Below are 57,671 nucleotides of genomic sequence, written 5' to 3'. Positions count from 1 at the left end.
CTTCCACAAGCTGCTCTTGATTACATTAAGCGTATTGAAGAGTTAACTGGTGTACCAATAGATATTATCTCTACTGGTCCTGACCGTAATGAAACTATCATTAAGGTACACCCATTTAGCTCTTAATTTTTTAGAGCAGATGAAAAAAAACCGGCTTTTAAAGCCGGTTTTTTTATTTTATAGGATTTTGTGAGGACCGAAACACTCATAATGTATTTGGCTTGAAGTAAAGCCGAGTTCGGTTAATTGCTTCGCAACACTTTGCATAAATGCTACTGGACCACAGAAGTAGACTTCTGCATCTTTAGGGAGCTGTTGGTGATTGAGCTTACTAAGGTTTATAAGCCCTTGGTGTTGATAATCTTCAGCGGGTACGTCTTGAGCTAACGGTGCGTTGTACCAGGTAGCGTATTCAAAATCGCCTCGGCTTTGGCAGATATCTAAAACATGTTGTTTGAATGCGTGTTGCTCACCATTTTCTGTAGCGTGTAACCAAGTAACAGCTCGCTCTTTATCGGCAAGGGTTTCAAGCATAGATAGTGTCGGCGTAAGTCCAACACCAGCGGATATCAGCACTACAGGCTTGTCACTTTGTTGGTCTAGGAAAAAGTCACCTGCGGGTGGAGCAAGTTTTACTATATCGCCAACCTTGACTGAATTGTGAAGATGGTTGGAGACTAAACCCTCACCTTCGCGCTTAACAGAGATGCGATAAGAGTCAGTTTCAGGCTTTGAAGATAGGCTATATTGACGGATTTCTTGGTAGTCAAACTCACCATTGTCAAAATAGATACCTAGGTATTGTCCAGGATTAAAGCCTACAACAGGCTTATTATCACATGGTTTGAATACGAAGCTGGTGATCAAAGAGCTTTGTTGTTGTTTTTCGACAACCTTAAATTCTCTTAGTCCACGCCAGCCGCCAGTATCAGATTCAATGCTTTGGTAAATTTGTTCTTCTCTTTGAATGAAGATGTCAGCGAGTAAGCCATAGGCTTCACCCCAAGCATCAAGAACGTCTTGGCCAGGAGAAAGTAGCTCATCAATAGTCGCTAATAGGTGACCACCAACAATTTGGTATTGCTCGGCGGTAATCATAAAACTTGTATGTTTTTGCGCAATTTTTTCGACTACAGGCAGCAGGGCTTCAATGTTTTCAATGTTAGCAGCGTAACCGCATATAGCGTTGAATAACGCTTCACGTTGGTCACCGTTACGCTGGTTGCTCATGTTAAAAATGTCCTTGAGCTCGGGATTGTGAGAAAACATGCGATCATAGAAATGCGCAGTTAGAGCTGGGCCTGTTTGAGCAACAACTGGAGCTGTTGCCTTGACGATATCAATAGTTGATTGAGATAACATAAGCTTCATTCCGTAAAGGTGTATTTAATGTATACCTTATAATCTCTATAAAATGTATCCTAAAGTCAACAAAAGAATTAGAATAGCGTTGATAAGGGAGAGAATAGATGCAAATTACCAGTTTTACCGATTACGCAATACGAACATTGATTTATCTAGCTGCCCTAAAAAAAGGTGAATTGACCAATATTACTCAGGTAAGTGAGGTGTTTGATATCTCTCGAAACCATATGGTTAAGATTGTAAATAAGCTTGGTCAAAAGGGCTTCATTGAAACTATTCGTGGTAAGAATGGTGGTATTCGCCTTAAGCAAACAGCGAGTCAAATCAATATCGGATCGGTGGTACGTGAATTAGAACCATTGCAAGTGATCAACTGCTCTCCAGAGTTTTGCCACATAACACCGGCTTGTCGGCTAAAGTCTTATCTACATAATGCAAAAGAAGCATTTTTAGCCGAATTGGATAAGTGTCATCTTGATGAGTTGCTTGACGAAAATAGTGACCTGCTGATCTTACTATCTAAACCTTGAGCTTAATTTAATTACTAATTTTTAAGCATTTTTCCCTTGTTGGCGGTGACTAGAATATACTAGATGTAACCGCCTCAGTTAACGAGTTCACTCATGTCCGAATCATTCGAACGCGATCCTCACGCAAAGCGTGAAGCTGAAAATTACGCCAATCCAGTACCAAGTAGGGAGTTTATTCTCAATTTCTTGCAAAATGCTGGAGCCCCAATGAACCGTAATGATCTTTTTGCAGCCCTTGAGCTGAAAGGAGAAGATCAATATGAAGGTTTAAGACGTCGCCTAAATGCGATGTTGCGCGATGGGCAATTGGTCTTTACCCGCAGACAATGCTTTGCGGTGCCTGAAAAACTAGAAATGATCAAAGGCCATATCATAGGTCACAAAGATGGCTATGGTTGGGTTCGCCCTGAAGGGGTGATTGGTCGAGATAAAGACCTAGTGCTTCCGTTCCATCAAATGCGCAATGTTATCCATGGTGACTATGTATTAGTTCAAGAAGCTGGTACGGATAAACGTGGACGCAAAGAAGGTCGTATTGTTCGAGTTCTAGAAGAGCAGAGCACTCAGATTGTAGGTCGCTTCTTTTTGGAGTTCGGTCATGCTTATGTTGTTCCTGATGACTCTCGAATTCACCATGATATCTTGATCCCTGAAGCCGATCGCTCAGGGGCTCGTATGGGCAATGTTGTGGTTATCGAACTTACTGATCGTGGCAATCGCTCTCGTGGTATGTCGGGTAAGGTCGTTGAAGTTTTAGGTGAGAATCTTGCGCCTGGAATGGAAACTCAAATCGCCATAAAAACCCACCAGATCCCAAATGAGTGGCCACAAGAAGTAACTAAGCAGGTCTCTGGTTTAGCTGAAGAAGTGCCAGAAGAGGCTAAGGTCGGCCGTGTTGATTTACGTCAATTACCATTGGTGACCATCGATGGCGAAGATGCTCGAGATTTTGATGACGCAGTGTATTGTGAACGCAAGAAGACTGGTGGATGGCGTCTTTGGGTGGCAATCGCCGATGTAAGCTATTATGTACGTCCTAATTCAGCTTTAGATAAAGAAGCGATTAACCGAGGCAACTCTGTTTACTTCCCTTCACAAGTTGTCCCTATGCTACCTGAAGTGCTTTCCAATGGACTGTGCTCACTAAATCCTCAGGTTGACCGTTTATGTATGGTATGCGAAATGACCGTTTCTGATAGTGGCAAGCTCTCGGGCTATAAGCACTACGAAGCGGTAATGAACTCTCATGCTCGACTTACCTATACCAAGGTAAATGACATCTTAAATGGCGACAAAGAGCTAACAGAGCGCTATCAGAGCGTTGTACCGCATCTGCAAGAATTACATAACATGTATCAGGCTCTAAAGCAGTCGCGTGATAAGCGTGGAGCAATAGAGTTTGAAACAGTCGAAACCAAGTTTATCTTTAATGCCGAGCGCAAGATTGATCGTATTGAGCCTGTAATTCGAAACGATGCCCATAAATTAATTGAAGAATGCATGATACTGGCCAATATTGCTTCTGCATCTTTGGTAGAAAAATCCAAAGAGCCGGCCTTGTATCGTATCCATGAATCGCCAGGTGAAGAACGCTTAACGGGCTTTAAAGACTTCCTTGGTGAGCTTGGTTTATTCCTTAACGGTGGATTGGAGCCATCTCCAACTGACTATGCTGACTTGATGGCATTGGTACGTGAGCGTCCGGATAAAGAACTGATCCAGACTATGTTGCTGCGTTCAATGAAACAAGCGGTGTATAATCCAGACAATGCCGGTCACTTTGGCTTAGCCTTAAAACGTTACGCTCACTTTACATCACCGATTCGACGTTATCCTGACCTTCTGCTACACCGTGCTATTAAGTATTTAATCGCGAAGCAAGAGGGGCAGAATCAAGATATCTGGACCCCAACTGGCGGATACCATTATTCATTTGATGATATGGATGTGTATGGTGAGCAGTGTTCGATGACAGAGCGACGCGCTGATGATGCCACACGAGATGTTGCTGATTGGCTCAAGTGTGAGTACATGCAAGACCATGTTGGTGAAGAGTTACAAGGGGTTATTGCCAATGTAACTGCATTTGGCTTCTTTGTTCGCTTGAGCGATCTGCATATAGATGGTTTAGTTCATATCTCATCATTAGCGAATGACTATTACCGTTTTGATGGTGTTGGTCAGCGCTTGGTCGGTGAAAGTTCAGGACAGATCTATCGTTTAGGTGACCAAGTTAAGGTTAAGGTTTTAGCCGTTAATCTGAATGACAAGCAGATAGACTTTGAAATAGCCGGTAGCCAGCGAGTACCAAGAGGCAAAGGTAAGACCTCTAAGAAGCGCATAGCTGAAAGTACTAAAAAGCAGGCTAGTGCGAAGGGTGGCAAAGCCAAGGCTATGATTGAGCCGACTGTGCGCCCTGATGGCAGCGCTGATAAGCCGAGCAAGCCTAAGAAGCCTAAGAAGCCTAAGGGCGATAAAGCGCGTAATGCAAAATCACGAGCAAGCAACAACAAGTCTCGCAGCAACAAGAAGTAAGAGAATTAATTAATGAGTAACGAATTTATTTACGGTATTCACGCGGTAAAAGCCGTGTTGGAAAAAGACCCTGCACGTTTTATTGAGGTATTTGTACTTAAAGGTCGTCAAGATGACCGTCTATTGCCTTTACTTAAGCTGCTACAAACCTATGGTATATCTATCCAACAAATGGGCCGTAAGCCATTAGATGAGAAAGCAAAAGGTGCTAATCATCAAGGGATTATTGCGCGAGTAAAACCGACTAAAGCATTAAATGAAAATGACCTTGATGACGTATTGGTAGGCCATGAAACCCCACTACTGCTTATTTTAGATGGTGTTACCGATCCGCATAACCTAGGTGCTTGTTTACGTAACGCTGATGCCGCTGGTGTGGCTGCGGTTATTGTACCTAAAGATAGGTCTGCACCGCTCACAGCAACGGTAAGCAAGGTAGCCTGTGGGGCTGCTGAAACCGTACCTCTAGTTCGCGTAACTAACCTTGCGCGTACTATGCGTCACCTGCAAGAACGAGGTGTATGGATTGTAGGGACGGCTGGAGAAGCGACTCATGATATCTATCACAGTAAGCTTAATGGTCCGTTAGCTATCGTTATGGGAGCTGAAGGGGATGGTATGCGTCGCCTAACGCGTGAAACCTGTGATGATTTAATTAAAATCCCAATGGCAGGGTCAGTATCAAGCTTAAACGTATCGGTTGCTTCCGGTATTTGTTTATTTGAAGCAGTGAGACAGCGTCAAAACTAGGTTGTATATCGCAATTATCAAATAGGAACTTAGGCTCCTGTTTTTTTATCTGGAATAAGGCGTTAGTAGTCGGTAACTGATTGTTAAATGTACGAATAAAGTGCTTTTAAAGAATATGATGAACTAGGGGGCTTTTTCTCTTGATCTTGCTGCCTGATTTCTGTACTATTTGCCGTCCTTAAAACTCGGTCATTTATCTTTAGTTCCTTGCTTCCTCTGGACGACCGAGCCATTCGTGGAAGCTAATAATCCGTAAGGAGCAACATATGCGTCATTACGAAATCGTATTCATGGTGCACCCTGATCAAAGCGAGCAAGTTGCTGGCATGATCGAGCGTTACACTGGTTCTATCACTGAAGCTGGCGGTACTATCCACCGTCTAGAAGATTGGGGTCGTCGTCAACTGGCTTACCCAATCAACAAGCTTCACAAAGCTCACTACGTTCTTATGAACGTTGAAGCTGGTCAAGCTGTGATTGATGAGCTAGAAACTGCTTTCCGTTTTAACGATGCAGTTCTACGTAACATGATCATGCGCACTAAAGATGCTAAGACTGAACAGTCTATCATGCTTAAGCAAAAAGAAGAGCGTGCTCCACGTCGTGAAGAGCGTTCTGAAGCTAAGCCAGAAGCATCTGCTGAGTAATTAACTGTATGACCAATCGATTGGATTTGAGCGGTGTTATCGCGAAAGATCCAGTTAGACGCCATAGCCCTGCGGGTATACCACATTGTCAGTTTTGGCTTGAGCATCGCTCAACTGTGGTAGAAGCTAGCTTCGAAAGACAAGTATATTGTCGAATGCCGGTAGTGGTAAGTGGTAATAGGTCAAACAATTTAACTCAAGAACTAGTTAAAGGCAGCAATATCAAGGTAAGTGGTTTTGTCACTTATCAAACTAGCCGAAACGGCTCAGGGAAATTGGTACTGCATGCCGACAACATCACTCAAATTTAAGATCAGGAGATAGCCCATGGCTCGTTTCTTCCGTCGTCGTAAATTCTGCCGTTTTACTGCAGAAGGCGTACAAGAGATTGATTACAAAGACGTAGCAACTCTTAAAAACTACATCACTGAAGCTGGTAAAATCGTACCTAGCCGTATCACTGGTACAAGCGCTAAGTATCAACGTCAACTAGCTCGCGCTATTAAGCGTTCTCGCTACCTAGCACTACTTCCGTACACTGATAAGCATCAGTAATCGGTCGGTTTATTTAAAGAGGATTAAACAATGCAAGTTATTCTACTTGATAAAATCGGTAACCTAGGTGGTCTTGGCGATACTGTAAACGTTAAATCTGGCTACGCTCGTAACTTCCTTATCCCTCAAGGTAAAGCAGTTATGGCAACTAAATCTAACGTTGAAATGTTCGAAACACGTCGTGCTGAACTAGAAGCTAAAGTTGCTGAGCAACTAACTGCTGCTCAAGCTCGTGCTGAGAACGTTAACGCTCTAGAAGCTGTAGTTATCGCATCTAAAGCTGGTGACGAAGGTAAACTATTCGGTTCTATCGGTACTCGTGATATCGCTGACGCAATTACTGCTGCTGGCGTTGAAGTATCTAAGAGCGAAGTTCGTCTTCCTGAAGGCGCTCTACGTAACATCGGTGAGTTTGAAATTAGCATCCAACTTCATTCTGAAGTTTTTGCTACTATCACGCTACAAGTTGTTGCTGCTGAGTAATTTTCAGTAAAGACTAGCTTAAAAACATCAGCTTCGGCTGGTGTTTTTTTATGCCTGTTAGAAAAGGAAAAGTAGGTTAATCGACGTAACTGAGTCGGTATTGCTGAGTCCATTTGGTACCTTGTTATGGTACTGACGGTTATGGACAATCTTAAGTGCAATATCATCGGTTATCTCATTGACCACCGAGAATTCATTATCAGTACGAATATTGCTTTTACCGGCTACAATGGTGAATTCAGTGCCTATAGCTAGGCTCTTGATTGGTTTCCAGGTAATGGCTAGATTACCGCGGACAATCGCCTCATGGACGGTGTCAGGAAAGATAATATCGTCATCATCTATTTCATCTAGGTTCGGCTCTTGATATCGAAAACCTGGACCAATTTCCCCTTCAAGTACCAAGGTTTCAGTATTCGTGAACTGATAACCCAAACCTGCAGATAACGTATAGTCAGTGAAATAGGCGCTATATTTAGAGTCATATCCTTTGAAACTTGAGTAAGCATAGCTCTTTTTACCTAGCTTATAGTCCCCCTGCAGATCGTAAGTAGATTGCCTTTTATCTTCATCGCCATCTTTGTAGAGAAGGTAATATTTCCATTCTCCATTGACACGATATCGACCGGAGGTGTATTCGGCACTGAGACGAGAGTTAAGGGATTTTGAGCTAGAGTTTCCAGAGTGAGATTGATAGCCAAACTCTACTTCTGATTGCCACGGAGAGGGGCCTTCAATATCCGCATCAGAAAGTTCTTCTGCATGAAGTACTGAACTTGACAGCAGCCCCAAACAAAATAATAACCTTTTCGACACAAATTACCTCAGGATATTCAAAAGAGTGCATTGTAGCTTAAGTAGTAAGCAAATAGTCAACTACAGGTAAAAATTGTGCAACTACCTCTTACTTTCGCGATTTTTTCTATCATCTGAGTATAATGCAGTTAATAAACTAGATATTGAGCTAAGCCATGTCCGAACAACGTACCTACGCCAAGCAAGACAAGCAAGTCGATGCTATAAAAACTCCTCCCCATTCTATTGAGGCAGAGCAATCTGTTATAGGGGGCTTATTACTCGATAATGAGCGTTGGGATACAGTGGCCGAAAAGGTCATGGCATCCGATTTCTACAGTCGCCCACATCGATTAGTATTTGAAGCGGTTAAAGCCATTCTTGATGACAGTCAGCCTCTGGATTTGATCACGCTATCTGAGTTTTTAGAGCGCCGTGAACAACTAGAAGATGTCGGTGGTTTTGCCTATCTTGCGGATCTGGTTAAGAACACCCCGAGTGCTGCCAATATTAATGCCTACGCAGAGATAGTAGCAGAGCGTGCTGTGGTACGTAGTCTAATTGGTGTAGCTAATGAAATTGCAGATGCCGGTTATGATCCGCAAGGGCGTAGTTCCAGTGATCTGGTTGATTTAGCAGAGAGTAAAGTGTTTGCCATTGCTGAAGAGCGAGGCAATGACAATGAAGGACCGCAGAACGTAGAAAGTATTTTAGAAAGTACTCTTGAACGCATCGAGGTTCTTTATCAATCTCCGCAAGACGGCGTGACCGGTGTTAGTACCGGGTTTAATGATCTAAACAAGAAAACCGCAGGTCTTCAACCATCTGATTTGGTCATAGTGGCAGCGCGTCCATCAATGGGTAAAACAACCTTTGCGATGAACCTATGTGAAAATGCTGCGATGGATTCAGACAAGCCAGTGCTGATCTTCTCTCTAGAGATGCCCTCAGAGCAGATCATGATGAGGATGCTGGCGTCACTATCGCGTGTTGACCAAACTAAGATTCGAACTGGCCAACTCGATGATGAAGATTGGGCACGCATTTCATCAACCATGGGGCTTCTGATGCAGAAGAAGAACATGTTTATTGATGATAGTTCAGGCTTGACGCCAACAGAGCTGCGCTCTCGTGCTCGACGTGTAGCACGAGATGCGGGTGGGTTAAGCCTTATAATGGTGGATTACCTACAGCTGATGCGTGTACCTGGTATGCAAGACAATCGAACATTAGAGATATCAGAAATATCTCGCTCATTAAAAGCGTTAGCCAAAGAGTTGCAAGTGCCGGTTGTTGCGTTATCTCAGCTCAACCGTTCCTTGGAGCAGCGAGCTGATAAGCGACCAATTAACTCGGATTTGCGTGAGTCGGGTGCGATCGAGCAAGATGCTGATTTGATTATGTTTATCTATCGAGATGAGGTTTATAACCCAGATAGCAGCATGAAAGGCACAGCTGAAATCATTCTAGGTAAGCAACGTAACGGCCCTATTGGTTCAGTGCGTTTAACCTTCCAAGGACAATTTTCTCGCTTTGATAACTATGCGGGTCCAGCTTTTGATTATGATGATGAGTAACAATTAATATGAGTAATTCAAAAGCCGCAGTCGCGTGTATCAATACCGATGCTCTACAACACAATATCCAGCTAATTCATCATCAAGCGCCAAGTAGTAAGCTACTCGCGGTTGTAAAGGCGAATGGCTATGGCCACGGTTTGTTAGAAGTGGCGAAAAATGCAGTAGGCACCGATGCGTATGGGGTGGCTCGAATAGAAGAAGCCCTGCAATTGAGGTCAGGTGGCATTGTTAAACCTATCTTATTGCTAGAAGGCTTTTATTCACCAGATGACCTACCGATATTAGTAACCAATAATATTCAAACCGTTATCCACTGTGAAGAGCAGCTAGTTGCGTTAGAGCAAGCAGAGTTAGATGGCTCCGTTGTGGTATGGCTAAAAATGGATACTGGCATGCATCGCTTGGGTGTTAGACCAGAGCAGTACGATGAGTTTATTGAAAGACTGCATAACTGTAAAAATGTCGCTAAGCCATTGCGTTATATCAGCCACTTTGGTTGTGCTGATGAGCTAGATAACCCTATTACTTCCCGGCAGATAGAGCTGTTTGAAGCCACGACTGAAAACTGCCAAGGAGAGCGCTCTATTGCAGCATCTTCTGGTATTTTATCTCGACCTGATAGCCACTTTGAGTGGGTGAGACCTGGGATCATCATGTATGGTGTATCGCCATTTTCTCATAACGATGCATCACAGATGGGCTATCGACCTGTGATGACTCTGCGCTCACACTTGATTGCCATCAATGAATTAAAGGCGGGTGAGAGCGTTGGATATGGCGCGAACTGGAGTACAGAGAGAGATACCAAAATTGGTGTTATCGCGATTGGTTATGGCGATGGTTATCCAAGAACGGCACCTAATGGAACGCCAGTATTCGTTAATGGACGTAAGGTCCCGTTGGCTGGTCGAGTATCTATGGATATGCTGACAGTCGACTTAGGGCCAGATGCAAGTGACGAAGTTGGTGATGTAGCTGTCATGTGGGGTGACAACTTACCAGTGGAAGAGGTAGCTAGGTTTGTGGGTACGATTGCTTATGAACTGGTAACTAAATTGACTTCGCGTGTCATATCTATTTACACCAAAGATCACCTTGGGCAATAAGAATGTGACGAACATCAATAAGTGCGCTAATTAGCTGGTTGATAATCGATACTCTAAAAAATAAGCTGTCACAATAATAATTTTTGGGCAATGACAATTTCATGCCTACTTTGCGAGTTTCAGAGGGGGGTTCGATTCTATTATCCAGAATCGAACAAACTTAAAATTACAAACAGGAAATAAATATGTTGAAGAACATTAACCCAACGCAAACTGAAGCGTGGAAAGCGCTAACTGCTCATTTTGAGTCAGCACAAGATATGCAGATGAAAGATCTATTTGCAGCTGATTCACAACGCTTCACTAATTTTTCGAAGGCGTTTGGTGACGACATTCTGGTTGATTACTCTAAGAACTTAATCGATCAACAAACCATGACTCATCTATTTGATCTTGCTAAGCAAACCGAACTTCAATCGGCAATCGATGCAATGTTCTCTGGTGCTAAGATCAACCAAACAGAAGGTCGCGCTGTTCTTCATACCGCATTGCGTAATCGCAGCAACACTGCAGTTGTTGTAGATGGTGAAGATGTGATGCCTGCAGTAAACGCAGTTTTAGACAAAATTAAGTCATTCACTGATCGTGTAATCGGTGGAGACTGGAAAGGCTATACAGGTAAAGCTATCACTGATGTTGTAAATATCGGTATCGGCGGTTCAGACCTAGGTCCTTACATGGTGACTGAAGCGCTATCACCATTTAAAAATCATCTAAATTTGCACTTTGTTTCAAACGTAGATGGCACCCACATTGCTGAAACACTGAAGAAAGTTAACCCTGAGACAACACTATTCTTGGTAGCATCAAAGACCTTTACTACTCAAGAAACAATGACCAACGCACACTCTGCTCGTGATTGGTTCTTGGCTTCTGCAACTGACGAAGCACACGTTGCTAAGCACTTCGCAGCTCTATCTACCAATGGCCAAGCAGTGTCTGAGTTTGGTATTGATACTGACAACATGTTTGAATTCTGGGACTGGGTTGGTGGTCGTTACTCTCTATGGTCTGCAATCGGTCTTTCTATTGCACTAGGTGTAGGTTACGACAACTTTGTTGAGCTACTTGCTGGTGCTCACGAGATGGATAACCATTTCCGTTCAACGGAACTAGAAAACAATATACCAACCATCTTGGCACTGATTGGTATTTGGTATAACAACTTCCATGGTTCTGAGTCAGAAACTATCTTACCTTATGATCAGTATATGCATCGCTTTGCCGCTTACTTCCAGCAAGGTAACATGGAATCAAACGGTAAATACACTGACCGCAATGGTGACGCAGTAGATTACCAAACAGGTCCAATCATCTGGGGTGAACCAGGTACTAATGGTCAACATGCGTTTTATCAGTTGATCCACCAAGGTACTAAGCTAATTCCTTGTGATTTCATTGCGCCAGCAGTAAGCCACAACCCAACAGGTGACCATCATCAAAAACTGATGTCGAACTTCTTTGCTCAAACAGAAGCGCTGGCATTTGGTAAGTCACAACAAGTAGTTGAAGCTGAATTAAAGGCTGCGGGTAAATCTGACGCTGAAATCGCTGAACTAGCACCATTCAAGGTGTTTGAAGGTAACCGCCCAACTAACTCCATCTTAGTTAAACAGATTACTCCACGTACTTTAGGCAACCTAATTGCTATGTATGAGCACAAGATCTTTGTTCAAGGTGTTATCTGGAATATCTTTACCTTTGACCAATGGGGGGTTGAGCTTGGTAAGCAACTAGCAAACCAAATCTTACCTGAGTTGGCCGACAACACCGCAGTGGACTCTCATGATAGCTCAACTAATGGTTTGATTAATGCGTTTAAACAACTGCGCAGTTAAGCCTTAACGTTTAGTTAGACAGAAGACCAGCCTAGTGCTGGTCTTTTTTTATATTGCACCTTATTAAATATACTTAAAGGTTATATCTGTTGTGAATTGCAATCTCGTAATAATGGAGTAACATAGGCATTTAGATGGCTAGAAGTCTTAAATGAATTATGGAGTTAGAATGAAAGGGATTAAGAGCGTAATAGGTTTGACACTAATCTCAGCGTTGGCTTTAGGCCTAACAGCTTGTGGTAAGGAAGAAGCTAAGGTGATTAAGGTTGGTGCTACTGTCGGCCCTCACGCTCAGGTGGTGGAAGCGGTGGCTAAAGAAGCGGCTAAACAAGGCCTAAAAGTTGAAGTTGTTGAATTCTCAGATTACGTTACACCTAATGCGGCGTTAGACGATGGCAGTATTGATTTAAACAGTTATCAGCATCAACCGTTTTTAGATAACTATAACCAAGGGCATGACTCGCATCTAACCTCTATTGGCCGCTCTATTTTGATGCGAATGGGAATCTACTCAGATAAATTCGACTCTTTAGCTGCGTTACCAAATAAAGCAAGAATCGGTATTCCAAATGACCCAACCAATGGTGGTCGAGGCCTACTACTGCTTGCTCAAGCAAAGCTTATTACCTTAAAGTCTGATGTTGGATTTAAAGCGACACTACAAGACATCACTTCTAATCCCAAGCAGCTACAGTTTGTAGAGGTTGATGCAGCTCAATTACCTCGCGCATTAGATGACTTAGATGCAGCGGCAATTACTATGAACTATGTAATGTCTTCCGGGTTAGACCCTAAGAAACAAGGTATTTTCCTCGAAGCCAAAGATGCCCCTCTAGCAGTAATGGTTATCGCGGCGCGTGAGGACCATAAAGATGATGCTGATTATCAGAAGTTTGTGAAAATATTCCAATCGCAAGCGACGCGAGAATTCCTTGAAAAAACCTTTAAAGGAACGATTGAGCCTGCATTTTAGTTGTAGTTGAATCTTTCCAAAAAAACTAAAGCCTGCCAAGACAATGTCTAAGCAGGCTTTTTTAATTTAGTGAGATTCTGGGATTGATGGATATTCAACCACACCGTATAATCCGCACCTCAAAGTTGAAGGGCTAGATGATTCCAGTCGCTTTCACTTATAGCAATACTTATCGATTAGCATTGGATAGGTGTTGTTTAGCTCAATATAAGGTCTAAATTATGCATTCATCCTCACGCTTATCCGTCGCTCCTATGCTTGATTGGACGGATCGACATTGCCGATACTTTCACAGGCTGTTGTCACAGAATACTTTGCTGTATACCGAGATGGTTACTACAGGTGCAATTATTCATGGCAAGGGTGACTTCTTAAAGCATGACCAAAGTGAACACCCTGTTGCGTTACAACTAGGCGGGTCGAATGCAAAAGACTTAGCTCATTGTGCAAAGCTAGCTCAAGAGCGAGGATATGACGAAGTGAACCTTAATGTAGGTTGCCCGTCAGATCGAGTTCAGAACGGTCGATTTGGTGCGTGCTTAATGGCGGATCCTGAGCTGGTGGCAGAGTGTGTTGCAGCGATGAAGTCTGAGGTTTCTATTCCTGTTACCGTTAAAACACGTATCGGAATCGACGACCAAGATTCATATGAATTCTTAACTCGCTTTATTTCTATAGTGAGTGAGCAGGGAGGAAGTGAGCATTTTACTATCCATGCCCGTAAAGCTTGGCTTAGTGGCTTAAGCCCTAAAGAAAACCGAGAAATTCCACCATTAGATTACCCACGAGCGTATCAAATTAAACAGGATTTCCCTCATTTAGATATAGCGGTAAACGGTGGAGTAAAAAGCTTGGATGAGTCTTTACAGCACTTGCAGCACTTAGATGGTGTGATGATCGGCCGTGAGGCATATCAAAACCCTTATATTCTAGCAGAGGTTGATCAACGAATCTTTGGTCAAGATAAGCCTGTGATTAAACGTAGTGACGTAGTTAAGCTGATGTATCCGTATATAGAACAGCAACTAAGTGAGGGTGCATACCTCGGTCATATTACACGTCATATGTTGGGACTCTTCCAGCAAATGCCAGGTGCACGCCAATGGCGACGTTATATCAGCGAAAATGCACATAAAAAAGGCTCTGGCCTAGAAGTGCTACAAGCGGCTCTGGCAAAGATCCCGCAAGAGTTAGAGGTTTAAAAAACACTAACTCTTGGTTTATTTAGCCATTTAGATAACAGTAAACAGTTGGAAAGGGATGCTTTTCAGCTGTTTTTTGCTATTAAGTTATTGATAAATGGAGCCTGAATGGAACTTGGCAAGCTTATTGCTATCTACATTAATAGATAGATTTTAATGATACTAGGGAGTCACAATGGGTGAGTTACTGATGATATTCATGTTTATAGGGATATTGTTTGTTACAGGCATTACTTTTATGGGGTTCTTGATTGCATTCGCTAGCCTATTTTTTATAGCCTTAGTAATGAGTTTCCTAGGGGCCTTAGTTAAGTTTATTCCCTACGTACTGATGGCTGTAATTGTCTATTTTCTGTATCAAAAGTTTATCGCTACCAGTAATTAATAAATGTGTTGATTTGTTGTGCTAGTATCACTCTAATTGATTGAATTTAAAGAGTGGTAGGAGTTTTAAATGAACAAATGCACGCTTGTGACAGTGGTATCTGTTAGTGCATTGGCTATGCCTATAAGTGCACAGGCGCAACCAGAAGATTATGGACTACAAGGTAGCGTAACTGCTGATGTTTTTTGGGGGAGCACCAAGATAAAAGAGACGCGAAAGGAAGATGATACCATTCCGTCCTTTTCCGCATCGATTGAGCATGATGTACCTTATCTCCCCAACTTTAGACTGCGTTATACAAAGTTAGATACCCCCGATATTGCTCATGATAAGTACGACTATACCTTTTATTACCGCCCTTTACGTACTGACAACCTTGCGCTAGATCTTGGCTTTACTTTATCAGATTACCGCAATAGCTTTTATCGCTATGACGCAACTGAAAGTGGTGATTTTGATAGCACGATTTTTAGTTGGTATGCAAACGCCCTGATTGCGGTACCAAATAGTAATTTCGCTGTAATAGGTGAGTTCGATTTTGGTGAGACAAGTAAGATTAAGAGTGCTGATATGACAGCAGGGATACAATACCGCATAGAGTGCGATTCTATCGACGTTATTTTTAGGGGAGGCTATAGGGTCTTAGATTATACTTTTAAAGAGTATGATAAGAAGGCGTATGGTTTTGTCGATGGTTGGTTTCTTGGCAGCAAGATTACCTTTTAGCGAATAATTCTTTTCAGGGGCTTTAGCCCCTTTTTGATAGTAATTCTCAACTCGCAATTTAAGCAGTTTGGTCCATCCTTAGTATAAGAAAAAGGAATGTGCTGTTATGACTATAAATGAATTGCGGGTCTTATATAGATCTCAAAACTTAGTAGAGGCCATTGTTGAACCCGGGGCTCAAGAGGGTGCATGGATGGTGGAGTTCCGAGATTCCGATGGAGGCGTCTTAATCCTTACCGATGTACATGGAGAGCAATGCCAGTACTCAGATCTGGATACCGCTTCTCGCACTGCTATGGCGGTCGGTTTTACCCAAGTGCGTGTAGAAGAACTATAGCCTCATTACTTTTTATTATTAAATATCCCTCTTTATTCTTTATTGTTATTTTTTTTAAAGGGTAACCTAGTGGTCACGAATTAAACAGGGATATTGTGATCATGTTGCTCAAGGATTTATCGGGGTTTGCCTCACCCCTTAACGACTCTCAAGCGGGTCTTCTAAAGCAGGCTGTAGCAGAGCTTTCACCCCAGCAACTTGCTTGGGTGAGCGGCTATTTTTATGGGGTGAGTCAAAATGCTCATTCGACAGCCTCATCATTACCCCCCCAAGTAGAAAGCATCGCTGCACAGCAACTAACTATCGTTTATGCATCTCAAACTGGTAACGCCAAAGGTGTTGCTGAGGTATTGCAAGCTAAGTTCGAGCAGCAAGGGATTTCCAGTAAACTATTTGATGCTGCAGATTATAAACTGAAAAGCCTTAAACATGAGACTCACTTAGTTATCGTTGCCTCAACCAATGGTGAGGGTGAAGTACCAGACAACGCAATCGAGCTTTACGATTACCTCACCTCTAAAAAAGCCCCCAAACTATCAAACCTTCAATATGCCGTGCTGGGTTTAGGTGATTCTAGTTATGAGCATTTTTGCCAAACAGGGAAAGACTTTGATGCTGCTTTATCCAAATTAGGCGCAAAGCCATTTTTAGAGCGCGTTGACTGCGACGTTGATTATCAAAGTGTTGCTGAACTGTGGCAAACTCAAACCTTTGACTTTATACAACAAGACCTACAGCAAGCTAGTAATGATGTGGTTCAACTTGCCGTTGTTAATAAGCAACAATCTTTGTCTGAATACAGCAAACAGAATCCATTTACCGCATCGATTGTGACAAATCAGAAAGTAACAGGGCGTGACTCAACTAAAGATGTGCGACATATTGAGATCGATCTCGCTGAATCTGAGCTTAGTTATCAACCGGGAGATGCGTTAGGGGTTTGGTATCTTAATGATGAATCCTTAGTGCTAGAGATCCTTCAACTACTTGCGATAGAACCAACGGCTGAGGTTGAGGTAGATGGCGTATCTATTTCAATTAAGCAAGCTCTCGTTGAGCACTATGAAATTACCAGTAGTAACCCAGTCTTGATTACTAAGTATGCTGAGCTATCTCAGAGTAAAAAACTATTAAAACTGGTTGATGATAAAGCAAAGCTGCGTGACTACGCCTCTAAAACACAAGTTATAGATGTATTGTTAGAGAAAAAGAGCAAACTCTCCGCAGAGCAACTTATTTCTTTATTACGCAGGTTAACCCCTCGCCTTTATTCCATCTCATCCTCTCAAGCTGAAGTCGATGAAGAGGTTCATATCACAGTCGGTGTTGTTGAGTACCAAGCTAAGAACGGGATTCGAGCTGGTGGTGCTTCTGGTTTTCTATCCAGAGCATCTGATGATGATGCTCAAGTAAAAGTATTTATAGAGCATAACAATAACTTCAAGCTTCCCACTGATGATAATGCAAACCTAATTATGATAGGCCCAGGTACAGGTATTGCTCCTTTTAGAAGCTTTATTCAAGAGCGTGACGTTCGAGAAGCAAAAGGGAAAAACTGGTTACTGTTTGGTGATCGTAACTTCACTCAAGATTTCTTATACCAGGTTGAATGGCAACGTTATTTAAAGTCAGGGGTACTGGATAAACTTGATGTGGCCTTTAGCCGTGATTCACAAAGTAAGGTTTATGTACAAGATAAGCTAAAAGCAAATGCAGCGCAGGTGTGGCAATGGTTGCAAGATGGGGCATACCTCTATGTTTGTGGCGATGCTGAGCGTATGGCTAAAGATGTACATGCCACCCTTATTGAGATTGCTCGCTCTCAAGGTGGGCTAGGTAAGGTAGAAGCAGAAGAGTGGTTAAAGGAATTGCGTAAGCAGAAACGTTATCAGAGGGATGTATACTAATGGATAAGCAAGTAGTTTTAGATCAAGAGCTAGGTTCTTTTTCAGATAATGAGCGATTAAAAGGCGAAAGTAACTTTCTTCGAGGAAGCATTGCTAAAGACCTGACAAATGAAATCACCGGTGGCTTTGATTCAGATAACTTCCAGCTGATTCGATTTCATGGCATGTATCAGCAAGATGACCGTGATATTAGAAATGAGCGTGCTAAGCAAAAGCTTGAACCTCTGCATAACGTAATGCTACGAGCAAGAATGCCAGGTGGTGTAATAACACCTAAGCAATGGTTGGCAATCGATAAGTTTGCGACCGACCATACCTTGTATGGAAGTATTCGTCTCACCACTCGTCAAACGTTTCAGTTTCATGGCGTGCTAAAACCAAATATTAAGTTGATGCATCAAACACTCAACACTATCGGGATTGACTCAATTGCTACAGCAGGGGATGTGAACCGTAATGTTTTATGCACCAGTAATCCGGTTGAAACTGAGCTACACCAGCAAGCCTATGAGTGGGCAACAAAGATCAGTGAACATCTATTACCTAAGACAAGAGCTTATGCCGAGATATGGCTAGATGGTGAAAAGCTCGAAACTACCGATGAAGAACCGATTCTAGGGAGTAACTATCTACCACGTAAGTTTAAAACCACTGTGGTAGTACCGCCGGATAATGATGTTGATCTACATGCTAACGACCTTAACTTTGTCGCAATTGCACAAGACGGCAAGCTGGTTGGGTTTAATGTCCTTGTGGGTGGTGGATTAGCCATGACACATGGGGATACTTCTACCTATCCAAGAAAGGCGGATGAATTTGGCTATATCCCTCTTGATAAAACACTAGATGTAGCTGCGGCCGTAGTAACAACGCAACGTGACTGGGGAAACCGTTCTAATCGTAAGAATGCCAAGACCAAATATACATTGGACCGTGTCGGCATCGATGTTTTCAAGAAAGAAGTAGAGAAGCGAGCCAATTTCACGTTTGAGCAGATAAAACCGTATGAGTTTACTCATCGTGGAGACAAGGTAGGTTGGATAGAGGGTATTGATGGCAAGCATCACCTTACCCTGTTTATTGAGAATGGCCGACTATTAGACGCTCCCACTAAACCATTAAAGAGCGGTGTGGCTGAAATCGCAAAGATTCACCAGGGCGATTTTCGTATGACGGCCAATCAAAACCTAATCGTTGCCGGAGTACCTACTCAATATAAACAACAAATAGAAGACATAGCGTATAAACATGGCCTGATTGATAAAAAGACATCACAGCAAAGAATTAACTCGATGGCCTGTGTTTCTTTCCCAACATGTCCACTTGCGATGGCAGAGGCAGAACGTTTTCTTCCAGAGTTTGTTAGCGAGGTTGAAGGCCTGCTACTGAAAAACGGTTTTGACGAGCAAGAAAATATCATCTTGCGAGTGACGGGTTGTCCAAATGGCTGTGGGCGAGCTATGTTGGCAGAAGTTGGCTTAGTGGGTAAAGCTCCAGATAAGTATAACCTTTACCTTGGAGGCAATAAGGCAGGAACACGAATTCCAAAGATATATAAAGAGAATATATCTTCCAAGGACATCTTGGCGATTTTGGATGAACTGTTAGCACAATGGCACAGCAATCGAAATGACAGTGAAGCATTTGGTGACTACGTCATTCGTGCCGGTATCGTTGCAGAAGTGTTGGTATCGAAGAGGGATTTCCATGCTTGAATTAGTAAAACAAATAGATCTGCAGAATATCTTAAAACTGAATAAGGTTGAGCAGAGTATTGCGTTAGCAGAAATTAATGCGGAACTAGAAGATATGAGCGCACAGCAAAGGGTTGCGTGGGCATTTGATCATTTAGAGTCGGATTTTGCAGTTTCGTCAAGTTTTGGTGCTCAGGCGGCAGTGATGCTTCACTTGGTAACTCAACACAGAGCAAATACACCAGTAATACTTACTGATACAGGCTACTTGTTCAAAGAGACGTACCAGTTTATTGATGAGCTTACGCTGTTATTAGACCTTAACTTGAAAATATTTCGAAGTCCTATCAGCCCTGCATGGCAAGAGTCCAGATTTGGCAAGTTGTGGGAAAAAGGAGTTGAAGGCATAACACAATATAATCAGCTCAATAAGGTTGAACCGATGCGCAGAGCATTGACGGAACTGAATGTTGGTACTTGGTTCTCTGGATTAAGACGAGCGCAGTCGAGTTCAAGAAGTGGCTTACCTGTGTTATCGGTTCAACATGGTGTCTTTAAGTTCTTGCCAATACTGGATTGGAGCGATGAGCTGGTGGAAGAATATCTAGCGCAACACGCCTTGCCTGTGCATCCATTGAAAGAACAGGGGTATGTGTCGATTGGAGATATACACACTACCAGTAAACTCGAAAAAGGGATGGAGCAACAAGATACTCGTTTCTTTGGACTAAAAAGAGAGTGTGGTTTACATGAGGACAGCGATGAAGCCGACGGTTCCGGAATTTAGAACGGTATATTTAGTGGCCGTTTTGAATAACTCTGTGGATAACTTGTAGTTAATCTGAGTGTAAACATGGATAAATAGAGCTTTCAGGTAAAAATTGGCTCAAATGCATTTTTTTCTGATTTTTTTCAAAAAAGCACTTGCCAGTGTGATGAAAGTCTCTATAATGCCGCCTCACTGACACGGTAGAGCGCACAACGCTTCAACGTGATTCAGTAGGCTAACTGGCCGAGTCATTTGAGTTTAGGTTCTCTTCGAAATTAAATTCAAAAAGTGTTTGACACTGAGGCTCAAATCGCTAGAATGGCCGTCCACTTGAGAGGTAAGCCTCGAAAGTAACGCTCTTTAACAATTTAAACCTATCAATCTGTGTGGGCACTCGTTGATGATAATCGAAAAGATTTATCAATGAACTGAGTGACCAAAACGATGACTTTTAGTCATTGGCACAGTCAATTCATTATCGTTCTGTTGGAACGATAATAGCTTTAAAATTACTTCTTACTTTCGAGTAAGGAACAGTTTTGAAGTCAGTATTCATTGAGCCGCATCTTAGATGCAACAAAACTTTAATTGAAGAGTTTGATCATGGCTCAGATTGAACGCTGGCGGCAGGCCTAACACATGCAAGTCGAGCGGAAACGACAACATTGACCCTTCGGGTGATTTGTTGGGCGTCGAGCGGCGGACGGGTGAGTAATGCCTGGGTATATGCCTTGATGTGGGGGATAACTATTGGAAACGATAGCTAATACCGCATAATGCCTACGGGCCAAAGAGGGGGATCTTCGGACCTCTCGCGTCAAGATTAGCCCAGGTGGGATTAGCTAGTTGGTGAGGTAATGGCTCACCAAGGCGACGATCCCTAGCTGGTCTGAGAGGATGATCAGCCACACTGGAACTGAGACACGGTCCAGACTCCTACGGGAGGCAGCAGTGGGGAATATTGCACAATGGGCGCAAGCCTGATGCAGCCATGCCGCGTGTATGAAGAAGGCCTTCGGGTTGTAAAGTACTTTCAGTCGTGAGGAAGGCGTTGTAGTTAATAGCTGCATCGTTTGACGTTAGCGACAGAAGAAGCACCGGCTAACTCCGTGCCAGCAGCCGCGGTAATACGGAGGGTGCGAGCGTTAATCGGAATTACTGGGCGTAAAGCGCATGCAGGTGGTTTGTTAAGTCAGATGTGAAAGCCCGGGGCTCAACCTCGGAACCGCATTTGAAACTGGCAGGCTAGAGTACTGTAGAGGGGGGTAGAATTTCAGGTGTAGCGGTGAAATGCGTAGAGATCTGAAGGAATACCAGTGGCGAAGGCGGCCCCCTGGACAGATACTGACACTCAGATGCGAAAGCGTGGGGAGCAAACAGGATTAGATACCCTGGTAGTCCACGCCGTAAACGATGTCTACTTGGAGGTTGTGGCCTTGAGCCGTGGCTTTCGGAGCTAACGCGTTAAGTAGACCGCCTGGGGAGTACGGTCGCAAGATTAAAACTCAAATGAATTGACGGGGGCCCGCACAAGCGGTGGAGCATGTGGTTTAATTCGATGCAACGCGAAGAACCTTACCTACTCTTGACATCCAGAGAATTCGCTAGAGATAGCTTAGTGCCTTCGGGAACTCTGAGACAGGTGCTGCATGGCTGTCGTCAGCTCGTGTTGTGAAATGTTGGGTTAAGTCCCGCAACGAGCGCAACCCCTATCCTTGTTTGCCAGCACGTAATGGTGGGAACTCCAGGGAGACTGCCGGTGATAAACCGGAGGAAGGTGGGGACGACGTCAAGTCATCATGGCCCTTACGAGTAGGGCTACACACGTGCTACAATGGCGCATACAGAGGGCGGCGAGCCAGCGATGGTGAGCGAATCCCAAAAAGTGCGTCGTAGTCCGGATTGGAGTCTGCAACTCGACTCCATGAAGTCGGAATCGCTAGTAATCGTAGATCAGAATGCTACGGTGAATACGTTCCCGGGCCTTGTACACACCGCCCGTCACACCATGGGAGTGGGCTGCAAAAGAAGTAGGTAGTTTAACCTTCGGGAGAACGCTTACCACTTTGTGGTTCATGACTGGGGTGAAGTCGTAACAAGGTAGCCCTAGGGGAACCTGGGGCTGGATCACCTCCTTATACGATGATTATTCACGATGAGTGTCCACACAGATTGATATGGTTTAGAAAGTTAGAGCAGGAAAAACTTCCAGATGGGGCTATAGCTCAGCTGGGAGAGCGCCTCGCTGGCAGCGAGGAGGTCTGCGGTTCGATCCCGCATAGCTCCACCATCTTTAAGTATTTTTGTTCTTTTCTCTAGAAAGATATAGAGAATATTTAAAAATGGTTTCAAAAGCTTTATTGCTTAGAAATACATGCTCTTTAACAATTTGGAAAGCTGACGATTAGTAATGTGATTTCATTACTAATCAAATTTAAAAGTTCTCAAATCCTATGTCTTTATTGATGTAGGTACCAACACACATTCAAGTGTTCTTGGGAATGTACTCTTGCCAGAGTGCATTCAAATTTGAGTCCGGCAAAATCGAATGTTATCTCGCTCATAATAAAGAGATAACGCACCTTGGAAACGTCATACTGCGTTGTAGCAAACGCATTGCGTTAAGCAAGACCCTTTGGGGTTGTATGGTTAAGTGACTAAGCGTACACGGTGGATGCCTTGGCAGTCAGAGGCGATGAAAGACGTAATAACTTGCGATAAGCCCAGATTAGGTAGTAATAACCATTTGAGTCTGGGATTTCTGAATGGGGAAACCCACGTGCATAAGCACGTATCATTAACTGAATACATAGGTTAATGAGGCAAACTCGGGGAACTGAAACATCTAAGTACCCGAAGGAAGAGAAATCAACCGAGATTCCGAAAGTAGCGGCGAGCGAAATTGGATTAGCCCTTAAGCTTTTAATGCGTCAGGTGAAGAGTCTGGAAAGTCTCGCAATATAGGGTGATAGCCCCGTAACCGACAACGCATTTTAAGTGAAAACGAGTAAGGCGGGACACGTGATATCCTGTTTGAACATGGGGGGACCATCCTCCAAGGCTAAATACTACTGACTGACCGATAGTGAACCAGTACCGTGAGGGAAAGGCGAAAAGAACCCCTGTGAGGGGAGTGAAATAGAACCTGAAACCGTGTACGTACAAGCAGTAGGAGCGCCTCGAAGCGTGACTGCGTACCTTTTGTATAATGGGTCAGCGACTTAATTTTAGTAGCAAGGTTAACCGTATAGGGGAGCCGTAGGGAAACCGAGTCTTAACTGGGCGTCGAGTTGCTAGAATTAGACCCGAAACCAGGTGATCTAGCCATGGGCAGGTTGAAGGTTGAGTAACATCAACTGGAGGACCGAACCGACTAATGTTGAAAAATTAGCGGATGACTTGTGGCTAGGGGTGAAAGGCCAATCAAACCTGGAGATAGCTGGTTCTCCCCGAAAGCTATTTAGGTAGCGCCTCGGACGAATACCAATGGGGGTAGAGCACTGTTAAGGCTAGGGGGTCATCCCGACTTACCAACCCTTTGCAAACTCCGAATACCATTGAGTACTATCCGGGAGACACACGGCGGGTGCTAACGTCCGTCGTGGAGAGGGAAACAACCCAGACCGCCAGCTAAGGTCCCAAAGTATAGCTAAGTGGGAAACGATGTGGGAAGGCTCAGACAGCCAGGATGTTGGCTTAGAAGCAGCCATCATTTAAAGAAAGCGTAATAGCTCACTGGTCGAGTCGGCCTGCGCGGAAGATGTAACGGGGCTAAGCTATACACCGAAGCTGCGGCTGCATACTTTTGTATGCGGGGTAGGGGAGCGTTCTGTAAGCGGTTGAAGGTGGTCTGTAAGGGCTGCTGGACGTATCAGAAGTGCGAATGCTGACATGAGTAACGATAAAGGGGGTGAAAAACCCCCTCGCCGGAAGACCAAGGGTTCCTGTCCAACGTTAATCGGGGCAGGGTAAGTCGACCCCTAAGGCGAGGCCGAAAGGCGTAGTCGATGGGAAACGGGTTAATATTCCCGTACTTCTTATAATTGCGATGGGGGGACGGAGAAGGCTAGGTGGGCCTGGCGATGGTTGTCCAGGTTCAAGTATGTAGGCGGAAGGTTTAGGTAAATCCGGACTTTCTTAACGCTGAGATACGATGTCGAGCTGCTACGTGCAGTGAAGTCATTGATGCCATGCTTCCAGGAAAAGCCTCTAAGCTTCAGATTATAAGAAATCGTACCCCAAACCGACACAGGTGGTCGGGTAGAGAATACCAAGGCGCTTGAGAGAACTCGGGTGAAGGAACTAGGCAAAATGGTACCGTAACTTCGGGAGAAGGTACGCTCTTGGCGGTGAAGTCCCTTGCGGATGGAGCTACTAGGAGTCGCAGATACCAGGTGGCTGCAACTGTTTATTAAAAACACAGCACTGTGCAAAATCGTAAGATGACGTATACGGTGTGACGCCTGCCCGGTGCCGGAAGGTTAATTGATGGGGTTAGACTTCGGTCGAAGCTCTTGATCGAAGCCCCGGTAAACGGCGGCCGTAACTATAACGGTCCTAAGGTAGCGAAATTCCTTGTCGGGTAAGTTCCGACCTGCACGAATGGCGTAATGATGGCCACGCTGTCTCCACCCGAGACTCAGTGAAATTGAAATCGCTGTGAAGATGCAGTGTACCCGCGGCTAGACGGAAAGACCCCGTGAACCTTTACTACAGCTTGGCACTGAACATTGACCCTACATGTGTAGGATAGGTGGGAGGCTTTGAAGACGGTACGCTAGTATCGTTGGAGCCGTCCTTGAAATACCACCCTTGTAGTGTTGATGTTCTAACTTAGTCCCCTTATCGGGGATGAGGACAGTGCCTGGTGGGTAGTTTGACTGGGGCGGTCTCCTCCCAAAGAGTAACGGAGGAGCACGAAGGTGGGCTAAACACGGTTGGACATCGTGTGGTTAGTGCAATGGCATAAGCCCGCTTGACTGCGAGAATGACAATTCGAGCAGGTGCGAAAGCAGGTCATAGTGATCCGGTGGTTCTGAATGGAAGGGCCATCGCTCAACGGATAAAAGGTACTCCGGGGATAACAGGCTGATACCGCCCAAGAGTTCATATCGACGGCGGTGTTTGGCACCTCGATGTCGGCTCATCACATCCTGGGGCTGAAGTCGGTCCCAAGGGTATGGCTGTTCGCCATTTAAAGTGGTACGCGAGCTGGGTTTAGAACGTCGTGAGACAGTTCGGTCCCTATCTGCCGTGGGCGTTGGAAGATTGAAGGGGGCTGCTCCTAGTACGAGAGGACCGGAGTGGACGAACCTCTGGTGTTCGGGTTGTCATGCCAATGGCATTGCCCGGTAGCTAAGTTCGGAATCGATAACCGCTGAAAGCATCTAAGCGGGAAGCGAGCCCTGAGATGAGTCTTCCCTGGCACTTTAAGTGTCCTGAAGGGTTGTTCGAGACTAGAACGTTGATAGGCAGGGTGTGTAAGTGCTGCGAGGCATTGAGCTAACCTGTACTAATTGCCCGTGAGGCTTAACCATACAACACCCAAGGGGTTTTGTGGACTCAAAGTAAGAACTTTGAATGTGTGACAATAACTTTTAAATATAGCTTTCCGAATTATTAATTTTTGCTTTTAGCTTTTTTTGAAAAAGCTGAAGACAAATAAGAAATTTGCTTGGCGACCATAGCGTTGTGGACCCACCTGATTCCATGCCGAACTCAGAAGTGAAACACAGTAGCGCCGATGGTAGTGTGGGGTTTCCCCATGTGAGAGTAGGACATCGCCAGGCTTTAATTTTAGACTTGCTTCTAATGAAGCGAGTCACCATAAAGTTCTAATTTATTTAGAGTTTTATGTTGACTTTAATAGTCAGTCGCGTATTATACGCGTCCTGCTTAAGTGCTAAGGCATTCAAAGCAGCGCTCTTTAACAATTTAAACCTATCAATCTGTGTGGGCACTCGTTGATGATAATCGAAAAGATTTATCAATGAACTGAGTGACCAAAACGATGACTTTTAGTCATTGGCACAGTCAATTCATTATCGTTCTGTTGGAACGATAATAGCTTTAAAATTACTTCTTACTTTCGAGTAAGGAACAGTTTTGAAGTCAGTATTCATTGAGCCGCATCTTAGATGCAACAAAACTTTAATTGAAGAGTTTGATCATGGCTCAGATTGAACGCTGGCGGCAGGCCTAACACATGCAAGTCGAGCGGAAACGACAACATTGACCCTTCGGGTGATTTATTGGGCGTCGAGCGGCGGACGGGTGAGTAATGCCTGGGTATATGCCTTGATGTGGGGGATAACTATTGGAAACGATAGCTAATACCGCATAATGCCTACGGGCCAAAGAGGGGGATCTTCGGACCTCTCGCGTCAAGATTAGCCCAGGTGGGATTAGCTAGTTGGTGAGGTAATGGCTCACCAAGGCGACGATCCCTAGCTGGTCTGAGAGGATGATCAGCCACACTGGAACTGAGACACGGTCCAGACTCCTACGGGAGGCAGCAGTGGGGAATATTGCACAATGGGCGCAAGCCTGATGCAGCCATGCCGCGTGTATGAAGAAGGCCTTCGGGTTGTAAAGTACTTTCAGTCGTGAGGAAGGCGTTGTAGTTAATAGCTGCATCGTTTGACGTTAGCGACAGAAGAAGCACCGGCTAACTCCGTGCCAGCAGCCGCGGTAATACGGAGGGTGCGAGCGTTAATCGGAATTACTGGGCGTAAAGCGCATGCAGGTGGTTTGTTAAGTCAGATGTGAAAGCCCGGGGCTCAACCTCGGAACCGCATTTGAAACTGGCAGGCTAGAGTACTGTAGAGGGGGGTAGAATTTCAGGTGTAGCGGTGAAATGCGTAGAGATCTGAAGGAATACCAGTGGCGAAGGCGGCCCCCTGGACAGATACTGACACTCAGATGCGAAAGCGTGGGGAGCAAACAGGATTAGATACCCTGGTAGTCCACGCCGTAAACGATGTCTACTTGGAGGTTGTGGCCTTGAGCCGTGGCTTTCGGAGCTAACGCGTTAAGTAGACCGCCTGGGGAGTACGGTCGCAAGATTAAAACTCAAATGAATTGACGGGGGCCCGCACAAGCGGTGGAGCATGTGGTTTAATTCGATGCAACGCGAAGAACCTTACCTACTCTTGACATCCAGAGAATTCGCTAGAGATAGCTTAGTGCCTTCGGGAACTCTGAGACAGGTGCTGCATGGCTGTCGTCAGCTCGTGTTGTGAAATGTTGGGTTAAGTCCCGCAACGAGCGCAACCCCTATCCTTGTTTGCCAGCACGTAATGGTGGGAACTCCAGGGAGACTGCCGGTGATAAACCGGAGGAAGGTGGGGACGACGTCAAGTCATCATGGCCCTTACGAGTAGGGCTACACACGTGCTACAATGGCGCATACAGAGGGCGGCGAGCCAGCGATGGTGAGCGAATCCCAAAAAGTGCGTCGTAGTCCGGATTGGAGTCTGCAACTCGACTCCATGAAGTCGGAATCGCTAGTAATCGTAGATCAGAATGCTACGGTGAATACGTTCCCGGGCCTTGTACACACCGCCCGTCACACCATGGGAGTGGGCTGCAAAAGAAGTAGGTAGTTTAACCTTCGGGAGAACGCTTACCACTTTGTGGTTCATGACTGGGGTGAAGTCGTAACAAGGTAGCCCTAGGGGAACCTGGGGCTGGATCACCTCCTTATACGATGATTATTCACGATGAGTGTCCACACAGATTGATATGGTTTAGAAAGTGAAGAGAGTATTTTGCGAAATGACACTTGTGTTGTTTTGTGAAAAATTGGGTCTGTAGCTCAGCTGGTTAGAGCGCTCGCCTGATAAGCGGGAGGTCGGTGGTTCAAGTCCACTCAGACCCACCAATTTTTCCTTATACTGCGTTAGATTCTTCGTTGTGTACTGATGTACACGGCCTCAAAATCTGCCTTGTCTAAGAAAAAATACCAAGATGGGGCTATAGCTCAGCTGGGAGAGCGCCTGCCTTGCACGCAGGAGGTCTGCGGTTCGATCCCGCATAGCTCCACCATCTTTAAGTACATTTGCTTTAAGTGTCTTTAAAAATGGTTTCAAAAGCTTTATTGCTTAGAAATACATGCTCTTTAACAATTTGGAAAGCTGACGATAAATAATGTGATTTCATTATTTTTCAAATTTAAAAGTTCTCAAATCCTATATCTTTATTGATGTAGGTACCAACACACATTCAAGTGTTCTTGGGAATGTACTCTTGCCAGAGTGCATTCAAATTTGAGTCCGGCAAAATCGAATGTTATCTCGCTCATAATAAAGAGATAACGCACCTTGGAAACGTCATACTGCGTTGTAGCAAACGCATTGCGTTAAGCAAGACCCTTTGGGGTTGTATGGTTAAGTGACTAAGCGTACACGGTGGATGCCTTGGCAGTCAGAGGCGATGAAAGACGTAATAACTTGCGATAAGCCCAGATTAGGTAGTAATAACCATTTGAGTCTGGGATTTCTGAATGGGGAAACCCACGTGCATAAGCACGTATCATTAACTGAATACATAGGTTAATGAGGCAAACTCGGGGAACTGAAACATCTAAGTACCCGAAGGAAGAGAAATCAACCGAGATTCCGAAAGTAGCGGCGAGCGAAATTGGATTAGCCCTTAAGCTTTTAATGCGTCAGGTGAAGAGTCTGGAAAGTCTCGCAATATAGGGTGATAGCCCCGTAACCGACAACGCATTTTAAGTGAAAACGAGTAAGGCGGGACACGTGATATCCTGTTTGAACATGGGGGGACCATCCTCCAAGGCTAAATACTACTGACTGACCGATAGTGAACCAGTACCGTGAGGGAAAGGCGAAAAGAACCCCTGTGAGGGGAGTGAAATAGAACCTGAAACCGTGTACGTACAAGCAGTAGGAGCGCCTCGAAGCGTGACTGCGTACCTTTTGTATAATGGGTCAGCGACTTAATTTTAGTAGCAAGGTTAACCGTATAGGGGAGCCGTAGGGAAACCGAGTCTTAACTGGGCGTCGAGTTGCTAGAATTAGACCCGAAACCAGGTGATCTAGCCATGGGCAGGTTGAAGGTTGAGTAACATCAACTGGAGGACCGAACCGACTAATGTTGAAAAATTAGCGGATGACTTGTGGCTAGGGGTGAAAGGCCAATCAAACCTGGAGATAGCTGGTTCTCCCCGAAAGCTATTTAGGTAGCGCCTCGGACGAATACCAATGGGGGTAGAGCACTGTTAAGGCTAGGGGGTCATCCCGACTTACCAACCCTTTGCAAACTCCGAATACCATTGAGTACTATCCGGGAGACACACGGCGGGTGCTAACGTCCGTCGTGGAGAGGGAAACAACCCAGACCGCCAGCTAAGGTCCCAAAGTATAGCTAAGTGGGAAACGATGTGGGAAGGCTCAGACAGCCAGGATGTTGGCTTAGAAGCAGCCATCATTTAAAGAAAGCGTAATAGCTCACTGGTCGAGTCGGCCTGCGCGGAAGATGTAACGGGGCTAAGCTATACACCGAAGCTGCGGCTGCATACTTTTGTATGCGGGGTAGGGGAGCGTTCTGTAAGCGGTTGAAGGTGGTCTGTAAGGGCTGCTGGACGTATCAGAAGTGCGAATGCTGACATGAGTAACGATAAAGGGGGTGAAAAACCCCCTCGCCGGAAGACCAAGGGTTCCTGTCCAACGTTAATCGGGGCAGGGTAAGTCGACCCCTAAGGCGAGGCCGAAAGGCGTAGTCGATGGGAAACGGGTTAATATTCCCGTACTTCTTATAATTGCGATGGGGGGACGGAGAAGGCTAGGTGGGCCTGGCGATGGTTGTCCAGGTTCAAGTATGTAGGCGGAAGGTTTAGGTAAATCCGGACTTTCTTAACGCTGAGATACGATGTCGAGCTGCTACGTGCAGTGAAGTCATTGATGCCATGCTTCCAGGAAAAGCCTCTAAGCTTCAGATTATAAGAAATCGTACCCCAAACCGACACAGGTGGTCGGGTAGAGAATACCAAGGCGCTTGAGAGAACTCGGGTGAAGGAACTAGGCAAAATGGTACCGTAACTTCGGGAGAAGGTACGCTCTTGGCGGTGAAGTCCCTTGCGGATGGAGCTACTAGGAGTCGCAGATACCAGGTGGCTGCAACTGTTTATTAAAAACACAGCACTGTGCAAAATCGTAAGATGACGTATACGGTGTGACGCCTGCCCGGTGCCGGAAGGTTAATTGATGGGGTTAGACTTCGGTCGAAGCTCTTGATCGAAGCCCCGGTAAACGGCGGCCGTAACTATAACGGTCCTAAGGTAGCGAAATTCCTTGTCGGGTAAGTTCCGACCTGCACGAATGGCGTAATGATGGCCACGCTGTCTCCACCCGAGACTCAGTGAAATTGAAATCGCTGTGAAGATGCAGTGTACCCGCGGCTAGACGGAAAGACCCCGTGAACCTTTACTACAGCTTGGCACTGAACATTGACCCTACATGTGTAGGATAGGTGGGAGGCTTTGAAGACGGTACGCTAGTATCGTTGGAGCCGTCCTTGAAATACCACCCTTGTAGTGTTGATGTTCTAACTTAGTCCCCTTATCGGGGATGAGGACAGTGCCTGGTGGGTAGTTTGACTGGGGCGGTCTCCTCCCAAAGAGTAACGGAGGAGCACGAAGGTGGGCTAAACACGGTTGGACATCGTGTGGTTAGTGCAATGGCATAAGCCCGCTTGACTGCGAGAATGACAATTCGAGCAGGTGCGAAAGCAGGTCATAGTGATCCGGTGGTTCTGAATGGAAGGGCCATCGCTCAACGGATAAAAGGTACTCCGGGGATAACAGGCTGATACCGCCCAAGAGTTCATATCGACGGCGGTGTTTGGCACCTCGATGTCGGCTCATCACATCCTGGGGCTGAAGTCGGTCCCAAGGGTATGGCTGTTCGCCATTTAAAGTGGTACGCGAGCTGGGTTTAGAACGTCGTGAGACAGTTCGGTCCCTATCTGCCGTGGGCGTTGGAAGATTGAAGGGGGCTGCTCCTAGTACGAGAGGACCGGAGTGGACGAACCTCTGGTGTTCGGGTTGTCATGCCAATGGCATTGCCCGGTAGCTAAGTTCGGAATCGATAACCGCTGAAAGCATCTAAGCGGGAAGCGAGCCCTGAGATGAGTCTTCCCTGGCACTTTAAGTGTCCTGAAGGGTTGTTCGAGACTAGAACGTTGATAGGCAGGGTGTGTAAGTGCTGCGAGGCATTGAGCTAACCTGTACTAATTGCCCGTGAGGCTTAACCATACAACACCCAAGGGGTTTTGTGGACTCAAAGTAAGAACTTTGAATGTGTGACAATAACTTTTAAATATAGCTTTCCGAATTATTAATTTTTGCTTTTAGCTTTTTTTGAAAAAGCTGAAGACAAATAAGAAATTTGCTTGGCGACCATAGCGTTGTGGACCCACCTGATTCCATGCCGAACTCAGAAGTGAAACACAGTAGCGCCGATGGTAGTGTGGGGTTTCCCCATGTGAGAGTAGGACATCGCCAGGCTCCTATTTATTTTCACTTTTTAAAAAGTGAAGACAAAAGGTTAGACTTGCTTCTAATGAAGCGAGTCACCATAAAGTTCTAATTTATTTAGAGTTTTATGTTGACTTTAACAGTTAGTCGCGTATTATACGCGTCTTGCTTAAGTGCTAAGGCATTCAAAGCAGCGCTCTTTAACAATTTAAACCTATCAATCTGTGTGGGCACTCGTTGATGATAATCGAAAAGATTTATCAATGAACTGAGTGACCAAAACGATGACTTTTAGTCATTGGCACAGTCAATTCATTATCGTTCTGTTGGAACGATAATAGCTTTAAAATTACTTCTTACTTTCGAGTAAGGAACAGTTTTGAAGTCAGTATTCATTGAGCCGCATCTTAGATGCAACAAAACTTTAATTGAAGAGTTTGATCATGGCTCAGATTGAACGCTGGCGGCAGGCCTAACACATGCAAGTCGAGCGGAAACGACAACATTGACCCTTCGGGTGATTTGTTGGGCGTCGAGCGGCGGACGGGTGAGTAATGCCTGGGTATATGCCTTGATGTGGGGGATAACTATTGGAAACGATAGCTAATACCGCATAATGCCTACGGGCCAAAGAGGGGGATCTTCGGACCTCTCGCGTCAAGATTAGCCCAGGTGGGATTAGCTAGTTGGTGAGGTAATGGCTCACCAAGGCGACGATCCCTAGCTGGTCTGAGAGGATGATCAGCCACACTGGAACTGAGACACGGTCCAGACTCCTACGGGAGGCAGCAGTGGGGAATATTGCACAATGGGCGCAAGCCTGATGCAGCCATGCCGCGTGTATGAAGAAGGCCTTCGGGTTGTAAAGTACTTTCAGTCGTGAGGAAGGCGTTGTAGTTAATAGCTGCATCGTTTGACGTTAGCGACAGAAGAAGCACCGGCTAACTCCGTGCCAGCAGCCGCGGTAATACGGAGGGTGCGAGCGTTAATCGGAATTACTGGGCGTAAAGCGCATGCAGGTGGTTTGTTAAGTCAGATGTGAAAGCCCGGGGCTCAACCTCGGAACCGCATTTGAAACTGGCAGGCTAGAGTACTGTAGAGGGGGGTAGAATTTCAGGTGTAGCGGTGAAATGCGTAGAGATCTGAAGGAATACCAGTGGCGAAGGCGGCCCCCTGGACAGATACTGACACTCAGATGCGAAAGCGTGGGGAGCAAACAGGATTAGATACCCTGGTAGTCCACGCCGTAAACGATGTCTACTTGGAGGTTGTGGCCTTGAGCCGTGGCTTTCGGAGCTAACGCGTTAAGTAGACCGCCTGGGGAGTACGGTCGCAAGATTAAAACTCAAATGAATTGACGGGGGCCCGCACAAGCGGTGGAGCATGTGGTTTAATTCGATGCAACGCGAAGAACCTTACCTACTCTTGACATCCAGAGAATTCGCTAGAGATAGCTTAGTGCCTTCGGGAACTCTGAGACAGGTGCTGCATGGCTGTCGTCAGCTCGTGTTGTGAAATGTTGGGTTAAGTCCCGCAACGAGCGCAACCCCTATCCTTGTTTGCCAGCACGTAATGGTGGGAACTCCAGGGAGACTGCCGGTGATAAACCGGAGGAAGGTGGGGACGACGTCAAGTCATCATGGCCCTTACGAGTAGGGCTACACACGTGCTACAATGGCGCATACAGAGGGCGGCGAGCCAGCGATGGTGAGCGAATCCCAAAAAGTGCGTCGTAGTCCGGATTGGAGTCTGCAACTCGACTCCATGAAGTCGGAATCGCTAGTAATCGTAGATCAGAATGCTACGGTGAATACGTTCCCGGGCCTTGTACACACCGCCCGTCACACCATGGGAGTGGGCTGCAAAAGAAGTAGGTAGTTTAACCTTCGGGAGAACGCTTACCACTTTGTGGTTCATGACTGGGGTGAAGTCGTAACAAGGTAGCCCTAGGGGAACCTGGGGCTGGATCACCTCCTTATACGATGATTATTCACGATGAGTGTCCACACAGATTGATATGGTTTAGAAAGTAAAGAGATTTTGAAGTGCCCCCCAAGGCGCTTCAACAATTTGCGTTTGCTCTTTGGAGTAAATGTGAATCTAGTGTCCCGTTCGTCTAGAGGCCTAGGACACCGCCCTTTCACGGCGGTAACAGGGGTTCGACTCCCCTACGGGATACCATTGGGTCGTTAGCTCAGCTGGTAGAGCAGTTGACTTTTAATCAATTGGTCGCAGGTTCGAATCCTGCACGACCCACCATTTCCTTTCCACAAAGGAAGTTGTTTGAATTCACTTTTATAGTGAAAGCAAATAGCAAACAATGTGGGCGATTAGCTCAGTTGGGAGAGCACCTCCCTTACAAGGAGGGGGTCACTGGTTCGAGCCCGGTATCGCCCACCATCTTTAAGCGCTCTTTCGAGTGTGTTTAAAAATGGTTCATTTGTTTGAATCTCGCTCTTTAACAATTTGGAAAGCTGACGATTAGTAATGTGATTTCATTACTAATCAAATTTAAAAGTTCTCAAATCCTATGTCTTTATTGATGTAGGTACCAACACACATTCAAGTGTTCTTGGGAATGTACTCTTGCCAGAGTGCATTCAAATTTGAGTCCGGCAAAATCGAATGTTATCTCGCTCATAATAAAGAGATAACGCACCTTGGAAACGTCATACTGCGTTGTAGCAAACGCATTGCGTTAAGCAAGACCCTTTGGGGTTGTATGGTTAAGTGACTAAGCGTACACGGTGGATGCCTTGGCAGTCAGAGGCGATGAAAGACGTAATAACTTGCGATAAGCCCAGATTAGGTAGTAATAACCATTTGAGTCTGGGATTTCTGAATGGGGAAACCCACGTGCATAAGCACGTATCATTAACTGAATACATAGGTTAATGAGGCAAACTCGGGGAACTGAAACATCTAAGTACCCGAAGGAAGAGAAATCAACCGAGATTCCGAAAGTAGCGGCGAGCGAAATTGGATTAGCCCTTAAGCTTTTAATGCGTCAGGTGAAGAGTCTGGAAAGTCTCGCAATATAGGGTGATAGCCCCGTAACCGACAACGCATTTTAAGTGAAAACGAGTAAGGCGGGACACGTGATATCCTGTTTGAACATGGGGGGACCATCCTCCAAGGCTAAATACTACTGACTGACCGATAGTGAACCAGTACCGTGAGGGAAAGGCGAAAAGAACCCCTGTGAGGGGAGTGAAATAGAACCTGAAACCGTGTACGTACAAGCAGTAGGAGCGCCTCGAAGCGTGACTGCGTACCTTTTGTATAATGGGTCAGCGACTTAATTTTAGTAGCAAGGTTAACCGTATAGGGGAGCCGTAGGGAAACCGAGTCTTAACTGGGCGTCGAGTTGCTAGAATTAGACCCGAAACCAGGTGATCTAGCCATGGGCAGGTTGAAGGTTGAGTAACATCAACTGGAGGACCGAACCGACTAATGTTGAAAAATTAGCGGATGACTTGTGGCTAGGGGTGAAAGGCCAATCAAACCTGGAGATAGCTGGTTCTCCCCGAAAGCTATTTAGGTAGCGCCTCGGACGAATACCAATGGGGGTAGAGCACTGTTAAGGCTAGGGGGTCATCCCGACTTACCAACCCTTTGCAAACTCCGAATACCATTGAGTACTATCCGGGAGACACACGGCGGGTGCTAACGTCCGTCGTGGAGAGGGAAACAACCCAGACCGCCAGCTAAGGTCCCAAAGTATAGCTAAGTGGGAAACGATGTGGGAAGGCTCAGACAGCCAGGATGTTGGCTTAGAAGCAGCCATCATTTAAAGAAAGCGTAATAGCTCACTGGTCGAGTCGGCCTGCGCGGAAGATGTAACGGGGCTAAGCTATACACCGAAGCTGCGGCTGCATACTTTTGTATGCGGGGTAGGGGAGCGTTCTGTAAGCGGTTGAAGGTGGTCTGTAAGGGCTGCTGGACGTATCAGAAGTGCGAATGCTGACATGAGTAACGATAAAGGGGGTGAAAAACCCCCTCGCCGGAAGACCAAGGGTTCCTGTCCAACGTTAATCGGGGCAGGGTAAGTCGACCCCTAAGGCGAGGCCGAAAGGCGTAGTCGATGGGAAACGGGTTAATATTCCCGTACTTCTTATAATTGCGATGGGGGGACGGAGAAGGCTAGGTGGGCCTGGCGATGGTTGTCCAGGTTCAAGTATGTAGGCGGAAGGTTTAGGTAAATCCGGACTTTCTTAACGCTGAGATACGATGTCGAGCTGCTACGTGCAGTGAAGTCATTGATGCCATGCTTCCAGGAAAAGCCTCTAAGCTTCAGATTATAAGAAATCGTACCCCAAACCGACACAGGTGGTCGGGTAGAGAATACCAAGGCGCTTGAGAGAACTCGGGTGAAGGAACTAGGCAAAATGGTACCGTAACTTCGGGAGAAGGTACGCTCTTGGCGGTGAAGTCCCTTGCGGATGGAGCTACTAGGAGTCGCAGATACCAGGTGGCTGCAACTGTTTATTAAAAACACAGCACTGTGCAAAATCGTAAGATGACGTATACGGTGTGACGCCTGCCCGGTGCCGGAAGGTTAATTGATGGGGTTAGACTTCGGTCGAAGCTCTTGATCGAAGCCCCGGTAAACGGCGGCCGTAACTATAACGGTCCTAAGGTAGCGAAATTCCTTGTCGGGTAAGTTCCGACCTGCACGAATGGCGTAATGATGGCCACGCTGTCTCCACCCGAGACTCAGTGAAATTGAAATCGCTGTGAAGATGCAGTGTACCCGCGGCTAGACGGAAAGACCCCGTGAACCTTTACTACAGCTTGGCACTGAACATTGACCCTACATGTGTAGGATAGGTGGGAGGCTTTGAAGACGGTACGCTAGTATCGTTGGAGCCGTCCTTGAAATACCACCCTTGTAGTGTTGATGTTCTAACTTAGTCCCCTTATCGGGGATGAGGACAGTGCCTGGTGGGTAGTTTGACTGGGGCGGTCTCCTCCCAAAGAGTAACGGAGGAGCACGAAGGTGGGCTAAACACGGTTGGACATCGTGTGGTTAGTGCAATGGCATAAGCCCGCTTGACTGCGAGAATGACAATTCGAGCAGGTGCGAAAGCAGGTCATAGTGATCCGGTGGTTCTGAATGGAAGGGCCATCGCTCAACGGATAAAAGGTACTCCGGGGATAACAGGCTGATACCGCCCAAGAGTTCATATCGACGGCGGTGTTTGGCACCTCGATGTCGGCTCATCACATCCTGGGGCTGAAGTCGGTCCCAAGGGTATGGCTGTTCGCCATTTAAAGTGGTACGCGAGCTGGGTTTAGAACGTCGTGAGACAGTTCGGTCCCTATCTGCCGTGGGCGTTGGAAGATTGAAGGGGGCTGCTCCTAGTACGAGAGGACCGGAGTGGACGAACCTCTGGTGTTCGGGTTGTCATGCCAATGGCATTGCCCGGTAGCTAAGTTCGGAATCGATAACCGCTGAAAGCATCTAAGCGGGAAGCGAGCCCTGAGATGAGTCTTCCCTGGCACTTTAAGTGTCCTGAAGGGTTGTTCGAGACTAGAACGTTGATAGGCAGGGTGTGTAAGTGCTGCGAGGCATTGAGCTAACCTGTACTAATTGCCCGTGAGGCTTAACCATACAACACCCAAGGGGTTTTGTGGACTCAAAGTAAGAACTTTGAATGTGTGACAATAACTTTTAAATATAGCTTTCCGAATTATTAATTTTTGCTTTTAGCTTTTTTTGAAAAAGCTGAAGACAAATAAGAAATTTGCTTGGCGACCATAGCGCTGTGGACCCACCTGATTCCATGCCGAACTCAGAAGTGAAACACAGTAGCGCCGATGGTAGTGTGGGGTTTCCCCATGTGAGAGTAGGACATCGCCAGGCTTTAATTACGTTTTTAGATTGAATAATCTAGAAACAAAACTAAATAAAGCGACCAACGCTAAGACTTTATTTAGTAAAAGATACCACTGCGGAGTGGTAGTTCAGTTGGTTAGAATACCGGCCTGTCACGCCGGGGGTCGCGGGTTCGAGTCCCGTCCACTCCGCCACTTATTAAAAAACCGATACGAAAGTATCGGTTTTTTTTCGTCTTCATAAAAGTGAACACCGGCATATAAATACGAATGGCAGTTCAGTTGGTTGCTACACCTTTGAAGCGAAGGCATATATTTAAAAGACCGATATGTGAGTATTGACCTTTATGAGGTTTATGATGCCCCAGACCCCCAGTTTCCTATCGAAAATAAATGGTTTAGTTTCAATAATCTACAATAAACCAGTAGTTCAGTGAATCGTTAACGTAACTATAAAATTCAATATCGATCTCGACAGAAAGATTTTAATGCAGTAACCTGAATAATTATACGTATAGACGTCTGGATGTTTAAAGGAGAAGTGTTGTGCCTATCAGAGTCCCTGATCAGTTACCTGCAACTGATATATTACGCGGAGAGAACATTTTTGTTATGTCTGAGTCGCGTGCATCTTCGCAAGAGATCCGCCCGCTAAAAGTTTTGCTGCTGAATCTGATGCCTAAAAAGATAGAAACGGAGACTCAGTTCTTACGCTTATTATCCAATAGTCCATTGCAGGTAGATGTTGAACTGCTACGTATTGATAATCGCCCTAGTAAAAATACACCGACTGAGCATTTGAATACTTTCTACCGTCAGTTTGAATCAATTCAAGGACGAAACTTCGATGGAATGATTATCACAGGTGCTCCCCTTGGATTAGTACAATTTGAAGATGTTATTTATTGGGAGCATCTGCAATCAATTATGAATTGGGCTAAGGACCATGTCACATCAACTCTGTATGTGTGTTGGGCCGCTCAAGCTGGATTGAAGCTTTTATACGGACTACCAAAGCGTACCCGTAAAGAAAAATTATCAGGTGTATACCAGCATTCAATACATGATCAGCATAATCCGTTGCTTAGAGGTTTTGATGATGCCTTTCTAGCGCCTCATTCGCGCTATGCTGACTTTTCTCCTGAATACTTAGGTGAGACTACCGATTTAGATATTCTTGCAACCTCTGAGGCTGCTGGGGTCTATTTGGCATCGACTAAAGATAAACGGAACGTATTTGTAACTGGTCATCCAGAGTATGAGTCACATACATTACATACAGAGTATGTTCGAGACTTAGGTGAAGGGATGGAACCGGATATTCCGGTTAACTATTATCCACAAGATAACCCAGCCAATGTACCTAAAGCGACATGGCGTAGCCACGGTCATTTACTATTTAGTAATTGGCTTAACTATTGTGTCTACCAACAAACACCATACGATTTGGATAAGTTCTCTCAACACGATTTTACGACTGACGAATAAAATAAAGGCGTGCACTTGGCACGCCTTTATTGTTTTTATCGTTATTTATCTTCTTTGGGCTCTAACGTTTTCGCTTTCTCTATCATAGGAGTAATGGTCATTCCTTGAACTAAGATGGAGAACATTACAACGGCATATGTCATCACCATTATCAGTTCTTTCACATCTATATTTTTCTCAGGGATAACCATGATGCCGCTAGGAATAGAAAGTGCCATAGCTAAAGCAAGTCCGCCACGTAATCCACCCCAAGTTAATATTCTAACTGATAAAGGGTTATAAGCTCGGAATCGGTTGAAGGCTATGTATGTTGTCCTGACGCTTAAAAAACGTGAGGTTAATACCAAAGGTACAGCGATTACCATTAACACCCAGTCCTCTTTGTGGAATTCGAATAATAGCATCGACATACCAATCAGTAGGAACAATACACCATTGAGGAACTCATCAATTAATTCCCAGAAGTGGTCGAGGTGTTGATGGCTTTGCTCAGAAAACCCAGCGTTGCGAGTCCAGTTACCAATCATGATACCGGAAACCACCATAGCAAGAGGTCCTGATACACCAATTGTCTCAGCAAATACATAACCGGCGGTAGGTATAGTAAGGGTAAGCAATAGCTCCATTGAGTGGTCATTGGTCGCACTAATTAAGTAGTGGAATATTAACCCCAGTATGAATCCATATAGGATGCCACCAATAGCTTCTTGTAGGAATAAATGAGTAACACTACCGACTGTTGGTGCTTCATTACCAAAAGCAATAGTGAAGATAGTCACAAAAATCACAAGACCAAAACCATCGTTAAATAGTGATTCTCCTTCGATTTGAGTCGATATTCTTTTAGGAGCTTTAAGTTTCTTTACTATAGCCAGAACAGCAATTGGATCGGTTGGAGATATCAAAGCCCCAAATAAAAGGCAGTATATAAGGTCTAGATTTATGCCGATTACCCCACATAGGTAATGCAGTGTGAAGCCGATAAAAAACGTTGAGAAGACGGTAGCACCGAGTGCTAACCCTGTAATTTCCCATTTTTGATCTTTCATGTGTTCAATGTGTATGCCTAAGCCACCGGCAAACAAAAGAAAACCTAAGATCCCTTTTAATAAGAAGTTTTCAAAATCGATTGAAGCAATAGTCTCTGTTGCGACATGGGACAGCTTAAACCAACCAGCCTGGCCCGCGATGATGATAGCTAACGATAATATCATTGCACCGGCAGTGATTGCGATGGTGGTCTGCATCTTACCTATTTTACTATTGATAAAAGCGATTAGTACGGCTCCCGCAGCTAAAAAGCAGAGGGTATTATAGGCTTCCATTTTTTTCTCCAGACATGATAGCTCTTCAGACTTTGCGTCAAAATCACCGATATTTCAAATAAACTATGTTTTCGTTAACCAGTAAATAACATAACTTGAATTTTTAGACGTCTAGAAATCTACTTCTACTGTGGTAGGATGGATATATATGATTTGAGCTGAGCAGGAAGCAGCATGAGAAGCCAGATAGAAGCCCAATTACAGCAACGTATTTTATTGATTGATGGTGGCATGGGCACCATGATTCAAAATCAAAAACTCGAAGAAGCCGATTATCGTGGTGAACGTTTCGCCGATTGGCACTCTGATCTAAAGGGTAATAACGATTTACTGGTACTGACTCAGCCACAGCTGATTAAGCAGATACATTCACAGTATCTAGAAGCTGGCGCAGATATACTTGAAACCAACACCTTCAATGCCACCACTATTGCGATGGCTGATTACGATATGGAGAGCCTAAGCGCAGAGATAAATTTCGCGGCGGCTAAGCTTGCTAAACAAGCAGCGCAAGAGTGGACAGCAAAAACCCCAGAAAAACCACGTTATGTTGCTGGGGTACTTGGCCCGACTAACCGGACCTGCTCAATCTCACCTGACGTAAATGACCCAGGTTTTCGTAATGTCTCTTTTGATGAATTAGTTATTGCATATAAAGAGTCTACACTGGCACTTATTGAAGGTGGTAGTGACCTGATTCTTATCGAAACCGTATTCGATACATTGAATGCCAAAGCGTGTTCATTTGCTGTTGAGAGTGTATTTGATGATCTAGGGTATTCTTTACCCGTTATGATATCCGGTACTATTACCGATGCTTCTGGACGTACCCTTTCTGGGCAAACCACAGAAGCCTTCTATAACTCACTGCGTCATGTAAAACCTATCTCCTTTGGCCTGAACTGCGCTCTTGGTCCAGATGAACTGCGTCAGTATGTTGAAGAGCTGTCGCGCATTTCAGAAAGCTATGTATCTGTTCATCCAAATGCAGGTTTACCGAACGCTTTTGGTGAGTATGACCTTTCAGCTGAAGATATGGCGGAACAAATTGGCGAGTGGGCTAATTCTGGATTTTTAAATCTAGTTGGTGGTTGCTGTGGTACAACGCCCGAGCATATTCAGGCAATGGCAGAAGCTGTCGAGGGAGTATCTCCTCGTTCTTTACCTGAGATTAGCAATGCATGTCGTTTATCAGGCTTAGAGCCGCTGACCATCGAAAAAGAAACCCTGTTTGTTAACGTTGGTGAACGAACCAATGTAACCGGCTCTGCTCGCTTCAAGCGTTTAATCAAAGAAGAGCTTTATGAAGAAGCTCTCGAAGTCGCGAGACAGCAGGTAGAGAATGGTGCTCAAATCATAGATATCAACATGGACGAAGGCATGCTAGATGCCGAAGCCTGTATGGAGCGCTTTTTGAAGCTTTGTGCTTCAGAGCCTGAGATATCTAAGGTGCCTATAATGGTCGATTCTTCCAAATGGGAAGTTATCGAAGCGGGTTTAAAGTGCATCCAAGGTAAGGGCATTGTTAACTCGATCTCTTTAAAAGAGGGTAAAGAAAAGTTTGTAGCACAGGCCAAGCTTATTCGTCGTTATGGCGCGGCGGTTATCGTCATGGCATTTGATGAGGTCGGCCAAGCCGATACTCGGGAGCGTAAACTCGAGATCTGCTCTAATGCTTATCATATCCTTGTTGATGAGGTTGGTTTTCCTGCAGAAGATATCATCTTTGACCCCAATATTTTTGCGGTAGCAACCGGTATTGATGAGCACAATAACTATGCCGTGGACTTTATTGAGGCGGTTGCTGATATTAAACGAGAATTGCCCCACGCTATGATTTCTGGCGGCGTTTCTAATGTTTCGTTCTCATTTCGTGGTAACAACTATGTGCGTGAAGCTATTCATGCCGTTTTCCTATACCACTGCTTTAAAAATGGGATGGATATGGGGATTGTTAATGCAGGCCAACTTGAGGTCTATGACAATGTCCCTGAGAAGTTGCGTATTGCGGTAGAAGATGTCGTGCTTAACCGCCATTCTGACGCCACAGAGAACCTGTTAGAAGTTGCGGAAGCGTACCGTGAAAACAGTGTTGGCGGCCAAGAAGACAGGTCAGCACAAGAATGGCGCACATGGCCGGTAACAAAACGCTTAGAGCATGCGCTAGTTAAAGGGATCACCGAGTTTATTATCGAAGATACCGAAGAAGCACGACAGCAGGCAACGAAACCATTGGAGGTGATTGAAGGTCCTTTGATGGATGGGATGAATGTTGTTGGTGATTTATTTGGTGAAGGTAAAATGTTCCTACCCCAAGTAGTGAAATCTGCTCGGGTTATGAAGCAAGCTGTAGGGCACCTTGAACCCTATATTAATTCTGATAAGCAGGTTGGACGAACCAATGGCAAGATCTTACTTGCTACAGTAAAAGGCGATGTACACGATATCGGAAAAAACATTGTAGGGGTTGTGTTGCAATGTAATAACTATGAGATTATCGATCTTGGTGTCATGGTGTCTTGTGACAAGATCCTTAAAGTAGCAAAAGAAGAGAACGTAGATATTGTTGGTCTATCAGGTCTAATTACGCCTTCTTTGGACGAAATGGTGCATGTAGCTAAAGAGATGGAGCGTCTCGGTTTTGATTTACCTCTAATGATTGGGGGAGCAACAACCTCTAAAGCTCATACCGCAGTTAAAATTGAACAGAATTATTCTAATCCCGTGGTATATGTAAACAATGCATCGCGCGCCGTAGGGGTATGTACCTCACTGTTGTCTGATGAGCTCAAGGGCAATTTTGTAGAGAAACTAAACCTAGATTATGAACGAGTGCGTGAACAGCATGCTCGTAAGCGCCCCAAAAGTAAGCCTATCACCCTAGAGAAAGCACGTGAGAATCGAGTTGCTATTGATTGGGCTACTTATACTCCGCCTCGCCCGCAGACTCTAGAACCGATAATAATAAAGGATATGGATATATCCATACTTCGCCAATATATCGATTGGACACCATTTTTTATGACTTGGACTCTGATGGGTAAATACCCTGCAATTTTAGAGCATGAAGAGGTTGGTGAAGAAGCGAAAAGATTATATCAAGATGCTAACGATTTATTAGATAAGGTAGAATCTGAAGGTATCATCAAAGCCAATGGTATGTGCCAGCTTTTTCCTGCCAATAGTCATGGTGATGATATAGAGGTTTATCGCGATGAATCCCGTACTGAGGTGATAAAAACGCTACATCACTTACGCCAGCAGACCAAGAAACCAAAAGGATTTAACTACTGTTTAAGTGATTATATTGCGCCAAAAGAATCAGGAAAAGCAGATTGGATTGGAGCATTTGCGGTTACTGGCGGGATTGGAGAGCGTGAACTTGCTGACCATTACAAAGCGCAAGGTGATGATTATAATGCAATTATGATCCAAGCGGTTGCGGATAGACTTGCTGAAGCATTTGCTGAATATTTACACCAAAAGGTACGTACCGAGATTTGGGGGTACTCACCTGATGAGCAACTTGGAAATGAAGACCTTATCCGAGAGAAGTATCAGGGGATTCGTCCTGCACCTGGGTACCCAGCCTGTCCAGAGCATACCGAGAAAGGCCCATTGTGGGAGTTAATGGATGTCGAGAATACGATTGGTATGTCGCTGACTTCTAGCTATGCAATGTGGCCGGGAGCTTCAGTTTCAGGGTGGTACTTTTCAAACCCGGAATGTCGCTTTTTTGCTGTTGCTCAGATCCAAGAGGATCAAGTTAAAGATTATGCCAATAGGAAAGGTTGGGATATGCTTGAAGCTGAAAAATGGCTAGGGCCAAACATCAACGGGTAGCAATAAAAAGGGGCAATATCAGCCCCTTTTTTAGTGGCATTGGCTTTGTATCTCTAACCTTCAAATAGCTGACGGTGCAGTTGTTGTACGGCGTGGCGTGCTGATGACTCATGCACTAAAAAGCAAAGATTATGACTACTTGCACCGTAGCAAATCATTCGCAAATTATGGTCTTCTAAGGTGCCAAATATTTGTTTAGCGGTACCTTTTGCCTGTCCCATATTATTTCCAATCAGCGCAACTAGGCTTAGATTCTGTTCTATCTCTACAGAACAGAGTTCTTCTAATTCCCGTAACGCCTCTGCTGGAAGTTGAGGTGCACCTCCTTGGGTATGAGTGCGATCTAGCGTTAACGAAACACTAATCTCAGATGTAGTGATTAAGTCAATAGATACGCGATGCCTTGCTAGAATCTCGAACACTTTGGCTAAGAACCCATAGGCATGAAACATACTAAGGCTTTTCAGTGTGATTAGTGTTTGGTTACCTCGTAAGGTTACCGCTCTAAATAGTGGTACGCTTTCTACTTCCTGCTTTACCCAAGTTCCCCCTCGCTCCGGTTCTTTGGATGAGCCAACAAACACTGGGATTTCATGGCGTAAAGCAGGGAGAAGCGTTGAAGGATGTAGAATTTTAGCTCCAAAATTGGCCATTTCCGAGGCTTCACTAAAGCTGATTTCTTGAATAGGTTTTGCTTGTGGAGCAATCCTTGGATCGGTTGTGTAGATTCCAGGTACATCAGTCCATATTTCTAAACCAGTCGCGTCTACCGCTTCTGCTATCAATGCAGCACTATAGTCACTTCCTCCACGCCCTAACGTTGTCGTCTGGTTATTGTAATCTGAGCCGATGAAGCCTTGAGTGATTACGATATTCTCTTCACAAAGAGGGATCAGGTGTGTTGCAGCCGAAATCTTAATATCGTCGAGTAGTGGTTCCGCATTGCCAAAATTTGAGGTGGTTTTCATCACACTGCGGATATCAAAGCGAGTAACCTGATGGCCTCGCTCTCGGATTATCTGACTTAGAATGTGGGTTGACATCAGCTCACCACAAGCAACCAATTGATCGGTTAATTGGGTAGAACTTTGTTGGGATGCCTGCTCTGCGCATTGAGATACCTTAGCTAGTATCTCATTGATATTAGGTATGATTTCATCTGGACTTTGTAAGCAGCCTATAATAGCAAAATGGAGGTCAACTAACTCTTGTAATAGTTGTTCTCGACCCGCTTTGTCTTTTACCCCATTTGCAAGTTCAACCAAAATATTGGTAACACCAGAGCAGGCGCTAATGACCACTAATTTAGTACTGGGGTTATTTTCAATAATATTTGCACAGCGACTCATCGCTTCGAAGTTGGCGACGCTGGTACCGCCGAATTTTGCAACGTTGATTGCTGACACAGTGTTCTCCATTATTCCTTTAATGTAAGAGCAAACTCTTCGGGTAATTTTAACTACTGGTATTTAGTACCATTAATACGAAGATTTTAATTCTATTCATTTTTTTATGTGAACATTCATTGAAATGCTTTGCTGAATTGATGTCAATAACTTGCATGAATTTCTTTTCATATAGTTTTGTCGGCGATCGCTCAATTCTGGGGTGTATAAATTGAGAGCAATCAATCAGTGTCATATCCTGTAAAAAAAGGACAAAAGGATATCCGTCATGCACAGCTTCACCCCTCCACATAGGACACTACTTGGTCCTGGACCTTCTGATATTTCCCCACAGGTTTTACAGGCGCTTTCTCGTCCAACAATTGGTCACTTGGACCCGCTATTTATTGGCATGATGGATGAGGTAAAGGAGTTACTCAAGTATGCTTTTCAAACGGACAACGAGTTCACCATCGCCCTTTCAGCTCCAGGAAGTGCGGGTATGGAAGCGTGCTTTGTTAACCTAATACAGCCTCAAGAGAAGGTCATTGTATGTCGAAATGGTGTCTTCGGTGAGCGTATGCGTGAGAACGTAGTGCGATGTGGTGCGCAAGCGGTTGTAGTGGATGATGAATGGGGAACTGAGGTTTCTTTACACAAGGTGCAACACGTTATTGATGCAAACCCTGATGCAGTAGCCATAGCATTTGTACATGCTGAGACCTCTACCGGAGCAATTAGTGATGCTGAGGCCATCGCTAAACTGGCTCAAGAAAATGACATGCTAGTTATTGTTGATGCGGTTACCTCCCTTGGCGGAGTGCCTTTGTATGTCGATAAATGGGGCTTAGATGCAGTTTACTCGGGTAGCCAGAAATGTCTTTCTTGTACTCCTGGTCTATCACCTCTGACATTTTCACCAAAAGCGATAGCTAAGATCCAATCACGTACCACCCCTATTCAGAGTTGGTTTTTAGATCAAAGTTTAGTGCTTGGTTACTGGAGCGGTGAGGGGAAGCGCTCTTATCATCATACCGCTCCGGTAAATAGCTTATACGCTCTGCATGAAGCACTGTTGATGCTTAAAAATGAAGGGTTAGAGAATGCATGGCAAAGACATGAACAGATGCATCAATTACTTAAACAGGGTTTAACTCAACTCGGTATTGAGTTTGTTGTTGAAGAAGGTCAGCGTTTACCACAATTAAATGCCATTTATATACCATCAGGTGTTGATGATGGCGACGTTCGCCAGCGATTGCTCAATGACTACAATTTGGAAATTGGTGCGGGTCTAGGAGAGTTATCTGGTAAGGCGTGGCGTATCGGCTTGATGGGCTATGGCGCACGAAAAGAAAATGTGGCTCTGTGTTTGCATGCTTTGCAACAGGTACTGCGATAAAAAAGAGGCTCCACCATAACTGGTGGAGCCTCTTTTAAATTGCTATTTATTGGTTAGTGGCTGAAGCTGTCTTTTGCTCTACAGTCACCAATGAGATGTTATCAAAATCTACTTTAGGGAACAGAAACTTAGCTTCGCCTCTTACCTCCTCAGCAAGCATCTCTTCTGATTGTCCTTGATAGGCAATGATCAGATTTTTATATATGGCTGGCCTAGGTTTATGTTTCACAAATTCTTGAGCCCAGTCGATAAAGGTTTGAATATATTTAGGGTTCCTTGTTGCGAGCCCTAACTGTAAAAACGTGCTGTTAATATCCCACTCATACCTGTCTTTCCAAACTACTGGGTTTGTGACCTTGTCTAAGATGTTAGGGTCTTTAGGCTTAGAACGTTCAAAGCTTGTAAGTACATAATTGGTTTGCAATGCTGATATCATGAAGACACTGCAAAAGATAGGCAGCAACAGGCTCGACACGCGTAAAGCGAGTTTTGATGACCGCCCAAATTTAAATAAGTAGGCTCTGCCACCTCGTTGATCTACCCAATAAATTAGGATGATGAAGCTAATCCAATGAATAGCAGAATGATAAAAGGGGTACTCTAGTTGTGTATGTAGCACGATAGGTACAAATAGAGCCAGAATACCGATGCGGGTGCCGTGTTTTGCCTTGTTCAGCCAGTACAATACGTAACCCATTGCCAGCAACAAACCAAATAAAGGAACAACTCCACCTTCGACTCCCCAATATAATAGTTCGTTATGGGGGTGATCCATGGCAGGGAGACCGGCAGGGTAATCAGAGTTTAATTGGTGTTGTCTTGCCGTATACACCGTATATTCAGTCTCAAACTGACCATAGCCATAACCAGATAGAGGTCTCTCTATCAACATATCTAAGGTTTGTGGAAAGGTATAAGCCCTTGGACTTTCGAGGTCCGTTTTTTGTTGAAGCAGTGACTGATTGCTACCTATTTGTGTCAGCCCAATTCCAACTATAAATCCTAAACCAAGCATGCTCAGCCACAAGTAGCTGCGATTTCGAGCCGCAAATCGATAAACATAAGGCAATAGAAGCGCTAGAGATATTAGTGCACCCAACCACCCAGTTCGAGAAGCGAGAACAATGAGTAGAGGGATGGTTAATATAGGAGTGGCATACAGTAAAACTAACTTGTAGCGCCAGTGCAGGTATTTAGTATGCGGTTGTCTTGCTAATAGATAGCCAGAAAGCACTAACCCAGTAGAGAGAAAGCTTGCCATCACATTTGGTTGCTGAAAAATACCGTAGGGACGGTTACGTATGGTGTTGTAACCCATGAAGTTACCTTGTGAGAACAAGGTGTATTGTGCCCAGCCCAATAGCGCTTCAATCAATACCGCAAGTAAAATAAACCACAACAAACGCTGTTTTTCTTCATTACTAAAACGAAATTGCTGCAATGCAAACAATAAGGCTAATCCCGCCCATAGTCCGCTAAGCCTAGGCAGAGCGAATATAGGCTCTGCATTTGGATAAAAGACGGGTAGGGTTAACAGTATGCAACTGACTAATAGTGCAATTGATAGCTTTGAATAACGTACAACTCTATTACGTGCGGTTTGATAGGCTGCGATACCTAATGCTACCGAAATAGCCACCCATACGGGCGGGTTGAATGACAACATTAATCCAGCCCCTCCTGGGTTGGGGGTGAAGAAATGAGCCGCAACTAAAAAGGCCGCTCCAACCGCAATTAAGAACCGTTTATTTAGTGGGACGGCGGCTAACTTTTTGTGTAGTTGTGTTCCGGAAGTTAAAAGGGTAGCCATCTTTGGCAACTCCTACAGCTTAAGCATAGGTTTAAGAAAATGAGCAGTATGAGAACCTTTTACCAGTGCAACCTCTTCAGGGGTGCCGGTAGCTATGATCTCACCACCACCGTGTCCACCTTCAGGGCCAAGGTCTACAATCCAGTCTGCGGTTTTAACAACATCGAGATTGTGCTCAATAACAACAATAGTATTACCGTGATCACGCAAGCGATGTAATACGCTAAGTAGTTGTTGAATGTCGTGAAAATGCAGGCCTGTGGTCGGCTCATCTAAAATATACAGTGTTTTCCCTGTATCTCGTTTTGATAATTCGCGTGCTAACTTGACCCGCTGAGCCTCACCACCAGAGAGCGTCGTCGCGGCTTGACCAAGTCGAATATAAGATAAACCGACGTCAATTAGAGTCTTAAGCTTACGAGCAATTACAGGTACAGGTTCGAAAAAGGCATGCGCATCTTCAACCGTCATTTCAAGAACCTGATCAATGGTTTTGCCTTTATAGCGAACCTCAAGGGTTTCACGGTTGTAGCGCTTACCTTTACAGGAGTCACAAGGGACATAAACATCAGGTAGAAAATGCATTTCAACCTTAATTACCCCATCTCCTTGGCAAGCTTCACAGCGCCCCCCTCGAACATTAAAGCTGAAGCGGCCAGGCTTATAACCGCGTGAACGTGCTTCTTGAGTTCCAGCGAACAACTCACGGATAGGTGTAAAAATACCGGTATAGGTTGCAGGATTAGAGCGCGGTGTGCGCCCTATTGGGCTCTGGTCTATATCGATGACCTTATCAAAATGTTGCAGGCCATTAATTTTCTTGAATGGGCTCGGTATGCTGGTGGTCGCACCATTTAATTCACGATGGGCGAGTTTAAAAAAGGTATCGTTGATCAGCGTGGATTTGCCGGACCCAGAAACCCCAGTTACACAGGTAAAGAGTCCGCAAGGAATAGTAAGGTCCACCTGTTTTAGGTTATTACCGCTGGCCCCTTCTAATACTAGTAATTTTTTCTTATCAACGGGTGTTCGCTGCGCTGGAACCGCGATCTGTTTGGTGCCTTTTAAGTATTGCCCAGTGAGGGAGTCTTCAGTATCAATAATCTGCTGATAATTACCTTGAGCCACGACATGCCCACCATGTACACCTGCGCCTGGACCGATATCGATAATATGATCCGCAGTACGAATCGCATCTTCATCGTGTTCTACGACCAATACCGTATTACCTAAGTCTCTTAAGTGAGTTAGGGTTCCAAGTAAGCGCTCGTTATCGCGTTGATGTAGACCAATTGAAGGCTCATCAAGTACATACATGACGCCAACCAACCCAGCTCCAATTTGACTAGCAAGCCGGATACGTTGAGCCTCGCCGCCAGATAAGGTTTCTGCGCTTCGAGAAAGGTTTAAGTAATTTAAGCCAACGTTAACTAAGAAATGCAGTCGATCGTTGATCTCCTTCATGATCTTATCTGCAATCTGGGCTTTTTGTCCCTCTAGCTTAAGATCAATAAAAAACTGCATTGCGTCACTAATACTCATCTCTACGATAGCGGGTAGGGGAGTATCATTGATAAATACATTGCGCGCTTCTTCTCTAAGTCGTGTTCCACCACAGCTTGAGCATGAACGAGTTGAGATATATTTAGAGAGCTCTTCGCGTACCGAGTTGGATTCTGTATCCCTATATCGGCGCTCGAGCGTATTTAAGATGCCTTCGAAGGGGTGGGTTTTAACTCGAATATCACCACGATCATTGATGTATTTGAACTCGATCTCGGTTCGGCCTGATCCCTTGAGGATGATATCGCGGATCTTTTTGGATAAAGAGTTAAACGGTGAAAATAGATCAAAGTCATAATGTTCAGCAAGGGCACTCAACATTTGAAAGTAGTAGTAGTTTTTCTGATCCCAGCCTTTTATTGCGCCATCGGCAATACTGAGGCTATCGTCTAGCACAACCATTTGTTCATCAAAATATTGTTGAACACCTAGGCCATCACAAGTGTGGCAAGCTCCTGCCGGATTATTAAATGAAAACAACCTTGGCTCTAGCTCTTGCATACTATAGCCGCAATAAGGGCAAGCAAAATTAGCAGAGAAGATAATCTCATCTTCTTCTCGGTGTTTATCCATCGGAGATACAACCGCGATACCACCGGAAAGTTCTAATGCAGTCTCAAATGATTCAGCTAAGCGTTGCTTGAGGTCTTCTCTAACCTTGAAGCGATCAACAATAACCTCGATGGTATGCTTCTTATGTAGCTCTAAAGTCGGAGGATCTGAAAGATCGCAAATGTCACCATCTACGCGAGCACGAATAAAGCCTTGTGCGACAAGGTTCTCAAAGGTTTTTACATGCTCACCTTTACGCTCTTTGACGATAGGTGCCAGCAACATCATCTTAGAGCCTTCGGGTAAAGCAATGACCTTATCAACCATCTGGCTAATAGTTTGCGCAGCAAGAGGAACCTTATGTTCAGGGCATCGAGGCTCACCAACACGAGCATAGAAAAGTCGTAAATAGTCATAAACCTCGGTGATGGTACCAACCGTGGAACGTGGATTATGAGAGGTTGATTTTTGCTCAATTGAAATGGCAGGAGATAGACCCTCTATGTGGTCGACATCCGGCTTCTCCATTAGCGATAGGAATTGCCGAGCATAAGCAGACAGTGATTCTACATATCTGCGTTGCCCTTCTGCATATAGGGTATCAAAGGCTAATGAGGATTTTCCTGACCCGGATAAACCGGTTATGACCGTCAGTTTATCGCGAGGAATAGTAAGGCTAATATTCTTAAGGTTGTGAGTGCGGGCACCGCGGACGTCGATAGTATCCATCTGAATTCACTTAATTGTTAGCAATCTAGCAAGTATTACATAGCTTAAACCTACTGCAAACAATTACTGGATAAAAAAACAGTGGCGAATACCACTGTTTTGAGTCCAATTGGATTAAGCTTCTTTCAATGTTGAGTGTTTGCCTAGTTCAGTGGCTTTTTTGTCTTTTTTATACACATTTTCGAAGCAATAGTTAGTGGCTTCAATGTAGCCATCGACACTGCCGCAGTCAAAGCGCTTACCCTTAAACTTGTACGCTAGTACGCAACCAGCTTGAGCTTGTTTGAGCAGTGCATCTGTTATTTGAATCTCACCACCTTTACCTGGCTCGGTATTTTCAATCAACTCAAAGATATCAGGAGTTAAGATATAGCGACCAATAATCGCTAGATTACTCGGTGCTGTGCCCGGCTCAGGTTTCTCTACCATGTCATCAACGCGAACAATATCATCTTTGATTGTTTCGCCTTTGATAACACCATATTTATGGGTTTCATCTTCTGGCACTTCTTGAACGGCCACGATAGAACAGCGGAACTGTTTGTATAATGCGACCATCTGCGCCAGAACACCTTGTTCTTCGTTCACACATAGGTCATCGGCAAGAACTACAGCGAAGGGTTCATCACCAATTAATTCACGACCAGTCAGAATCGCATGACCGAGTCCTTTCATTTCACGTTGGCGAATATAAGTAAAGTTTGCAGATTCAATGACATTTCGGATATCAATTAATAGCTCTTCTTTATTTGTGCCTTGGATTTGGTGCTCAAGTTCATAATTCTTATCGAAGTGGTCCATGATAGAGTGCTTACCACGTCCAGTAACTATACACATACCATTCATACCAGCATTAATGGCTTCTTCTACGCCGTACTCAATCAGTGGTTTGTTGACCACTGGCATCATCTCTTTTGGCATAGATTTAGTTGCGGGAAGAAAACGAGTGCCGTAGCCAGCCGCAGGGAATAAACACTTCTTAATCATGGGGTAACCTAACTGTTTGCTGTTTTTGTATTAATAGTACGCCTAACTCTATCACCAAGTTAGGCGCACCCCAATGTTTGTTAGGTTAATTTTGTATAAATTGATTATGGAAGAAAGTGATGCGCCCAAACAATCGCTTCTTCCCTAGTTTTAACGTTTATTTTGCGAAATATGCGGTACAAATGTGATTTGACGGTATGTTCACTAAGGTAGAGTTGTTCTGATAACTTATAGTTCGACTGACCGTTTTTTAGTGCCATTAGCACTTCAATTTCTCGTCGAGTAAGGTTGATTGTATGCGGAGGAGCATAGCGTAATAGTACTGATTGATAATAAGAGAGCAGCTGGTCGATAACTGCGCGACTTAACCACGACATACCATAAGCCAGGGAGTTGATCCCCTCAATGGTCTGTTTAATATCTTGTCCCTGATAGAAAATACCTTTTAAGCGACCATATTTAAGTAGTTGGGTTGTTCTCAAATGTAGTGGCGTTTGTGTTGTAACCATATACAACTTTTTATTGGGTTCATTGGGGTTTTCATAGTCGAGAGGATCGAAATCCTTATCATTAAAGTTGATGATAATAATAGGCGTTAGACTCGGTTTATGTTTTTGGTGATAGTCTTCCAGTTTATATAAAGAGATATTGGTAACCTCTTGTATTTTCTGGATTGTTTCCTTATCTAAGCCGCTGTTTTTATGTAGAAATAATTGACTGTTTATTCCGTTAAACTGCATATCAACTCTCCTTTATTGGAAAATTTAGTGTGTTGCTTTTTATTTACACTGACTAACGTGAGTTCAATATTTTGAGACCTCAATCACTTTTGTGCATACTTTAGACGCAATTGATTACAACGTGGTGCGTAATGTGTCGAATTGCAAATTACATTTAATTCTTTAAATTCATATAGTTGATTAAGTTTTTTGTTCATCAATTATGGTGTGGCATATTGCACATGTGATCCCATGTATGAACGTGGTATGCTTAGCGCGATATGAAATGTGTAAATTAAAACGGAGTGGGACATGGCAAGCCGTGGAGTAAATAAAGTAATTTTAGTTGGAGCTTTAGGGCAAGATCCTGAGGTCCGTTTTATGCCAAATGGTAATGCTGTAGCAAATATTTCAATTGCAACTTCTGAAACTTGGCGTGATAAAAGCACTGGCGAACAACGCGAAAAAACAGAATGGCATCGTGTAGCTATTTTTGGCAAAACGGCAGAGATTGCAGGTGAGTACCTTAAGAAAGGCTCACAAGTATATATTGAAGGTCAACTACAAACGCGTAAATGGCAAGACCAATCAGGTCAAGACCGTTATACAACTGAAGTTGTAGTTCAAGGCTTTAACGGCACTATGCAAATGCTTGGTGCGCGCCAAGGTCAAGGTGGTCAAGCGCCTGTTCAAAATCAAGGTGGTCAGTACAACGCACCTCAAGGCGGTCAGCAGCAACCTAACCAAGGTTGGGGACAGCCACAACAACCTCAAGTACAACAACAAGCAAAACCACAGGCTCCTCAGTCTAATTACAATGAGCCTCCGATGGATTTTGATGATGATATTCCATTTTAAGCCAACAGTATTGGTTTTATGATGAGAAAATGGTCCCATTTTGGGGCCATTTTTTATGTTAGCAATTGTTTTTATTAGCAATATAACTGATATATGCCAGAATGGTGAGATGGAAAGAACTCTATAAATTCAAGGATTGAATTATATGCGTAATACCCCGACACTGAAGCTCAGTACTCGATTGGTGGCTTTTGTGACCATGATTGTAATCAGTGCTGTGTTTATTCTTTTCGTCGGCGGCATATTCTCTATTCAGAAGCTTGGGAAAGAATACACTAAGCAATCGGTACAAGGGATTGTTGAAGTGTTGGATCAACAACTTCAAGCATCGGTCCCCGATGGTGAGCTTGCGCGCTGGATTCCTAAGCTTTTAAAATCTAGCAATGTAATTGAGATGAAGCTTACTTCCGGTCCCGTGGTTTTATTTGAATATAACGATACTGCGCGGAAATTTGATAAAAACCGTTTAATTCGCTACAGCACTCAATTGACCCTCAATCCACGCTACGTTATCGAATTTCAGGTTGTTCCTCCATATATAGGGTACAGCTACTCTATTGGTGCTCTTTCTACTATTTCTTTAGCCATGCTTTTGATTGTGGTGTGTTTAATGCAGGGCGTTAAATGGTTAAGACGCCAACTATATGGCTCTGAGCTTCTTGAAGAAAGAGGGCGGATGATCCTCGCTGGCCGAGTTGAACAGTATGCGATTGGTGACCATCAAGAATGGCCTTACACAGCAAGTGAGGCTCTAGATAAACTCATTGCCGAGCTTAAAGATGCAAGGCAAGAGCGTAGCCGCTTTGATACCTTTATTCGCTCCCAAACCTTTTTAGACCAGCTTACTGGCGCATCCAATCGTTTGTCGTTTGATAACCGACTAGAATCAACCCTCACTGAAAGTGGTGCCTCTGGTGGTGTAGTGGTATTAGCAATTTACGATTGGGACGGGCTTAAGGAGCAAAATGATAAAGCAACCCTCGATACCTTTATTGTTGAGCTAGGACACGCTATTTCAAATTGTGTGAATCGCTATCCTGATATTGTTTTTGCTCGTTATTATGAAGCGACCTTTTGCGCCATGATACCGAATCAATCACAAGCGGATTTAGAGAACCTTTGTGCTCAGATCTTAAAACAGATTGTTCGTCTTCCAATTTTGGAAGGGATTGACCCTGATAATTGGGTTCATTTGGGGATGACAATATATCGTCAGGGAGAGCGTCGTACTAACCTTATTAATGAAGTTGAAACGGCGCTTAAGTCAGCTCAGATTGAGAAAGAAAATAATTGGCGACGCTTTAATAAAGAATCTAAATCGCAGATCGACCGCGGCAGTGTACGCTGGCGAGCTTTGTTTGAGCGTGAACTGCATCCAGATAAAATTCATTTGATTAAACAGCCGTGTTATTTAACTAATACTATGGGTGACAATGAGTTGTTACACCATGAGATATTCAGTCGTATTGTTGATGATAAACATAACCTAATCAAAGCCTCAAAATTTAGCCCCGCTATAAGGCAAACTGGTTATGAGAGCCAGCTAGATAAAAGTGTTTTACTTAGGGTTAACAATTTTGTAAAGTCTTCTGAAGGGACCGAAAGTTATTCCATAAACATATATGCGCAGCCATTTAGCTATCGCGCTCACTTTAATTGGCTGAGAGATGAAATGTTGCAGCTAACGCCATCTCAAAGAAGACGTTTGTCATTTGAATTTATGGAAGGTCCCTTAGTCACTCATTTAGATGCAATGCGACCAGTAATAAGAATGCTGTCAGGCTTAGGATGTAAGGTGATAGTAAACCAGGCTGGAAGGACTATTATCAGTTCTCACTACATTAAAGAATCCTCAATTGATTACTTAAAACTACACCGTAGTTTGGTGCGAAATATTGAGAATCGCCCTGAAAATCAACTTTATATAAGAAGCTTGATCGGTGCTTGTGAGAATACGCCGACCCAGGTTATCGCCGTTGGTGTTGAGAGCAAGAAAGAGTGGCAACAGCTGCTTAATTTAGGGGTTCATGGTGGGCAAGGAAGATTGTTTGCACAAGAGAGTGACTTTCTACCTGGTGCAGGCTTTAAAGCCCGACAAACAATGTCGTCTGTTGCTGGTCGACGAAATCGCTGGCGAAATAAATAAGTAGCACGTCACGCGCGTAGTATTTTAGAAATCGGTAAATGATATGTCTTGGTTATCAAACATTAACAACGCACTATCTGCTAAGAAAGAACAATACCAGTTTATCGTGGTGGTACAAGCGGATGCAGTATATACATCCCGTAACTCAGATAACGAACAAGTCCCACAATCTTTTGCCATTACTAATGGGAATTGGGAGGGGGCTCTTTCGCAAGCTCTCACGCTTGCTCACAAGAAAGAATCAATATGTGTTGTCTTGGGGGCAACCCAATATCAAACTTTTCAGATAGAAAAGCCCAATATTCCGCAGAATGAGTGGTCGACGGCTCTGCCATTTTTATTAAAAGACTTAATTACTGATCCTGTAACCGATGTCGTAGCTGATGCTCGAGTAATGCCTGATGGGCAAAAAGTATTGGCCTATGTCATACATAAGCGAATCGTCCAATCAATCTTGAAGCAGTGCGAAAAATACTCTCTGGGGCTAGCTAAAATCCTGCCAGAGGATGAGGTTTGGGGGCAAGCTTATACGGCGCAAGAAAACTACTTTTTATTGCGCCACTCGGAGCAGTCTTCATATCATCTTTCTGCTTATGTTGCGGGCTGTCCGGTATTTAGTCGTACCTTACGTGGTATCTCAATGCCTGTTACTGCATCGGACTCTGAGAGTGGCGTGATTGATAATTTAGCTCTAGATATACAGCGCAGTGCTGACTACCTGAGCTCAAATCTTTCAGGGGCTCTGTTTCGAAATCTAGTGATTAATTGTGATAAAGACAATGCATCACAATTAAATGAGCAACTGCAAGCCATAGTCAGTTTAACTGTGGTTAGTATTGATGAGCCACCGTTGCCATGTGTCAACGTCATCATTAATACCGTGTTGGCGACGACGCCTAGCTCAATCAATCTTTATCCCGAACACCTAAGGCCACATAAAGAAGTCATATCTTTAAATAAGGTTGTTGCGGTATGGCTTATAACCGCCGCAGTGTTTGGGGTATTGAGTTATTTAGAGCACACAAAATCCGTTCAGTCGCAACAGCAGTTAGTTAGCCTGAAACAGCAATCAAACTTACTGGGAAAAGAAAAATCGAGCCTTCAGCAGAGCTTAAATAACCATACACCAACGCAGGCAAAGCTTGATGCTGCCAAAAGGATTGAGCAAGATATTGCAGCTAAACGCAGCTCTTTAGATGCCGTCAATCAGTTTGATGACTCTCAGAAGGTTGGATACTCTGCGATTATGAATGCATTAGCCCAACAAGCTCGAAATGATATCTCACTGCAACATATTCAGATTACCTCAGACAAGTTAAACCTGGTTGGTGTCGCGAGTACGCCGCAGTCGG

At 44.6% G+C, this 57,671-nt stretch carries 33 protein-coding genes, 7 tRNA genes and 9 rRNA genes (2 of these 49 only partly in view); 41 read left to right on the top strand and 8 right to left on the bottom strand.

The annotated features are described in order from the left end of the window. Nucleotides 1–126, top strand: partial view of an adenylosuccinate synthase gene (locus OCU28_RS10485; protein WP_261816124.1) — the final stretch only. It extends 1,191 nt beyond the left edge of the window; 126 of the gene's 1,317 nt are visible here — the last part of the coding sequence; the start codon falls outside the window, past its left edge; its stop codon occupies nt 124–126. A gap of 51 nt (nt 127–177) precedes the next feature. Here OCU28_RS10485 and hmpA read toward each other — a convergent pair whose 3' ends face one another. Further along, nucleotides 178–1,362 (bottom strand): NO-inducible flavohemoprotein, encoded by a 1,185-nt coding sequence (gene hmpA / locus OCU28_RS10480; RefSeq protein ID WP_261816123.1) that lies wholly within the window; start codon nt 1,360–1,362, stop codon nt 178–180. A gap of 107 nt (nt 1,363–1,469) precedes the next feature. On the opposite strand from hmpA, the gene nsrR reads away from it, so the two are divergent. The 7 genes from nsrR to rplI all read left to right on the top strand — a co-directional run bounded on the left by nsrR (nt 1,470) and on the right by rplI (nt 6,865). Beyond that, on the top strand, nt 1,470–1,895 hold the full coding sequence (gene nsrR, locus OCU28_RS10475) for a nitric oxide-sensing transcriptional repressor NsrR (protein WP_261816122.1): 426 nt from the start codon (nt 1,470–1,472) through the stop codon (nt 1,893–1,895). Between the two features lie 93 nt (nt 1,896–1,988). Further along, entirely contained in the window at nt 1,989–4,430 is a 2,442-nt protein-coding gene (rnr, locus tag OCU28_RS10470; RefSeq protein ID WP_261816121.1) for a ribonuclease R, read from the top strand. Nucleotides 4,431–4,442: 12 nt separating this feature from the next. Beyond that, nucleotides 4,443–5,180, top strand: coding sequence for a 23S rRNA (guanosine(2251)-2'-O)-methyltransferase RlmB (gene rlmB / locus OCU28_RS10465; protein WP_261816120.1), 738 nt, complete (start codon nt 4,443–4,445; stop codon nt 5,178–5,180). 266 nt (nt 5,181–5,446) lie between these two features. Further along, the gene (gene rpsF / locus OCU28_RS10460) at nt 5,447–5,827 is read left to right on the top strand and encodes a 30S ribosomal protein S6 (RefSeq protein WP_261816119.1); all 381 of its coding nucleotides are present in this window, start codon (nt 5,447–5,449) and stop codon (nt 5,825–5,827) included. Between the two features lie 8 nt (nt 5,828–5,835). Further along, nucleotides 5,836–6,138, top strand: coding sequence for a primosomal replication protein N (gene priB, locus OCU28_RS10455; protein WP_261816118.1), 303 nt, complete (start codon nt 5,836–5,838; stop codon nt 6,136–6,138). A gap of 16 nt (nt 6,139–6,154) precedes the next feature. Next, a complete protein-coding gene (rpsR, locus tag OCU28_RS10450; protein WP_000090472.1) occupies nt 6,155–6,382 on the top strand; it encodes a 30S ribosomal protein S18 in 228 nt (75 codons plus the stop codon). A 30-nt stretch (nt 6,383–6,412) separates the two neighbouring features. Beyond that, complete coding sequence (rplI, locus tag OCU28_RS10445) at nt 6,413–6,865, top strand: 50S ribosomal protein L9 (protein ID WP_261816117.1); 453 nt, start codon at nt 6,413–6,415, stop codon at nt 6,863–6,865. 57 nt (nt 6,866–6,922) lie between these two features. Here the strand turns inward: rplI and OCU28_RS10440 are convergent, their stop codons facing one another. Continuing rightward, entirely contained in the window at nt 6,923–7,681 is a 759-nt protein-coding gene (locus OCU28_RS10440) for a DUF481 domain-containing protein (RefSeq protein WP_261816116.1), read from the bottom strand. A 155-nt stretch (nt 7,682–7,836) separates the two neighbouring features. Between OCU28_RS10440 and OCU28_RS10435 the strand changes: the two genes are divergently transcribed. The 28 genes from OCU28_RS10435 (at nt 7,837) to metA (ending at nt 39,000) form a co-directional block, all read left to right on the top strand. After that, nucleotides 7,837–9,237, top strand: a complete 1,401-nt coding sequence (locus OCU28_RS10435) for a replicative DNA helicase (RefSeq protein ID WP_261816115.1) — start codon at nt 7,837–7,839, stop codon at nt 9,235–9,237. An 8-nt stretch (nt 9,238–9,245) separates the two neighbouring features. Continuing rightward, a complete protein-coding gene (gene alr, locus OCU28_RS10430; protein WP_261816114.1) occupies nt 9,246–10,346 on the top strand; it encodes an alanine racemase in 1,101 nt (366 codons plus the stop codon). A gap of 185 nt (nt 10,347–10,531) precedes the next feature. Then, complete coding sequence (gene pgi / locus OCU28_RS10425) at nt 10,532–12,184, top strand: glucose-6-phosphate isomerase (RefSeq protein ID WP_261816113.1); 1,653 nt, start codon at nt 10,532–10,534, stop codon at nt 12,182–12,184. 169 nt (nt 12,185–12,353) lie between these two features. Further along, nucleotides 12,354–13,157, top strand: coding sequence for a MetQ/NlpA family ABC transporter substrate-binding protein (locus tag OCU28_RS10420; protein WP_261816112.1), 804 nt, complete (start codon nt 12,354–12,356; stop codon nt 13,155–13,157). A gap of 221 nt (nt 13,158–13,378) precedes the next feature. After that, the gene (gene dusA / locus OCU28_RS10415; protein WP_261816111.1) at nt 13,379–14,359 is read left to right on the top strand and encodes a tRNA dihydrouridine(20/20a) synthase DusA; all 981 of its coding nucleotides are present in this window, start codon (nt 13,379–13,381) and stop codon (nt 14,357–14,359) included. A gap of 175 nt (nt 14,360–14,534) precedes the next feature. Beyond that, on the top strand, nt 14,535–14,744 hold the full coding sequence (locus OCU28_RS10410) for an envelope stress response protein PspG (RefSeq protein ID WP_261816110.1): 210 nt from the start codon (nt 14,535–14,537) through the stop codon (nt 14,742–14,744). Nucleotides 14,745–14,813: 69 nt separating this feature from the next. Continuing rightward, nucleotides 14,814–15,470, top strand: coding sequence for a TIGR04219 family outer membrane beta-barrel protein (locus OCU28_RS10405; protein ID WP_261816109.1), 657 nt, complete (start codon nt 14,814–14,816; stop codon nt 15,468–15,470). 106 nt (nt 15,471–15,576) lie between these two features. Then, a complete protein-coding gene (locus tag OCU28_RS10400) occupies nt 15,577–15,807 on the top strand; it encodes a thymidylate kinase (protein WP_261816108.1) in 231 nt (76 codons plus the stop codon). A gap of 101 nt (nt 15,808–15,908) precedes the next feature. After that, on the top strand, nt 15,909–17,714 hold the full coding sequence (locus OCU28_RS10395) for an assimilatory sulfite reductase (NADPH) flavoprotein subunit (RefSeq protein WP_261816107.1): 1,806 nt from the start codon (nt 15,909–15,911) through the stop codon (nt 17,712–17,714). Beyond that, nucleotides 17,714–19,429 (top strand): assimilatory sulfite reductase (NADPH) hemoprotein subunit, encoded by a 1,716-nt coding sequence (gene cysI / locus OCU28_RS10390; protein ID WP_261816106.1) that lies wholly within the window; start codon nt 17,714–17,716, stop codon nt 19,427–19,429. The genes OCU28_RS10395 and cysI overlap by 1 nt, the downstream gene beginning before the upstream one ends. Then, entirely contained in the window at nt 19,422–20,195 is a 774-nt protein-coding gene (locus OCU28_RS10385; protein WP_261816105.1) for a phosphoadenylyl-sulfate reductase, read from the top strand. Before cysI ends, OCU28_RS10385 begins: the two co-directional genes overlap by 8 nt. 567 nt (nt 20,196–20,762) lie before the next feature. Beyond that, nucleotides 20,763–22,315 (top strand): 16S ribosomal RNA (locus tag OCU28_RS10380). Between the two features lie 76 nt (nt 22,316–22,391). Then, nucleotides 22,392–22,467: transfer RNA gene (locus tag OCU28_RS10375), tRNA-Ala, on the top strand. A gap of 357 nt (nt 22,468–22,824) precedes the next feature. Beyond that, nucleotides 22,825–25,714: ribosomal RNA gene (locus tag OCU28_RS10370) — 23S ribosomal RNA — on the top strand. Between the two features lie 136 nt (nt 25,715–25,850). Next, a 5S ribosomal RNA gene (gene rrf, locus OCU28_RS10365) occupies nt 25,851–25,966 on the top strand. A 362-nt stretch (nt 25,967–26,328) separates the two neighbouring features. Continuing rightward, nucleotides 26,329–27,881 (top strand): 16S ribosomal RNA (locus OCU28_RS10360). Between the two features lie 101 nt (nt 27,882–27,982). Next, a tRNA-Ile gene (locus OCU28_RS10355) sits at nt 27,983–28,059 on the top strand. Nucleotides 28,060–28,147: 88 nt separating this feature from the next. Then, nucleotides 28,148–28,223: transfer RNA gene (locus tag OCU28_RS10350), tRNA-Ala, on the top strand. Between the two features lie 339 nt (nt 28,224–28,562). Then, nucleotides 28,563–31,452, top strand: a 23S ribosomal RNA gene (locus OCU28_RS10345). A 136-nt stretch (nt 31,453–31,588) separates the two neighbouring features. Continuing rightward, a 5S ribosomal RNA gene (gene rrf / locus OCU28_RS10340) occupies nt 31,589–31,704 on the top strand. A gap of 395 nt (nt 31,705–32,099) precedes the next feature. Then, nucleotides 32,100–33,652, top strand: a 16S ribosomal RNA gene (locus OCU28_RS10335). Between the two features lie 127 nt (nt 33,653–33,779). Beyond that, nucleotides 33,780–33,855 (top strand) — tRNA-Glu (locus tag OCU28_RS10330). A gap of 2 nt (nt 33,856–33,857) precedes the next feature. After that, nucleotides 33,858–33,933 (top strand) — tRNA-Lys (locus OCU28_RS10325). 65 nt (nt 33,934–33,998) lie between these two features. Continuing rightward, nucleotides 33,999–34,074: transfer RNA gene (locus OCU28_RS10320), tRNA-Val, on the top strand. Nucleotides 34,075–34,398: 324 nt separating this feature from the next. Beyond that, nucleotides 34,399–37,288: ribosomal RNA gene (locus OCU28_RS10315) — 23S ribosomal RNA — on the top strand. A gap of 136 nt (nt 37,289–37,424) precedes the next feature. Continuing rightward, nucleotides 37,425–37,540, top strand: a 5S ribosomal RNA gene (gene rrf / locus OCU28_RS10310). Together the 16S, 23S and 5S rRNA genes with 7 tRNA genes alongside form the textbook arrangement of a ribosomal RNA operon. 90 nt (nt 37,541–37,630) lie before the next feature. Next, nucleotides 37,631–37,707: transfer RNA gene (locus tag OCU28_RS10305), tRNA-Asp, on the top strand. Nucleotides 37,708–38,058: 351 nt separating this feature from the next. After that, a complete protein-coding gene (gene metA / locus OCU28_RS10300) occupies nt 38,059–39,000 on the top strand; it encodes a homoserine O-acetyltransferase MetA (protein ID WP_261816104.1) in 942 nt (313 codons plus the stop codon). Nucleotides 39,001–39,041: 41 nt separating this feature from the next. Here the strand turns inward: metA and OCU28_RS10295 are convergent, their stop codons facing one another. Further along, on the bottom strand, nt 39,042–40,325 hold the full coding sequence (locus OCU28_RS10295; protein ID WP_261816103.1) for a cation:proton antiporter: 1,284 nt from the start codon (nt 40,323–40,325) through the stop codon (nt 39,042–39,044). Nucleotides 40,326–40,499: 174 nt separating this feature from the next. Here OCU28_RS10295 and metH point away from each other — a divergent pair, with 174 nt between their 5' ends. Beyond that, nucleotides 40,500–44,168 (top strand): methionine synthase, encoded by a 3,669-nt coding sequence (gene metH / locus OCU28_RS10290; protein WP_261816102.1) that lies wholly within the window; start codon nt 40,500–40,502, stop codon nt 44,166–44,168. 53 nt (nt 44,169–44,221) lie between these two features. Here the strand turns inward: metH and lysC are convergent, their stop codons facing one another. Then, nucleotides 44,222–45,586, bottom strand: coding sequence for a lysine-sensitive aspartokinase 3 (gene lysC / locus OCU28_RS10285; RefSeq protein ID WP_261816101.1), 1,365 nt, complete (start codon nt 45,584–45,586; stop codon nt 44,222–44,224). A 256-nt stretch (nt 45,587–45,842) separates the two neighbouring features. On the opposite strand from lysC, the gene OCU28_RS10280 reads away from it, so the two are divergent. Continuing rightward, nucleotides 45,843–46,955 (top strand): pyridoxal-phosphate-dependent aminotransferase family protein, encoded by a 1,113-nt coding sequence (locus OCU28_RS10280; RefSeq protein WP_261816100.1) that lies wholly within the window; start codon nt 45,843–45,845, stop codon nt 46,953–46,955. A 46-nt stretch (nt 46,956–47,001) separates the two neighbouring features. Here OCU28_RS10280 and OCU28_RS10275 read toward each other — a convergent pair whose 3' ends face one another. The 4 genes from OCU28_RS10275 to OCU28_RS10260 form a co-directional block, all read right to left on the bottom strand. Then, nucleotides 47,002–48,765, bottom strand: coding sequence for a PglL family O-oligosaccharyltransferase (locus tag OCU28_RS10275; protein WP_261816099.1), 1,764 nt, complete (start codon nt 48,763–48,765; stop codon nt 47,002–47,004). Between the two features lie 12 nt (nt 48,766–48,777). Beyond that, entirely contained in the window at nt 48,778–51,609 is a 2,832-nt protein-coding gene (gene uvrA, locus OCU28_RS10270) for an excinuclease ABC subunit UvrA (protein ID WP_261816098.1), read from the bottom strand. Between the two features lie 114 nt (nt 51,610–51,723). Further along, nucleotides 51,724–52,596 carry a UTP--glucose-1-phosphate uridylyltransferase GalU gene (galU, locus tag OCU28_RS10265; protein ID WP_261816097.1) on the bottom strand — a complete coding sequence of 291 codons (873 nt, stop codon included), beginning with the start codon at nt 52,594–52,596 and terminating at the stop codon, nt 51,724–51,726. A 104-nt stretch (nt 52,597–52,700) separates the two neighbouring features. Next, complete coding sequence (locus OCU28_RS10260; RefSeq protein ID WP_261816096.1) at nt 52,701–53,336, bottom strand: helix-turn-helix transcriptional regulator; 636 nt, start codon at nt 53,334–53,336, stop codon at nt 52,701–52,703. A gap of 291 nt (nt 53,337–53,627) precedes the next feature. Here OCU28_RS10260 and OCU28_RS10255 point away from each other — a divergent pair, with 291 nt between their 5' ends. From OCU28_RS10255 to OCU28_RS10245, 3 genes are all read left to right on the top strand, one after another. Then, nucleotides 53,628–54,173 (top strand): single-stranded DNA-binding protein, encoded by a 546-nt coding sequence (locus OCU28_RS10255; RefSeq protein WP_261816095.1) that lies wholly within the window; start codon nt 53,628–53,630, stop codon nt 54,171–54,173. A 145-nt stretch (nt 54,174–54,318) separates the two neighbouring features. After that, on the top strand, nt 54,319–56,319 hold the full coding sequence (gene csrD / locus OCU28_RS10250) for an RNase E specificity factor CsrD (RefSeq protein WP_261816094.1): 2,001 nt from the start codon (nt 54,319–54,321) through the stop codon (nt 56,317–56,319). A 43-nt stretch (nt 56,320–56,362) separates the two neighbouring features. Then, nucleotides 56,363–57,671: the 5' portion of a PilN domain-containing protein gene (locus OCU28_RS10245; RefSeq protein ID WP_261816093.1), read on the top strand. It continues 134 nt past the right edge of the window; the window shows 1,309 of its 1,443 coding nt (coding positions 1–1,309); it begins with the start codon at nt 56,363–56,365; its stop codon lies beyond the right edge, outside the window.

Source organism: Vibrio gallicus, from assembly GCF_024346875.1.
GTDB lineage: Bacteria > Pseudomonadota > Gammaproteobacteria > Enterobacterales > Vibrionaceae > Vibrio > Vibrio gallicus.
Note: the sequence above shows the minus strand (reverse complement) of the source record. Positions and strands in the feature narration are given on the sequence as shown.

Bases quoted from the DNA above. Each gene is read 5' to 3' on its own strand.
- hmpA (WP_261816123.1), bottom strand. From the start codon at position 1,362: ATGTTATCTCAATCAACTATTGATATCGTCAAGGCAACAGCTCCAGTT.
- nsrR (WP_261816122.1), top strand. From the start codon at position 1,470: ATGCAAATTACCAGTTTTACCGATTACGCAATACGAACATTGATTTAT.
- rnr (WP_261816121.1), top strand. From the start codon at position 1,989: ATGTCCGAATCATTCGAACGCGATCCTCACGCAAAGCGTGAAGCTGAA.
- rlmB (WP_261816120.1), top strand. From the start codon at position 4,443: ATGAGTAACGAATTTATTTACGGTATTCACGCGGTAAAAGCCGTGTTG.
- rpsF (WP_261816119.1), top strand. From the start codon at position 5,447: ATGCGTCATTACGAAATCGTATTCATGGTGCACCCTGATCAAAGCGAG.
- priB (WP_261816118.1), top strand. From the start codon at position 5,836: ATGACCAATCGATTGGATTTGAGCGGTGTTATCGCGAAAGATCCAGTT.
- rpsR (WP_000090472.1), top strand. From the start codon at position 6,155: ATGGCTCGTTTCTTCCGTCGTCGTAAATTCTGCCGTTTTACTGCAGAA.
- rplI (WP_261816117.1), top strand. From the start codon at position 6,413: ATGCAAGTTATTCTACTTGATAAAATCGGTAACCTAGGTGGTCTTGGC.
- OCU28_RS10435 (WP_261816115.1), top strand. From the start codon at position 7,837: ATGTCCGAACAACGTACCTACGCCAAGCAAGACAAGCAAGTCGATGCT.
- alr (WP_261816114.1), top strand. From the start codon at position 9,246: ATGAGTAATTCAAAAGCCGCAGTCGCGTGTATCAATACCGATGCTCTA.
- pgi (WP_261816113.1), top strand. From the start codon at position 10,532: ATGTTGAAGAACATTAACCCAACGCAAACTGAAGCGTGGAAAGCGCTA.
- OCU28_RS10420 (WP_261816112.1), top strand. From the start codon at position 12,354: ATGAAAGGGATTAAGAGCGTAATAGGTTTGACACTAATCTCAGCGTTG.
- dusA (WP_261816111.1), top strand. From the start codon at position 13,379: ATGCATTCATCCTCACGCTTATCCGTCGCTCCTATGCTTGATTGGACG.
- OCU28_RS10410 (WP_261816110.1), top strand. From the start codon at position 14,535: ATGGGTGAGTTACTGATGATATTCATGTTTATAGGGATATTGTTTGTT.
- OCU28_RS10405 (WP_261816109.1), top strand. From the start codon at position 14,814: ATGAACAAATGCACGCTTGTGACAGTGGTATCTGTTAGTGCATTGGCT.
- OCU28_RS10400 (WP_261816108.1), top strand. From the start codon at position 15,577: ATGACTATAAATGAATTGCGGGTCTTATATAGATCTCAAAACTTAGTA.
- OCU28_RS10395 (WP_261816107.1), top strand. From the start codon at position 15,909: ATGTTGCTCAAGGATTTATCGGGGTTTGCCTCACCCCTTAACGACTCT.
- cysI (WP_261816106.1), top strand. From the start codon at position 17,714: ATGGATAAGCAAGTAGTTTTAGATCAAGAGCTAGGTTCTTTTTCAGAT.
- OCU28_RS10385 (WP_261816105.1), top strand. From the start codon at position 19,422: ATGCTTGAATTAGTAAAACAAATAGATCTGCAGAATATCTTAAAACTG.
- OCU28_RS10295 (WP_261816103.1), bottom strand. From the start codon at position 40,325: ATGGAAGCCTATAATACCCTCTGCTTTTTAGCTGCGGGAGCCGTACTA.
- metH (WP_261816102.1), top strand. From the start codon at position 40,500: ATGAGAAGCCAGATAGAAGCCCAATTACAGCAACGTATTTTATTGATT.
- lysC (WP_261816101.1), bottom strand. From the start codon at position 45,586: ATGGAGAACACTGTGTCAGCAATCAACGTTGCAAAATTCGGCGGTACC.
- OCU28_RS10280 (WP_261816100.1), top strand. From the start codon at position 45,843: ATGCACAGCTTCACCCCTCCACATAGGACACTACTTGGTCCTGGACCT.
- OCU28_RS10275 (WP_261816099.1), bottom strand. From the start codon at position 48,765: ATGGCTACCCTTTTAACTTCCGGAACACAACTACACAAAAAGTTAGCC.
- uvrA (WP_261816098.1), bottom strand. From the start codon at position 51,609: ATGGATACTATCGACGTCCGCGGTGCCCGCACTCACAACCTTAAGAAT.
- galU (WP_261816097.1), bottom strand. From the start codon at position 52,596: ATGATTAAGAAGTGTTTATTCCCTGCGGCTGGCTACGGCACTCGTTTT.
- OCU28_RS10260 (WP_261816096.1), bottom strand. From the start codon at position 53,336: ATGCAGTTTAACGGAATAAACAGTCAATTATTTCTACATAAAAACAGC.
- OCU28_RS10255 (WP_261816095.1), top strand. From the start codon at position 53,628: ATGGCAAGCCGTGGAGTAAATAAAGTAATTTTAGTTGGAGCTTTAGGG.
- csrD (WP_261816094.1), top strand. From the start codon at position 54,319: ATGCGTAATACCCCGACACTGAAGCTCAGTACTCGATTGGTGGCTTTT.